We start from the raw sequence: 57,089 nt of genomic DNA, 5'->3' as shown, positions 1-57,089 counted from the left end.
TGCGCCGTCGCATGGCGCAGCGCACGAGCAGCGCCAGGCCGAAGCCGACGGCCAGCGCGTAGCCGAGGGCGATGAGGATGCCGATATGGCCGGGCTGCAGGTCGAAGCCGGGCTTTTCGGGATAGACCGGCTGGCCGGCGAGGAGGAGCGAGAAAGCGCGGCTGTAGGGCGCGATGTCGGCGCGGTTGTCGGCGAGGAACGGGTAGTCGCTGGAGGGCCGCAGGAACATCAGCCAGGCGGTGCCCATCGAACGCAGATAGGCCTCGGGATGCCGGCGTAGCGAGGCCATGGCGTCGTCGAGCGCCTGCTGGGAGACCTGTGCGTAACCGATGTGATTGAAGTTGACGTGGCCGGTGGACTTGCGCCGCTGGTCGAGCACCGTGATGCCGGTGGGCTCGAGGTCGTCGAATATCCACGGATAGGCTTCGGGCGGTTTGAACGGCGCGTCGTGCAGCGCCATTTGCGACAGCGCGCCGGCGGCGACCAGCCGTTCGCGTTCGTCGTGATCGATGGCCAGCGTCGTGAGCTTGGATAGGCTCATGCCCATCCAGTCGGAGGTCGCGAAATGCCCGGTGATCGCGAGGTTCTTGCCATAGAGCGCGAAGACTATCAGCAGCGGAATCGCGGCCGCGGCGAACACCTGGCGGCGGTGGCCCGGCAGCACCAGCGCACAGAAGAGCGCCAGCACCACGAACCACTGCCACTGGAACATCGAACGCAGATAGATCAGCGCCGCCATGGCCGCGAACAGGGCGCAGAGCCGGCCGAAGGCGGGACGTTCGATGCAGGCGTGGAACAGCCACGCGATCCCGCCGAGCAGGACGAGGATCGGCAGCGTGTAATAGGGAATGGCTTCGTAGAGCACGAGCGCCGGGGTCAGCATGAACACCAGCGCCGTCGAGAAGGCGATGGCCACGCGCACGCCCAGCCGCCGCATCAGCGCGTAGAGCAGCAGCACGGTGGCCAGCGCCATGGCGCTGTACAGACAGCGAAAGAGCAGCGCCAGTACCGTGTCGTTGCCGCCCGTCTTGAGCACCAGGCCGAGCATCAGGTTGTACAGCGGCGGCTGCCCCGGCATGTAGAACAGGCTTTCGAGCAGGTCGTGGCGCAGCAGGACCGGGTCGAGAATCTGCCAGGAGGTGTCCAGCGGCCGCAGGTCGAAGCGCACGCCCGCGGCGCGAAAGGCCAGCCGCGAGATCGCGTAGAGCGCGATCAGCCAGAGGACCGGGCGGGCCCCGGCCCGGCGCGCGGGTGCTGCCACGGCTACAACTGCGTGCGGTGGAAGACTGCTCGCGGCAGAGACTGGATGACGGTCATGATGAGCCACCAGAACCCGGGCGTGTAGCAGACCGCGCGGCGCTTGCCGATGGCCTTGTGTATGTCGCCGCCGACCTTTTCGGGGCTGGCGAACAGCGGGCCCTTGTCGAATTCGGCGGTCATGGGCGTGTCGACCATGCCGGGTCGGATCGTCAGCACCTGCACGCCGGAACCGAACAGTCGGTGCCGCAGGCCGTCGAGGAAGGCGTTCAGCCCGGCCTTGGCGCTGCCGTAGACATAGTTGCTGGCCCGGCCACGGTCGCCGGCCACCGAGGAGATCGCGGCGATCAGGCCGTGGCCCTGACGCTCGAAGCGGTTGGCGACGTCGGTGAGCAGGGCGATCTGGCTCACGGCGTTGGTGTGCCAGGCCGCGACCGCGGTCGCCGGTTCGGCGGCGCAGGCGGCCTGATCGGGCAGGGTGCCGTAGGCCACGAGCACCGTGTCCAGTCCGCCGAGGGCGGCCTCGGCGGCGTCGAGCATGGGCGCGTGGGCGGCGAGGTCGTCGGCGTCCATGACGTGGGTGCCGGTGGTGTGGGCGCCGCGCACCTTCAGGTCGTCGGCCACGGCCTCGAGTCGGTCGGCGCGGCGGCCGACCAGGAACAGGGCGTCGCCGTCGGCGGCGAAGCGGCGCGCGGCCTGTTCGGCGATGGCCGAGGTCGCGCCCACTATCAGGATCTTTCTCATTGCGCTTCTTCCATGACGCGGCGCCAGAAACTGGAGGATACGCCGGGGTCGACGTACGCCGAGAAACGGCGCCATTCGGGGAAATACTGGCGGAAGGCCGCGCCGGACATCCGGGCGTCCTTGGCCGGATAGACCGCACCGCCGGCGGCCATGACCACGCCGTCCAGCGCGTCGAGCAGCTCGAAGGTGGGCCGGCCCCGGTTGGGGAAATCCAGCGCCAGGGTCACGCCCGGGCGCGGAAACGACATCAGACCGGGCGAGGGGACGTCGCCGAAGACCTTGAGCACGGACAGGAACGAGCCGGCGCCGGCGGCGGCGATGCGTTCCAGCAGTTCGGTGATGCTGGCGCGGGCGTCGGTGTGCGGGACCACGCACTGATACTGCAGAAACCCCGTCGGCCCGTAGGCGCGGTTCCAGTGCCGGATACCGTCCAGGGGGTAGAAATAGGGCTGATAGTGCTGGGTGTCGCGCCAGGCGCTGCGCCAGCGGCGATGGAAATACAGCGTGTTCAGCGGCCGCAGCGTGGCGCGGTTGATCATCGACACCGGCGTCGTGAATGGGAACGCCGGCGCGCCGCGGCGGCGCGGATCGGGCTTCTGGCCCAGCGCCGGCTTGTGGTTGGCCTGCATGAACCAGCCGCGGCCGACGGCGCGGCCGCGGGCGGTGCAGTCCGTCCAGGCCACGGTGTATTCGTGGTCGGCGTCCGCCGCCGCGGACAGCTTCAGAAAGGTGTCGAGGTCGTCGAAGCGCCGCGTGTCGACGTCCATGTACGGGCCTTCGATCCGGCGCAGGCCGATGCGCGCGCGGGTGACGAGCCCGGTCAGCCCGAGCCCGCCCACGGTGGCCGCGAACCAGTCCGCGTTGAGCTGGCGGCTGCAGTGCAGGCAGTCGCCGTCGGTGCGCCGCAGTTCGAGTTCGTGCACGTGGCGGCCGAAGGTGCCCGCCACGTGGTGATTCTTGCCGTGCACGTCATTGGCGATGGCGCCGCCGACGGTCACGTACTGCGTGCCCGGGGTGACCGGCAAAAACCAGCCCTGCGGCACCGCGAGGGCGAGGATCTCGGCCAGCAGCACGCCGGCCTCGCAGTCGAGCACGCCGGTGGTCGGGTCGAAGGCGATGAAGCGGTCCAGGCCGCGCGTCTCGACGAGCGTGCCGCCGTTGTTCAGGCAGCTGTCGCCGTAGCTGCGGCCGTTACCGTAGGCCAGTACCGGCGTGGCCGCTTCCGGCACGGCGCGATGGCGGTCGGTGGCGCGGGTGACCGCCGCCGGGCGGCTGGCGGGGTAACGGCCCCAGGAGGCGTGGGCGGAATCGGGCATGGCGGGGCGCTACAGTGCCAGAACCATGATCGCCGCGCCCAACAGCAGGCAGACGCGGCTGCCGTTGTCGCGGGCGGCGTACACGATCGGGTCGTCGTGCATTTCTCCGCGCAGGGTCTTCAGCCAGATCCGGCTGATCCAATAGAGCACGACCGGGCACAGCAGCCAGATCCGGGCCGGATGCGTGTAGTGGTCGGTGATGTCGGGGCTGTTGATGTAGAGCGCGAGGATCACGACGGCGGTGTAGCCGGCCGCGGTGCCCAGGCTGCGCAGCGGCGCCAGATCGGTCGCCATGTAGCCGCGGCCGAGCGGGGCGTCGCCGGAATGATCGGCCATGACCTGCAGCTCGGTGCAGCGCTTGGCCATGGCCAGACTCAGAAACAGCGACATCGACAGCGCCAGCAGCCAGAACGACAGATCGATGCCGGTGGCGGCGCCGCCGGCGATGATGCGCAGCGTGTAGAGGCTGGCCAGCGTGATCACGTCGATCAGGGCGAGCTGCTTCAGGCCGAGCGAATAGGCCAGCGTCAGCGCGTAGTAGGCCGCGAGCACCAGCCAGAAGACGGGCGGCAGGAACACGGCGATGACCAGGGTCGCCAGCAGCAGCGCGGGAATCGCGAGCACGCCGTGCAGGATCGGCAGCCGGCCGGAGGCAAAGGGGCGCTCGCGCTTGCGCGGATGCTGGCGGTCGTCGCCGAGATCGACCAGATCGTTGAGCAGATAGACGCTGGAGGCCAGCAGGCTGTAGGCGATGAAGGCCAGCACGGCCATCACCAGCATGCTGGCGTCGGCGTACTGATGGGCGGCGAGCAGCGGCACGAAGATCAGCGCGTTCTTGGCCCACTGATGCACCCGGAGCGCGCGTGTCCAGGTCCGCCAGTCGGCGGGCTCGGCGTGGAAGGTCGCGCCGATCTCGAATTCGTCGCGGGTACGTGCGATCAGCCGGTCGTTGGCGTTGACCAGGATGGCCTGGCGCGCATGCCGCCAGATCACGGTGTCGACGTCATCGTCGGCCGCGTAGTCGAAGGCGCCGCCGTCCAGATGCGCCCGCAGCGCGTCCAGCTTGGCCTGACCGCTGAGATTGGTCTGGTCGTCGCTGGCCAGCACCGTGTCGAACAGGCCCAGATGATCGGCCACGGCCCGGGCGTAGCGCTCGTTGGCCGCGGTGGCGAGAATCAGCGTGCGGCCGGTTTCCTTCTGCCCGCGCAGATAGGCGATCAGCGCCTCGTTGTAGGGCAGCTCGGCGATACCGAGATCGGCGCGCCGGGCGATCTCGGCCTTCAGCCGGGCCTTGCCCCCGCGCAGCCAGCCCGGCAGCTTCAGCAGGCTCTGCGGCGAGCGCTTGGCGAGCACGAAGGCGGACTCCACCAGCAGATCGCTGTTGACCAGGGTGCCGTCGAGATCGACGACCAGCGGCGGCGCGGATTGCGAATCGGACATCAGCGTTTTCCTTCGGACGATATCGGCGCGGACTCCGGATGGCGGCGCCGGTCGATCTCCAGACCGAGCATTGCGATCAGCCCGAGCAGCACGGCGAACCACAGCGTGGCGATGCGCGCGATCAGGGTGATGGCGATGGCCAGGGCGCCGCCCGCGCCGGAGAGCTTGAGCAATAGCGCCATCACCGCTTCGGTGCCGCCCAGCCCGCCGGGCACGAACGACAGCGCGCCGACGAGCATGCTCACCGCGTAGATCCCGATGGCCGTCTCCACGGCCAGTTCCAGCCCGAGACCGTGGGCGATGACGTAGACGGACACGCCCTCCGCGGCCCAGGCCACCAGCCCGAGCGCCAGACCGACATACAGGGGCCGGTCGCCGAGCAGCGCGAAGGCCTGATCCCAGGCCGAGACCAGCCCGTGCATGAGCCGGGCGACACGGGTCTCGGGCGTGGCGTAGCGCCGTTTCATGGCCTCCAGCAGACGCCGCTGACGAATGGCCACGAGCAGGCCGGCGAGCACCGCGAGCGGCGCGATCACCCACAGCACGTAGCCCGAGAAGGCGATCAGCACCAGCATCGACAGCATCGCGATGGTGAGCAGGTCCAGAAAGCGTTCGGCGAAGAAGGCGGCGAGGCTGTGCGGGTAGGGCACGCCCAGACGCGCGAGATAGATCGAGCGCATGCCCTCGCCGGCCTTGCCGGGGGTCGTCGTGAGGGCGAATCCGGCGATGTAGATCAGCACGTGCCGGCCGGGATGAATACGGTTGCCCAGCCAGCGCAGATAGCCGTGCCAGCGCACGAAGCGCAGCGCATAGTTGATCAGCGACAGCGCGAGGATGAGCAGCCACCAGCGCCCGTCGAGCCGGCCCACGGCGGCGATTGTGCGTTCGGTGTCGATGCCGGCGACCACGGTCGCGTAGAGCAGGGCTGCCAGACAGAGCGAGAAAACGATGGTGCGTGGACGGGGCAATGCGACGCCTTCGGTTGGTTGACGAGGCCCCGCGCCGCAGGGCGCGTGACCGCCGGGGCTGACGGCCGATGCGGGCCGTCTCCACGATGTCACTCGACCGCGGCGTGCCACCCCATCCCGTGCCGTACACGCGCGCGTCGATAGCAGAGCATAGCGTAAACCGGGTCGGTCGCTGCAATACACGCATCCGGGCGTACCCCGGGTGCGCGCGACGCGGACCGGGGTCGGACGGCGCACGTCGACCGCTCGGGTAATTATCGTTACCCATATCATGAGGCGCCCGGCGCGCCGCGGTGCGGCGCCTTAACCGATGCATCCGAGGGCAGAGCCATGGCCGATTATCACGCGCCCACCCGCGATCTCATGTTCATGCTGACGGAGGTGCTGGACGCCGCGCACATCCGCGGCCTGCCCGACTGCGACGACTACGAGCCGGACACCATCTCGGCGATCGTCGACGAGGCCGGGCGGTTCGCCTCGTCGGTGCTGGCGCCGCTGAACGCCAGCGGCGACGCCGAGGGCGTGGACTGGTCGGCCGAAGGCGTGACCAGCGCGTCCGGCTTCGCCGATGCCTACGACCGGTTCGTCGAGGCCGGCTGGAACGGCCTGACCGGCGATCCCGAGCACGGCGGCATGGGCATGCCGCGGGTGCTGGGCGCGGCGACGACCGAGCTCTGGAACGCGGCCAACATGTCGTTCGCGCTGTGTCCGCTGCTCACCGCCAGCGCGGTCGATGCGCTCGCTCATCACGGAAGCGAGGATCTGAAAGCGGTTTATCTCGACAGGCTCGTTTCCGGCGAGTGGACCGGCTGCATGGACCTCACCGAGCCGCAGGCCGGCTCCGATCTCGCGCAGGTGCGCACCCGCGCCGAGCCGGACGGCGAGGCCTGGCGTCTGTTCGGCCAGAAGATCTACATCACCTGGGGCGAGCACGACATGGCCGGCAACATCGTGCATCTGGTGCTCGCGCGGCTGCCCGACGCACCCGCCGGCGTGAAGGGCATCTCGCTGTTTCTGGTGCCTAAGTATATTCCCGATGCAGACGGCAACCCCGACGAGCGCAACGACATGCGCTGCGCCTCGGTCGAGCACAAGCTCGGCATCCACGCCTGTCCGACCTGCACCATGACCTACGGCGAGGACGGCCGGGGCGCGCTCGGCTGGCTCGTCGGCGAGGCCAACCGCGGCCTGGCGCATATGTTCACGATGATGAACGCCGCGCGCCACAAGATGGGCGTGCAGGGCCTGGGCGTGGCCGACCGCGCCTATCAGCAGGCCCTGGCGCACGCGCGCGAGCGCGAGCAGGGCGGCGCCGCGATCGTCGAGCATGCCGACGTCAAGCGCATGCTGCTGTCGATGCGCAGCCGCATCGACGCCCTGCGCGCCCTGTGCCTGGATTCGGCCGCGGCCATGGACGTCGCCGAGCGCAGCGACGACGAGGCCGAACGTGCCGCCGCCCAGACCCGGGTCGACGTGCTCACGCCCATCGTCAAGGGCTGGGGCACCGAGGTCGGCGTGGCGCTGGCCGACACCGGCATCCAGATCCACGGCGGCATGGGCTATATCGAGGAGACCGGCGCCGCCCAGCCGCTGCGCGACGTGCGCATCGCGCCCATCTACGAAGGCACCAACGGCATCCAGGCGATCGATCTGGTCGGCCGCAAGCTCCTGCGCGACGAAGGCCGCGGCATGCGCGCGCTGATCGCCGACATGCGGGCGACCGCCGACGGCCGCGCCGACGGCGCCAACCCGCATCCCGCCCTGGCCGAGGGCCTCGATCTGATGGAACAGGCCACAGACACGCTGCTGGCCGCCGGTCGCGACGCGGCGATGGCCAACGCCTTCAACTACCTCATGCTCTGCGGGACCGTGGTCGGCGCCTGGTACGCCGCGCGCATCGCGGATGTGGCCAAGGCCGCCCTGGCTGCGGGCACCGACGAGGCCGACTTCTACGAAGCCCGCCAGGCCTGCGCGCGCTTCTACATGCGTCAGGTCCTGCCCGACGCCCGCGGCTATGCCGCCCGAATCGAGGGCGGTGCGGATGCGATCGACACGGTGGACGCCGCGCGGCATCTTTGACGGTGGAAACCCTCCGGGTGGTTCGAGCGGGTGCCGAAGGCGCTGATCGGTGCGTGGTACGCCAGGTCGCCGTTCGGCCGCTGCCGGTCTGTTGGCCGCGTCGCAGGTGAGGCGGATGGGCCCGCGCTGCGCGGGGTGCACGAAGGTTTCGGCACCGGCCCGTTCGCTGTCTCGTCCGGACCAGAGGCTTCGCCTTGCCTTGGGTGAGCGATGGGTACGCTCGCCTGGGCCGGCGTTCGGGGCCGACTCGACCTTGGAGGCCGTGGTGAGCGCGCCTTGGTGGTAGTACGCACCGGTGGCGGTGAGCACGTGCTGACTGCGCTCTCGGCAGATTGTTCATCCAAGCCACCGGCGATAATACCGCGGGCCGCGGATCGGTACGGTCGCGGTGCCGACGCCGATAAGCTGGCAGCGGCGCCTGCACGCCTCGCTGTGATCGTCGATCGTCCTATGGACAGGGCCGCGGCCGCATCCCCGAAACGCTCGGGCTGTCGGTCGCTGCTCGTGCGATGCCCGTGCCATTTGAAGCGGCGAGATCCGCGTGCGCACGACGTGCACGCCGAACACGGGGCAGGCGACGATCGGTCTCGTCCTCGACGCGATAGCCTCGCGAATCATTCTGGGCTGCACTTGGCTCGCGTCCGATGTCTGTGCTTTGTCAGCGGACGCAGGCGATCCCGGAGCCGATCGACCGATATCCCTCGAGGTGAGGGGTCGAACGCGCATCGCCGAGAATGTTCACAGCGCTGGCGCCTTGGGCTGCTGGCCTGCGAAAACGCGTCGACCCCGGATCAATCCCCTTTGGAAACCCGTGATCTACCATGAAGAATAAAGCCACCCCCGAGACTGTCCAGCGCATGCTCCGCCGTCGCGATTTGCTCAAGGGGTTCGCCGCCGGCGCGGCGGTATCCGTGCTCGGCACGCCGCCGCTGGCCGCACGAACGGCCGCCGAGACGTTTCGCGCCGAGATCGCCGACCTGGAGAAACGCCACGGCGGCCGCCTCGGCTTGGCTGTGCTGGATACGGCCGGCGGGCAGCGGGTCGCGCAGCGCGCCGACGAGCGTTTCCTGATGTGCAGTACGTTCAAATTGCCCCTTGTCGGGCTGATCCTTTCGCGCGTGGATGCCGGCAAGGAATCGCTGGACCGACACATCACCTACGACGCCGGCGATGTCGTGACTTACTCGCCGGAAACGGGGCAACACGTCGGCACCGGAATGACGCTCGGGGCGATCTGTCGTGCCGGGCTCACCCTCAGCGACAACACGGCGGCCAACCTCATGTTGCGCAGCGTCGGTGGGCCGGCGGCCGTGACCGCCTTCGTGCGTGCGCTCGGCGATACGGTCACGCGGTCCGATCGCTACGAGACCGCGCTCAATGCGTACACCCCCGGCAGCGATCGCGACACCACCTCGCCGTCGGCGATGGGCCACCTCATGCAGCGCCTGTTGCTCGACGACGTATTGGCCGTGCCCTCCAGAGAACAGCTGACGCGCTGGCTGATCGCCAACGAGACCGGCGACCATCGTCTGCGCGCCGGCATGCCGGGCCACTGGCGTATCGGTGACAAGACGGGGTCCGGCGGTAACAATACGGCCAACGACATCGCCATCGTCTGGCCGCAGCCCGACGCGCCGGTGATCGTGTCCGCCTATTACGCCGGTTCCGATGCCGGCCGTTCCCAGCGAGACCGTGTGCTGGCTGACGTCGGGCGGGCCACAGTGCGGTGGCTCGGCACAGGATAGACGCCGAGTGTCCAGGGGCGGCGTGCCCGGCGCGACCCGAGCGGGTCGAAAGCCGTCACGGCCTCCGGCCAGGGCCTGTCAGCACTTCAGGCGAACGCCGCCTTGGCGACCGCACGTCGTGTGCGGCAAGACACCAGTCGCCGATCGTGGCGTGCCACGATCCAGACTGGCGACGCCGCAACGCCTATAGTCGATTGTTTCATGGACGGCCCAATCCGAAGGGCCAAGCGCCCCATGCAACGACCAGGGTGCGACCTCCGGCGTCGTCGGACCCTAACGCGGAACGACTGCGCGGCGCGCACGACGCCTCGCCCCGGCGCCCGTAGCCGTTTTAAGCAAGCGCTAGATGCGGGCTCGCATGCAGTCTTGACGGACCCGACCCACCGCGCACGAAAAGGCCCGGCCGCCGTGGAGCGAGCCGGGCCCGGTGCCCGTGGGCGATCGCGCGTCTAGGCGGTGTCGAGCATCTGCTTGCGCAGGTCCAGCTTGCTGAACTTGCCGGTCGAGGTGCGCGGGATGGCGTCGATGAACACGTAGTCGTCGGGCACCATCCACTTGGCCATGCGCTCGAGCAGAAAGGCGCGCAGTGTGTCGGCGTCGAGCGTCTCGCCCTTGCGCAGTACGACCGCAGCCAGCGGCCGTTCACCCCACTTGTCGTCGGGCTGGGCGACCACCGCGGCCTCGGCGACCGCGTCGTGCGCCATGATCGCGTTCTCCAGTTGCACCGAGGAGATCCATTCGCCGCCGGACTTGATGACATCCTTGGTGCGGTCCGTGATGTCGATGTAGCCGTCGGCGTCGACGGTGGCGATGTCGCCGGTGCGCAGCCAGCCGTCGGTGGTGAACTTCTCGTCGCTGTTGTCGAGCCGGAAGTAGCTGCCGGTGATCCACGGACCGCGGATCTGGATTTCGCCCATATCCTCGCCGTTCCAGGGTTGCGGATTGCCGTCGTCGCCCACGATGCGCACCTCGACGAAGGGCACCGCCACGCCCGCGGTCGCCCGCTTGGCGTAGCGTTCGTCCTCGCTGCGTGCGGTGACCGCCGGCTTGAGCCGCGCCGCGGAACCCAGCGGCGAGGTCTCGGTCATGCCCCAGGCCTGGATCACGGTCAGGCCGTGGCCATCGAAGCGGCGGATCATCGACTCGGGGGCCGCCGAGCCGCCCACGATCATGCTCAAATCATCGCGCAGGGCCCAGCGGTCGGGTTCGGCGTCGAGGGCCTCCAGGATGCCCATCCAGATTGTCGGCACGCCGGCGGTGGTATTGACCCGCTCGGCGGCGTAGACGTCGAGCAGGCTCTCCGGATCCATGTGCGGGCCGGGGTAGACCTGCTTGGCGCCGGTCAACGTGGCCACGTAAGGAATGCCCCAGGCGTTGACGTGGAACATCGGCACGACCGGTAGCACCGTGTCGTTGAAGGACAGATTCAGCGTATCCGGCATGGCCGCGGTCATGGCGTGCAGCACGGTCGAGCGGTGCGAATAGACCACGCCCTTCGGTTTGCCGGTGGTGCCTGAGGTGTAGCACATGCCGCAGGCGTCGTTCTCGTCCTTGTCGGGATAGACGAACTCGCCCTCGGCCGAGGCCAGGAAGTCCTCGTAGCTCTCCATGCCCTCGGGAATCGGCTTGCCGGCGAGCGGCACGACGATGATGCGCTCGAAGTTCACCCGGTCGGCGAACTTCTCGTAGAGCGGCAGCAGCACGTCGTCGATGATCAGAATGCGATCCTCGGCGTGATTCACGATCCACGACACGTCGTCGGGCGGCAGGCGCAGGTTGAGCGTGTGCAGCACGGCGCCGGTGATCGGAATGCCGAAATAGGCCTCGAGATGGGCGTGCGTGTTCCAGGAGAACGTCGCGACGCGGTCGCCGGGCTTGATGCCGGCCTGGGTCAGGGCCTGTGCCAGCTGCTTGGCGCGCCGGACCATGTCGCCGTACGTCTGCCGGTGCAGGGTCTTGTCCGGCATGTTCGTGACGATTTCCACGTCGGGAAACTGTGCGCCCGCGCGCTCGAGGATGTCGTCGAGCAGCAGGGGGCGGTCCATCATGGTCGATCGCATGGCATCTCCTTCCGGCGTGGCCGTGTAATGTTGTTTTCGCGCTTCGCGGGCAGCATCGCATTGCCTGTTGCGGGGCGTCCATTGGCGCATACATTGATCGTCGCCGGGAGCTATGGTAAGAGAAATTACATCGTGTCCGGGCAGGGCGGCGGCGCGCGGGCGTTCAGCTCTCGTACGGTCGTCGGCGTATCCTCGGCCGCGGCGCGGACCATGCGCCCACATGCCGATTCGGAGGCATTGCACATGAAGATGAAGATCGGTTCTATACTGCTGTCCATGGCCGTTGTCATCGGTCATGCGGGCGGCGCCCTGGCCGGCGAGCTGTCGGTGGACGATGTGCAGGCGCGCATCGACACCGCCACGCCGGAGGAGCCCGCGGATTTCTCCGGCCGCGATCTCAGCCGGCTGGACCTGTCCGGACTCGATCTGTCCGGCGCCAATCTCGCCGGTGCGGATCTGACCAACGCACGCCTGGAGGACACGCGGTTGTCCGGCGCGAATCTGAGCGGCGCCAACCTCAACGGCACCTGGCTGATCGGGGCGGATTTCTCCAACGCCGATCTTAGCGGCGCGCAGCTGTTCGGGCCGGTGGTGGCCCAGGGGCTGGAGGCCTCGCGGGAGCAGTCGCCGCTGTTCGCCGGAGCCGACTTCAGCGGCGCCCGGGTGATCGCGCGTCTGTCGATGGGCGACGCGCACGGCGCGGATTTCTCGAATGCCCGGCTGGACGCGGACATGAAGAACCAGTCGATGGGGTTGATGCGCTTCGAGGCCGAGAACGCGGATCTGTCGAACGCGAACTTCGCCGGCGCGCATCTCAGCCATGCGCTGCTGCGTTTCGCCAATCTCCGACAGGCGGACTTCACGAACGCCGATATCCGCGACGCGGAGTTCGACGGGGCCGATCTGAGCGGGGCGCGGTTCGCCGGCGCCCGGGCCGAGGGCGCGCGTTTCGCCGGCGCGACGCTGACCGGCGCCACCGGCATTGACACCGCCGACGGCATGGTCGTGGCGCAGTGAATCGCGCCGCGGCTGCGCGCGCCGCGCGCGGCGACTTGCTATAGTCGCGCGCTGATCGGCCGTACCACTGCCGCGGGGCCATGCGTTACTGGGAAGACTTCGAGCCGGGTCGCGTCGAGACCTTCGGCGCCTATACCGTCACCGAGGACGAGATCGTCGCCTTCGGCCGCGCCTATGATCCGCTGCCATTCCACGTCGACCCCGAAGCCGCGGCCGACGGTCCGTACGGCGGCCTGACCGCGCCCGGCCTGCTGACCTGCGCGATCTTCATGCGCATTCTCGTTGACAACGTCCTGTCGCAGTCGGCCTCGATGGGGTCGCCGGGCGTGGACTCGGTACGCTGGCCGCGGCCGGTGTTCGCCGGCGACACGCTCTCGGTGCGGCAGGAGACGGTGGAGGCGCGCGTACTCAACAGTCGACCCGAGCTGGGGCTGGTCAAGAATCGTTTCACCGTGCTCAACCAGGACGGCGAGGCCGTGGCCGAACTGGCCTCGAACGCGCTGTTTCGCCGCCGCACGGCCCCGGCATGATCCACTACGAAGACATGCAGCCGGGTGACGTCGCCGACCTGGGCCCGACCGAGGCGATCACCGCTGAGGCGATCGTCGCCTTTGCCGAACGCTACGATCCGCAGCCGTTCCATCTCAGCGACGCGGGTGCCGCGGATACCTATTTCGAGACGCTGGCGGCATCGGGCTGGCACACGGCCGCGCTGACGATGAAGCTGCTGATGACCGGCCGCGACGAACCGCTGGCCAGCCTCGGCTCGCCGGGTTTCGACGATCTGCGCTGGCACCGCCCCGTGCACGTCGGCGACCGGCTGTCGGTGCGCTGCACGGTCACCGACAAGCGGGTGTCGAAGTCGCGCCCGGAGATGGGCCTCGTGCATTTCGCGGTCGAGACGCGTAACCAGGACGAGGTCACCGTGATGAGCTATCGCACCGTGTCCATGCTTGCGCGGCGCGAGGCCGGCTGAGGCGAGCGGTCGTCGCTAGCGCGCCGCCGCGCGCTGTTCGCTCTCGGCCGCGGGCAGGGCGCAGGCGCGGTGGTCGTCGGCGATCCGGCGCAGGGCCACGCACACGCCGTGGACCACCAGGGCGGGCTGTTCGAGCTGGATGTAGTGGCCGCTCTCGCCGGCCACGATATGCACCGCCTGCGGGTGGCGGGCCACGAATTCGCGCTGCAGACGCCGCCAGAGCGCTTCCGAGCGTCCGCGCCGGCTGTCCGGGTCGGCGATCGGCGCGCCGCGGCTGAGCACCACCAGCGGCAGATCGGGCAGCGTGGCGGCGGCGACCTCGCGCTCGCTGGCGCGAAAGCCGCGCCATTCGCTGTACACCGTGCGCATGGCGGCGGGGTTGGTGATCTGGGCCCGTGCCCGCTCCGCCGCGGCGGGCGGCAGATTCGAGGGAATCTGCGGCGTGAGCGTGAACACGGTGTTGTCGCGCGGGGCGATGAGCACGCCGAGCTCGCGCTCGTAGCGCTCGATTTCGTCGACCTGACTGCTGTCGACGAGCACCAGCGCGGCGACGTCGTCCGGGTTGCGCGCGGCGAACAGCTGCATGTTCCAGCCGCCGAAGGAATGCCCGACCGGCAGCCAGGGCGGCTCGATGTCGGCGCGCGCGAGCAGCGTTTCCAGTTCGTCGACGATGGTCGCGCTGGTGCGCGGCGGCGGGCCGAGCTCGCTGTCGCCGTAGCCGGCCCGGTCGTAGCGGCACACCCGCGTCATCGTCGCCAGCTCCGGCATCACGCGGGTCCACACCAGCGAACTGTCGCCCAGGCCGGCGTCGAGGATCACGGTCGGCTCGCCGTGACCGGCGCAGGCGATGTGCATGGTGCGGCCGTCGATGCGCAGCCATCGGCTGTCGCCGGCGGCAGGCTCCGCCGGAGCGTGGGTCATGGCAGCGATCAGCGCACAGGCCAGCGCCGCCTCGAGCAGGCGGCGGATGCGTCCGGATCCCCACAGTCGGTCCATGCGGAGGCCCCCGTGCGATCGGCCTGTAGCACACCCATGGAGTGTACGCCAGCCGCCGGCGGTGGATGCAGCCGCGCCGAAGCGAGGCGGCGCGGTGCTACTGGCGGTGTCCCTCGCCGAGGTAGTCGCTCGAACTCATCTCGTGCAGGCGGCTGGCGGTGCGCTCGAATTCGAAGGTCAGCCGGGTGCCGGCGTAGAGATCGTCGGGGCGCGCCTGGGCGGTGCAGAACAGTTTGACGCGGCGGTCGTAGAATTCGTCCACGGCGTTGATGAAGCGCCGGGCGGCGTTGTTGTCGTCGTCGTCGAACACCGGCACGCCGGAGAGCATGACGGTGTGGAACTCGCGCGCCAGCTCGATGTAGTCGTTGGCCGAACGGTTGCCGCGGCACAGATCCTCGAAGTCGAACCAGGCGACGCCGTCGGTGCGCCGGCGGACCGGGATCTTGCGTCCGAGCACCTCGACGTTGCCGCCGGTGGCGGTCGCGCCCGTGGCCAGCCGCTCGAAGTGGCGGTCGAGCACCGCATCGGCCGCCTCGCCGGGCGGCGTCTGGTAGGTCGCCGAGGCCTCGATGTGATCGAGCCGGTAGTCGGTGCCGTCGGCCAGGTGCAGGACCTCGCAATGCTGCTTGATGCCCTCGATGGCGGGCATGAAGCGCTCGCGCTGCAGACCGCCGGCGTAGAGATCGTCCGGGGCGATGTTGGAGGTCGTCACCAGCGTCACGCCGCGCTTGAACAGGGCCTCGGTCAGGCGCGCCAGGATCATGGCGTCGGCCACGTCGGAGACGAAGAACTCGTCGAAGCAGAGCACGCGGTCGGCCGACCATTCCTTGGCGATCAGCTTGAGCGGATCCGACTGGTTGGCGTAGCGCTTGCGCGCTTCGTGAACCTTGGCCATGAAGCGGTGGAAATGCAGCCGGCTCTTCTCCTCGAAGGGCAGCGACTCGTAGAAGCAGTCCATCAGCCAGGTCTTGCCGCGGCCGACACCGCCCCAGAGATAGAGGCCGGTAACCGGCTGCCGGCGGCTGCGGCCGAACAGGCTGCGCTGGGTCGGATGGGCGACCAGTTCGTCGTGAATGCGCTGGAGCGCGTCGACGGCCTGCGCCTGCGCGGGATCGCGGACGAGCTCGCCGCGCGCGACCTCGGCCTCGTAGCGCGCGCGCGGGCCGTCGGGGCTGGCTGCACCGTCTGCTGACATGGAGAATCTCGCGTGGAAATACCCCTCAGTATACGCTCGCGCCATGGCCGCCATCGACGCACTGCCGGAGCCCATCGCGGGCGAGATCGAACGCTTTCTCGACGGCCTGTGGGCCGAGCGCGGCCTGTCCGACGCGACGCTGGCGGCCTATCGCAACGACCTCGCGCGGCTGGCGGGCTGGCTCGTGGCGCAGGGCTATGACAGCCTGCTCGCGGCCGGCCGGGGCGATCTGCAGGCCTATCTCGCCGCCCGCAACACGCCGGGCTCGAGTCCGCGCAGCGCCGCGCGGCTGCTGTCGAGCCTGCGCCAGTTCTATCGCTACCAGCGCCGCGCCGGCGCCATCGATACCGACCCCACCGCGCTGATCCCCAGTCCCGCGCAGGGGCGGCGGCTGCCGACCACGCTCACCGAGGCCGATGTCGAGGCGCTGCTGGCCGCGCCGGCGACCGATACCGATCTCGGCCTGCGCGACCGCGCCATGCTGGAGCTGATGTATGCCGCCGGCCTGCGCGTGTCCGAGCTGGTCGGGGCGAGCCGCGCGCAGGTCAATCTGCGCCAGGGCGTGGTCCGGGTGACGGGCAAGGGCGGGCGCGAGCGGCTGGTGCCGATCGGCGAAGCCGCGGTCGACTGGATCGAGCGTTACCTGCGCCAGGCGCGGCCGCAGCTGTTGGACACGGCCCGCTCGGACGCCCTGTTCGTGACCGGCCGCGGGGGCGGCATGACGCGCCAGAACGTCTGGCACCGCATCCGCCGCCACGCCGCGAGCGCCGGCATCCGCGCCGACGTCTCGCCGCACGGTCTGCGGCACGCCTTCGCCACCCACCTGCTCAACCATGGCGCGGATCTGCGCGCGGTGCAGATGCTGCTGGGGCACGCCGATCTGTCGACCACGCAGATCTACACCCACGTCGCCCGGGCGCGGCTCGCCGCGCTGCACGCGTCGCATCATCCGCGAGGCTGAGGCATGGCCCGTAACATCGAGATCAAGGCGGCGGTGGCCGATGTCCGTGCCCTGCATCGGCGCGCCGCGGAATGCGCCGGATCCGCTGGCACCGTCATCGACCAGGACGACACCTTCTTCGCCTGTGCCCACGGTCGCCTGAAGCTGCGCGCCTTCGGCGACGGCACTGGCGAACTCATCGCCTACGAGCGCCCGGACGCCGCGGGACCGACGCTGTCGCACTACCGCCGCACGCCCACGACCGCGCCGGCCGCGCTGCGGGCCACGCTCGCCGAGGCTCTCGGTACGGCCGGCCGGGTGGTCAAGCGGCGCACGCTCTATTGGGTCGGGCGCACGCGCGTGCATGTCGATGCCGTGGCGGGGATCGGCGACTTCATGGAACTGGAGGTGGTTCTGGCCGAGGGCGATACCGCCGCCGACGGCGAGCGCGAAGCCGAAGCGCTCATGGCCGCGTCAGGGTCTATTGGCGTTTCGTACGAGCGCAGCGTTGGAGACCGCAAATCGTGTTCGGCAAGGCGCGAGCCGCCGGCTCTGGGCGTGCCACGACCCAGGCTCGCAACGCAGCCGGGCGCCCCTAGTCGATTTTTTATGGGCGACCCAACCCGAAGGGACAAGCGCCCGGAAATAAACAACACGACGGCAATCCAGCGTTGTAGCGCGCTGGTGCAGAATGACTGCACGTCGCGCACTACGCCTCGTCTTGCCGCCAAACAGCGCTTGGCGCGGACTCGTAAGAAACGTCAACAGCCCCTCGGGCCTGGCCGACGAGCCGCGCATCGACTGCGCCTACGTCGGCCTGCCCGCGCGGCGGGGCTGAGGGGGGGCTCAGCGTTCGAGCAGCTCCTTCTTGTTGGGCTTGTCGGCCCATTCGTCGGCGTCCGCGGGCGCGTCCTTGATCTCGGTGATCACCGGCCACTTCGCCGCGAGTTCGGCGTTGAGCTCGAGGAACTCGGCCTGGTCCTCGGGCAGGTCGTCCTCGGAGACGATGGCCTCGACCGGGCACTCGGGCTCGCAGAGGGTGCAGTCGATGCACTCCTCCGGGTCGATCGCCAGGAAGTTCGGGCCTTCATGGAAGCAATCGACCGGGCAGACCTCGACGCAGTCGGTGTATTTGCACTTGATGCAGTTTTCGGTGACGACGAAGGTCATCGCTGACGGCCTCGTAAGCAAGCTTTCGTTAGCCGCCTAGTCTAACACCCGCCGTCGTGCCCGGTCGGTTCGCGGTCGAGCGCCATGGCCCGCCAGTCCGCAGCGCCCAGGGACTCCACGTGCAGACTGAAGTGCCCGCGGGCGCGGTCCGCGAAGTAGCGTTCCAGCGTGCGGTGGATGGTGGGAAAGGCCAGCTGCGGCCAGTCGATCTCGTCTTCGCGCTGGAGGGTCACGTAGGCGCTCTCCGGGCCCGCGGCGAAGTGCTCGCCGACCAGTCGCGCGCGATAGAAGATGTGCACCTGACCGATGTGGGTGACGTCGAGCATGGCGAACAGCTCGACGTCGGCGACCTCGGCGCAGGCTTCCTCGCGGGTCTCGCGCGCCGCGCCATCGGGCGTGGTTTCGCCGAGTTCCAGAAAGCCGGCCGGCAGGGTCCAGAAGCCGAGCCGCGGCTCGATCGCGCGCCGGCACATGAGGATCGCGCCCTCGTGCTCGACGATGCAGCCGACCACGTTGCGCGGATTCTCGTAGAAGATGTCGCCGGTCGCGGTGCAGACGGCGCGCTCGCGGTCGTCGCCGGTCGGGATGCGGTACTCGACGGGGGCACCGCAGTCGGGGCAGAAGCGCATGGCCTTGGGCATCCGCACAGGTTAGCAGACCACGAACGGCGCGCCGGGCTTGCTATGCTTTCGGCACGACGCTTGCAAGCCTTGAAAATCCATGAATCCGGTCATCAACGAGAAGCATCCGGCCATGAGCGATACCGACCAGGCCGAGCACGATCAGGCCCTGCGGGCGCAGGTCCGGGCTGCCGGGGCGCTGCTCGGCGACGTCCTGCGCGCCCAGGCCACCGACGGCGTGTTCGACACCGTGGAGACCCTGCGCCGGGGCTACATCGACCTGCGCGAGGCCGAGGATCCCGAGCGGCGCGCCGAGCTGCAGCGGCTGGTGGAGTCGCTGCCGCCGGAGACCATGACCGAGGTCACCCGCGCCTTCGCGATCTACTTCAATCTGGCCAACCTGCTCGAGGAGCTGCACGCCCACCGCACGCGGCGGGCGCTGGCCGAGCGGGACAGTCCACAGTGGGTCGGGTCGTTCAACCGCAGCATCGGCGCGCTGGCCGAGGCCGGGCTGGATCGCGAGGCGGTGCTCGAGCGGCTGGCGCCGCTGTCGTTCGTGCCGGTGTTCACCGCGCACCCGACCGAGGCCAAGCCGCGGGCGGTGCTGGACGCGCTGCGGCGTCTGTTCGAGTGGTTCCACGAGCTGTCCTTCGGTCAGCCGGACGACGCCCGCCGGGCCGCGATCGAAGAGCACATCCGCCAGAACATCCAGGTGCTCTGGAAGACCGAGGAGGTGCGCGGCTCGCGGCCGACGGTGGCCGACGAGATCCGCAACGGGCTGTACTACTTCCGCGCCTCGCTGTTCGAGGCGGTGCCGCGGATCTATCGCAATCTGGAGCGGGCCCTGGCCAACCACTACGGCGACGGCCCCGAGCCGCCGCCGGTGCTGACGTTCGGCTCCTGGATCGGCGGCGACCGCGACGGCAATCCGTACGTGACCGCGCGCGAGACCCGCTACGCCCTGCGCATGCAGGCGCGCGAGGTGCTCTCCGAGTATCTACGCCGGATCGACACGCTGGCCAGCCGGCTGTCGTTCTCGGCGCGCTGGTGCACGCCCAGCGATGAATTCTGGGAACGGCTGGAGGCCGAGGAGCGCCTGATCGCCGCACACACCGGCGCCCGCGCCGAGCGCTTCGCCGCCGAGCCCTATCGCCGCAAGCTCTATCTCATGCGTCAGCGCATCGCCGCGATGGTGGATCAGCTCCAGACCGAGCTGCGCCTGCGCGCCGAACGCAGCGAACGCAGCGCGCTGGCCTATCCCGACGCGGCGGCGCTGCTCGACGAGATCCGGGTCATGCGCGAGTCGCTGATCGGCCACGGCGACCGCTCGATCGCGGACGACGGCATCAAGGATCTTCAGCGTCTGGTCGAGACGTTCGGCTTCCATCTCGCCCGGCTGGATCTGCGCGAGGAATCCACCCGCCACACCGAGTGCGTGGACGAGCTCCTGCGCGGGCTCGGCGTCGCCGACGACTACGCCGAGCGCGACGACGACGCGCGGGTGGCGCTGCTCACCGCCGAACTCGAGCGCGAGCGGGCGCCGCGCATCGACCGGGTGGACGTTTCCGGCCCGGTCTCGGACACGCTGGCCAGCCTCGCGGTGGTGCGCGAGTTCTCGCGCACGCTCGGCACGGACGTGTTCGGCAGCTATGTCATCTCCATGACCCACAGCGTGTCCGACGTGCTCGCCCTGCTGTGGCTGATGCGCGTGACCGGCGTCTACGAGCCCGGTCAGGAGACCCCGCCGCCCCTGGCGATCGCACCGCTGTTCGAGACCGTGGCCGATCTGGAACACATCGAGCCGGTGCTCGACGCGCTGCTCGCGCATCCGGCCTACCGCGATTTCCTCGCCGCGGGGACGCGCATGCGCCAGGAGGTCATGCTCGGCTACTCGGACTCCTGCAAGGACGGCGGCATCATGACCTCGCGCTGGCAGCTCTACCGTGCCCAGCAGCTGGCGGTCGCGGTCTGCGAGCGTCACGACGCCGATTGCGTGCTGTTCCACGGCCGCGGCGGCACCGTCGGCCGCGGCGGCGGGCCGACCCATCAGGCGATCGTCTCGCAGCCGCCGAACACGGTGCGCTCGCACATCAAGTTCACCGAGCAGGGCGAGATGATCTTCGCCAAATACAGCAACAAGGAGACCGCGGTCCACGAATTGACGCTCGGCATCACCGGCACGCTCGAGGCCAGCGGGCCGCAGACCGCCGACGCCGATCATTCGGAGGTGGCAGGACAGCTCGCCGATGCCGGCGAGCGCCGTTACCGGACACTCACCGAACGGACCGACGGCTTCTTCGACTACTTCCAGTCGGCCACGCCCACCGCCGAGATCAGCGCGTTGAACATCGGCTCGCGGCCGGGCTCGCGGCCGGCCTCCGGCACGCCCAGCAAGGATTCGATCCGGGCGATCTCCTGGGTGTTCGCCTGGGCGCAGTCGCGCCATACGCTGCCGGGCTGGCTCGGCATGGGCGCAGCACTCTCGGAGTCGGGCGTGGACGTCGAGACGCTGCGCTGGCTCTATCGCGAATGGCCGTATTTCGCGACCATCGTCGACAGCGTGCAGATGTCGCTGGCCAAGGCCGACATGCGCATCGCCGCGACCTATGCCGCGCTGGCGGGCCCGCATCAGTCGGTGTTCGACGCCATCCGGGCCGAATACGAGCGCGCGGTCGACGGCGTGCTCGCGATCACGGGCGAAGCCGACCTGCTGGACGACGACACCGTGCTCAAGCGCTCGCTCGACCGGCGGCGGCCGTATCTGGACCCGCTCAACCACATCCAGATCGTGGCGCTCAAGCGCTATCGCGAGGCCGGCGACCGCGTCTGGCTGGACCCGGTTCTGCGCTCGATCAACGCCATCGCGGCGGGCATGCGCAATACGGGCTGAGGCTTGGTGGAAGAAGCGATGCGACGAATCGGCTGAAACGGCGGAGTCGGTGCGCGTTGGCCGCGTCCCCGGGTGGGCTCAGCGGCAAGGCGCCGGCCGGCGCTGAGTCGGCCCGGCGCGCGCTGTTATCCTTGGCCGCATCAATCGAACAGCAAGGACGTATTCATGGCCGCCAACGACATGCCGGAAATCCAGATCGACGCCGACAATATGTACCGGGAGGAATCCTTCTCGGACCTGAAGGTCGGCAGCATCCGCAAGCTGATCCCGGTCACCCGCGAGGGCGAGGACGACAGCTCGCGCGATGTCCGTTACGAAGGCTCGGCCAGCCTGATGACGCCGGCCGGCAACCTGCCGCTGTCGTTCGAACTCGAGGCGGACAACCTCTCGGATGCGATCGACAAGTTCCCCGACGCCGTGAACGCCGCCGCCGAGCGCGCGATCGAGGAACTCAAGGAGATGCAGCGCCAGCAGAGCCAGCAGATCCAGGTGCCGGGCCAGGGCGGCTACGGTCAGGGTGGCGGCCAGGGCGGTGGCCAGATTCAGCTCTAACCGGTCGACGGGCCCGGCAACCGCGCCGGGCCGCCGATTCCCGGTTCGCTTGGGTCGAGGCGTCGCGCGGTGCTGCGTCGACAATGCCGGGCACTGTCCGGGACGCGGTCCGTCCGGCGCTCGGCCAGTCGCGTGACACGGCGGGTGTCGGGCGACGGCGCCATGCGCCCAGCCATCGCAGGCACGAATCGCGTGACGACCGTTCGCCCCGGGGGCGTGGTCATCGCTCAGCTTGTCGATATGTCTGCGAACGCCGCCTTGGGCATCGCACATCGTGTTCTTCAACGCGCGAGTCGCCCATCGTGGCGCGCCTTAATCGGGACTTGTGGCGCTAGAGGCCGCAGGGTGAATGGGTCGCAGGCGGCCCGATCTGTCGGGCCGAGTCCCATCGAGTCGATAACGTGCGTCGATCCGGCGTGGCCGCGCACTTGCGCCGCGTCTTGCCGTCAATCAGCGCCTGGTGTGGCTCGCATGACGCGTCGGCGTGCCCTGGTTGCTAGTTATCAACTCGGCATGAAAATACGTTCATGCCGAGTTGATAAAGCGAGCATGCGCTAGCGTGCTCGCCGCGGCCATCGGCCGCGAAGTGCTTGAAAATAGCTGATGATTCAGCTGTTTTGGCGCCGGGTTAATAGTCGGGCTCAGTAGTGCGGCGGCGGCTCGTCGTCGCCCTCGGGCCGCGCGCCGGCGTCTGCGAGGGCGGTCACGCGCGCTTCCAGCTCCCGGCAGCGTTCCTGCAGCGCCTCGATCTCGCGCGATTGGGCGTAGATCACGTCTCCGAGCCGCTCGATGGCCTGTTCCTGATAGGCCAGCCGGATCTCCAGCGACTCCTGTGTGTCGTCACTCATGTTCGGCCGCCCTCGATGAGGCCGAGTTGATCGGCGAGCGTGGCGCGCAGGGCGCTGATCTCGGTGCCCGCGTAATCCCGGTGCGTCGTCAGATGGCCCCAGACCGGTTTCGGCCAGCAGGGGTCGTGGTGATGGCGTGCGATGACGTGAATATGCATCTGGCGCACTTCGTTGCCGAGTGTGGCCACATTGAGCTTGTCGGCCCGGAAATGCGCCATGACCGCAGCCGACAGCGCCCGGATCTGGCCGCTGATGCGCGCGTGTTCGGCATCGTCCAGCGCGTGCCAGTCGACCGCTGCGGTCTCGGGGACCAGGATCAGCCAGCCCACGGCGGCGTTGCGGTTGAGCAGTACCGCCGCGTGGTCGATCCGGCCGAGGACGTGGCAGTCGCGCAGCAGGGTGTCGTCGATGGTCATCAGCGCCTCGCAGTGGTGCGGCGCGTAGTGTAATGCACCGTCGGCGGCACGCGCCGCCGACGGGTCTTGCGCCCGCTCCAGCGTGCGGGCGGCTTTGGGCGTGGTTGTGTCCGTTGCAAGCGCGGTGGCCGCCGCCTCGCGCGCGGAGCCGTACGTGGGTGCCGGTGTGGCTGGAACGACCCGAATGCCGCGTCGAGCCCGTGGATCGACCGGACCCCGGCGCCAGCCGGGCCGAGCGCAAAAAAAAACCGGCCGCAGCGTCCGCTGCGGCCGGTTTGGTTCCACGCGTCGCGATCGACTACTTATCGAGCTTGTCGCGCATCTTGTCCTTGGCCTGGCCCACCTTGTCCTGGGCCTTGCCCTTGTTCTTCTGGGCCTTGCCTTCGGCCTCCTTGTCCTCGTCGCCGGTCAGCTTGCCGACGCCCTCCTTGATGGAGCCCTTGACCTTGTCGGCGGTGCCCGCCTTGCGATCTTCATCAACCATGTCGAATCTCCGTTGAGTGCGCGTCAGGCCGTCGTCGCTCCTGCATGGAGCGTACGGCCCGCGCGTAACATCCTGTATACACCGAAATTGCTCTGCCCTGCCATCGCAAGCCGACGGTAGCGCGTTAATTGCTGGCGCGCAATTCGGTTGAATACGTCGGGTGTCCGGCGACACGGGCGGCTCGGACAGAGCGCGCGCCGGCGGCGCTGCGGCCGCCCAACGGGGCTCGACGCCCGTTCCAATGCGCTTGGCCGCGCTGTCGCGGCCCGCGCGATGCTTGTGGCCACCGCGGCCGGTCGCCTTGAACGTCTCGGCGCGGCCAGCGTCGGGCCGGGCGGCGGCCGCGCATCGTGACGGAGTCCGATGCGACGTGGCTCGACGTGTTTTCTCGCGGTCGTCCGCACGATCGATTGCCGGATACGCCCATGGCCGAAACGCGACAGAAAAAGGCCGGAATCCGAAAGACCGCGCCCTCCGCTCGGGATAAACACTAGGAGCGGTGGTCGACGCCGCGTCGATCAGCGCCAGCGGATGGAGCGGGCGTCGGTAGAGGAGCCGGCGGGCGCCTGGCGCGAGTGAGCCTTGGTACAAAACGATTAATAAGAGGTATCGGCATGAGGAGCATCAGGGGAGCGGGGACGGCGCGATGGCGACGCGTGGTGTGCGCCATCGGCTGCGCGCTGGCGCTGGGCGGCTGCAGCGACGACAACGACGTCGATGTGGCCGATGGGGACGGCGCCGATGGCGCTTCACGCACGGCGATCGTGGAGACCGCGAATGGCCCGGTGCAGGGCCTCATCGCCGACGGGGTAAGTCAGTTTCTGGGTATTCCGTTCGCCGCCTCGCCGGTGGGCGATCTGCGCTGGCGGCCACCGGAAAGTCCCGAGTCATGGACCGAAACCCTGGAGACGACTGCCTACGGCGACTTCTGCGCCCAGACCAACACGCTGGGTGTGTTCGCCTCGCCGAGCGCGAGCGAGGATTGCCTGTACCTCAACGTCTTCGCCCCACGGGACATGGATCCGGAGGCGGAGTTGCCGGTCATGGTCTGGATCTACGGTGGAGCGCTGTTCGCCGGCGAGAGCGACGATTACGACGGCAGCAAGCTGGTGGCGCAGGGCGACGTCGTGGTCGTGACCTTCAACTATCGCCTGAACGTCTTCGGGTTCCTGTCGCATCCGGCCCTCGATGACCGTGGTCAGGCGGTCAGCAACTACGGCTTGATGGATCAGCAGTTCGCCTTCCGATGGGTCAAGGACAACATCGCGGCCTTCGGCGGCGATCCGGATAACGTCACCATCTTCGGCGAGTCCGCGGGTGGCCGCAGCGTGCTGGCACATCTCGTCTCGCCGGCGGCGAGCGGCCTGTTCGAGCGCGCGATCATCCAGAGTGGCGCCGGTCTGCCGACCACGGATCTGGCGAGCGCGGAGGCCGAGGGCGTGGCCTTCGCCGAACAAGTGGGCTGCCAGAGCGATGCACCCGAGCAGACGACGCAGTGTCTGCGCGCGCTGTCAGTCGAGGAGATCCAGTCGATGGCGCTCGGCTATCAGAGCCGCCAGATCCTGCCGCTCGATGGCACGATCCTGACGCAGACGCTCGATCAGGCGCTGACCTCCGGCGACTTCAACCAGGTCCCGATCGTCTCCGGCACCAACAAGGACGAGAACACGCTGTTCATCGGTCTGGCCGAGCTCAACAGTGGCAGCGCGCTGACCGCGGATGAATACACGTCCCAGATCGAAAGCCGCTACGGCGACGATGCGGAGCAGGTGCTCGCGGCCTATCCGCTGACCGAGTACGACACGCCCGGAGCGGCATCGTCGGCGGTGACCACCGACAGCGACTATGTCTGTCCGGCGCTCGAGGAGGCGCGCCGGTTCTCGCAGTACGTGCCGCTGTACGCCTACGAGTTCATCGATCGCACGGCGCCGGCGTATGCGCCGCCCGTATCCTTCGATTACGGGGCATATCACACCAGCGAAATCCAGTATCTGTTCCCGCTCTACGCCGGCGGTCAGGGCACGCCGCAGGCACTCGACGATGCCCAGCAGGCGTTGTCCGACGACATGGTCGGCTACTGGACGCGTTTCGCCGACGTCGCGGATCCCAACAGCGACGGCACTCCGGATTGGCCGGCCTATGCCGGCGACGCGCCGCAGTACCAGTCGCTGGAGCTGCCGGAGCCGGTGACCCGCGACATTGCCGATCTCGCGGCTGCGCACTACTGCGATCTCTGGGACGCGCTGGCGGCGAACTAGCGCGACATCGCACTGCCGCGTGATCCGGAGCGTGCAATCGGCTGCGCCGGCTGCCCGGGTACGGGCGGCGCGGCTTGCGCGGTGCGCGGCAGTACGTCTTACCACAACACAAAAAGGGGAGATCCCATGAAGAGGAAGACAGGAATGATCCGCACGGCGTCGCCGTGGCTGACGGCGCTGCTGCTCGCAGGCGCGCTCGTGGGCTGCAGCGACGACGACGATAGCGATGCCGATATCGCCGACGGCGGCGACGGCGCCGATCGCACGGCGGTCATCGAGACGACGGCCGGCCCGGTCCGGGGCCGGGTCGAGAGTGACGTCGACGCGTTTCTGGGCATTCCCTATGCTGCCCCGCCGGTCGGCGAGCTGCGCTGGCGGCCGCCGGAGAGCCCCGACGCGTGGACGGATACGCTCGATGCCGTGGCCTTCGGCAACACCTGCGCCCAGACGCTGACGCTCGGCGTTTTCGCCGCGCCCAGCCAGGACGAGGACTGTCTGTTCCTGAACGTGTTCGCGCCGGCGGATCGGGCCGACGGCGCCGCGCTTCCGGTCATCGTGTGGATGCACGGCGGCGCGATCCTCGCTGGCGGGGGTAACGACTACGACGGAACCAAGCTGGCCCGCGACGGCGACGTGATCGTGGTCACGATCAACAATCGCATGAACGTGTTCGGTTTCCTCGCCCTGCCGGGTCTGGATTCCGACGATGAGCCATTCGGCAATTATGGCTTCATGGATCAGCAGTTCGCCTTCGAGTGGGTGCGCGACAACATCCCTGCCTTCGGCGGCGACCCCGACAACGTGACCCTGTCCGGCGAGTCGGCCGGCGGCAAGAGCGTCTGGGTCCATCTGTCGTCGCCGACCGCGGCCGGTCTGTTCGATCGCGCGATCATCCAGAGCGGGGCGGGGCCGGCGACCGTCGATCGCGCCACCGCGGAGGCCGATGCGCTCGCGCTGGCTGAGGCGACCGACTGCGACAGCGACGACGCCGCGCAGACTGTGGCCTGTCTGAGAAGCCTGTCGGTGGCGGAGATTCAGGCCGCGGGCTCGTTCGGAGGCAATCCCGTGATCGACGGCACGCTCATCACGCAGCCGCTGCTGGCCGCCTTTCAGTCCGGCGACTTCAATCAGGTTCCCGTCATCGGCGGTGCCACCCGCGACGAGAACCGGTTCTTCGTCGCGGTCAACGAGACTAGCAGCGGGCAGGCGGTGACGGCGGAGCAGTACCGGGGCCAGATCGAGAGCGGCTACGGCGACCGTGCCTCGGACGTGCTCGATGCCTATCCTCTGGACGCCTACGACTCGCCGAGCCTGGCGCTGTCGGCGGTGCAGACCGACTCCGGCATCGTCTGCCCGGGGCTGCAGCTCGACCGGGCCCTGGCGCAGCATGTGCCGGTCTATATCTACGAATTCGCCGATCGCACCGCACCGGTCTACGCGCCGCCGGTTTCCTTTGATTACGGCGCCTACCATACGGGCGAGATTCAGTATCTGTTCCCACTGTTTCGCGGTGCCACCGGGACGGCGAAGCCGCTCAACGAGGCCCAGGCGGCGCTGTCCGACGACATGGTCAGCTATTGGACGGCGTTTGCCGCGACCGCGGATCCGAATTCGTCGGCCACGCCGGATTGGCCGGCCTACAGCGAGGATTCGCCCCGCTATCAGTCGCTGGAGCTGCCGGAGCCGGTCACGCGTGACGTCTCCGAACTGTCGGACGATCACCACTGTGATCTCTGGGCCGCCGTGAACGGCTGAGACGGGACAGCGAGGCGGCACCACGGCCCGGTGGCGATAGGCGCCATCGGGCTCGCTGCCACGCCCGCAATCATCGGTCTGGTTTCGAGCCGTTTTGCAGTCGGTACTGGCGCGGTGTCACGCCGGTCGCCCGGCGAAACAGGTCCGTGAAATAACTCTGGCTACCGAAGCCTGCAGCCAGGGCCACGTCGCAGATGGCCGCCGAGCCGTCGCTGAGCAGGGCGCGGGCGCGGTCCAGTCGCAGTTCGCGAACGTACTGATGCGGCGACGCGCCGAATGTCGCCCGGAACAGGCGAGTGAAATGACGTGGGCTGAGCCCGGCGACAGCGGCCAGTTCCAGTATGCTGATTCCGCATGCCAGGTTGGCCTGAATGAACTCGCGGACACGCGCGCGCTGGCGTCCGGACAGCGTGCTGGACACGCTGTCCGCGGCGTGCCGAATGCCGTAGCGACCCATCACATAACTGGCCAGGGCCAGCGAGAGATGCTCGGAATGGAGTCGTCCGGCCGGACGCCGGTGCCGGAGATCGTGTGCCAGAGCCAGGATCAGGCGTGCCAGGCCCGGGTCTCGCACGTTGTGCAGCGGCTCCACATCGGCCGTGGTCGGCGAATCCCGACCCTGCGTCAGCGGGTGGACCAGAGGACCGCCTACCTCGACCAGCAGCATGCGGAAACCGCCGATCGGGCGGATTGTCGCGAGTTCGAAACCTGCGGGATAGATGAAGATGCTGCCGCGACCGATGTTGAACCGACGGCTGGCCAGTCCGGCCCGGTACGAGGTCGTGAAGCCATCGTTGACGATCAACGACACATGCATCCGGGGCCACTCGGCGTGTGTCACCACGGGCGGTGGGGCGTAGCTGCGCTCGTCCTCGAGTCGAAAGGCGTCACATGCCGGAAGCTCGGCGTCACCGGTGTCCAGTGCATTGTCACCCCAGGGCCAGGCGACCAGGCCTCGACCACTCAGGATGCGTAAACGATCCATGACCGCGTTCTCCTCCGCAGCGCCGAATCGATCCTACGCCGGCGGTAGACGATGGCCAGCGTACATCGCGCGAGATCATATTGCGCGCGCTATAAAGCGAACCGCTGTGACGAGCGCGAACTCACCGCGATCGGAGGGAAAATCGCGCCGACGGGGTGTGATGAGAGCGTTCATGAGCCCGTGGCGACAGGTGCCGCCGAGGCTTCGGCCTGGAGTTGGCGACTCATGGTGCCCGGGGTGGGACTCGAACCCACACTCTGTCGCCAGAATCGGATTTTGAGTCCGACGCGTCTACCAGTTCCGCCACCCGGGCCGGTGTGCGTCGCGCAGTATACGCGGCCTGCCCGGGACGACCAATGATCGCTTTCAGTAGGTGTCGAGGATCGCTTCCATGTCGGTCTGGTAGGCGGTGACCGTCTGACGATAGGTCAGCGCGGGATTGTCGGCGGTACCGTTGATGATGAAGGCGAAAGCGCCGAAGCCGCCGTCGGCGAGACGGAAGTAACCGGCCAGCGAGCGTACGGTGACCGGCTCGCTGAGGGTGCCGGTCTTGGCCGTCAGCCGGGTGAGCCAGTCGAAATTGCCCTGCTTGAGTGTGCGCGAGGGCGCGGACAGCGGCACCGGCAGGCTGCCGTAGAACGCCGGGAACAGTGCGTTCTGACGATACATATAGGCCAGCAGCGCCACGACGTCGCGAGCGGAGAGTTCGTTCGAGACCGCCAGGCCGCTGCCGCTGTCGAAGATCGGCCCGCGCCCACCGGCGTGATCCGGGTAGATCCGGCTCGTGGCGCGATCGGCCAGAGCCTCCAGCGACTGGGCCGCCAGCGGCAGCGTCAGCGGCCGGTTGTACTGGCTGTCCGCTGCCAGATCGAGAGTGAGCGTGTCGGCCATGTAGTTGTTGGAATAGGCCATCATCGGAATCAGTTGCTCGGCGAGCGTATCGCTGTCGATGCGGGCCAGCGGCTCGGCGTCGCGGCCGGCCTGTTCCTGCACACGCACGTCGCCGGCGACCTCGATCCCGGCGTCGGCGAGCATTGCCGCCAGCACGCGCGCGGTTTCGCCCGCCGGGCCGGTGACGGCGCGGTGTACTTCATACGGCCCCCCGCCGGCCGGCAGCTCGCCGCGCAGGTGCAGCGTGGAGCGTCCGTCGTCGTAGGTTCGCCATGCCTTCATGTGAGCCCGCGTATCCGGGCCGCCGGTGGTCACGCGATTGTCGATGTCGTAGCCGGACAGGCGGTCCGGATGGAGGACGACGCGCGTGGGCGCGTCGGCGCGGGACCCGGCGTAGACGCTGGCATGGACGGTGGCGAAGTTCACGCCGGCCGAGGACAGGGGGGCGCTGTAGGCGTGCCAGGCGCCGCTGCGGGCGTCGCAGCGGTCCTTGGTCAGGCACGGCACGCGGCCGAACAGGCTGTCGTCGATCACCAGGTCGCCGGCGACGCGGCGCACGCCCCGCCCCTGCAGACGGCCGATCAACGACCAGAGGCCGGCATTGTCCAGCGCCGGGTCGCCGCCGCCGACGAAGACGAGATCACCTTCGAGTACGCCCTCGGTCAGACTGGCCTCGCTGACGAAGCGGGTGCTGAAGCGGTGGTCGGGGCCGAACTGTTCCAGCGCCGCCGCGGCCGCATAGAGCTTGCTTACCGAAGCCGGCGTCAGGCGCCGATCCGGGTTGAGCCGGGCGATCGGCTGCATGTCGTCCAGGCGCACGACCAGCGCGCTGACGTCGGCCTGTTGAGACAGCGAGCGTAGCGAGGACAGTCTCTCCGCGGCCAGTCCCGCACTCACCGGCGCGAGCAGGCAGGCAACGGCGAGCAGTGCGACGACGCCTCGCCGGGCGACGCTTCGGGCAGTGGACATGGGGGCGCGCGGGCAGTGGGGCATCGGCCGCAGTGTATGTATCGGCCGTCGCGGACTCAATTGCTCTGCGTCGACGCCGGCGCCGGCCATGTCTAAACTGCGCGCCCATGCATCTCGAACCTCTGTGCCAATCCGGCGACGCGCGCCGGGCGCGCCTGCATCTGCCGCACGGCGTGGTGGATACGCCCGCATTCATGCCCGTGGGCACTTACGGTACGGTCAAGGGCATGACGCCGTCCGAGGTCGCCGAGCTCGGCGCCCAGATCGTGCTTGGCAACACCTATCACCTCATGCTGCGTCCGGGCACCGAAGTTATCGGCGAGCACGGCGGGCTGCACGATTTCATGGGCTGGCAGGGGCCGATACTCACCGACTCCGGCGGCTTCCAGGTCTGGAGCCTGGCCGGTATGCGCAAGCTCACCGAGGACGGCGTGGCCTTCCAGTCGCCGCTGGACGGGGCGCGCTGGTTTCTGTCGCCGGAGGACGCGGTGTCGGTCCAGCATGCGCTGAACTCCGATATCGTCATGTGTCTGGACGAATGCACCGACTATCCGGTCTCGCAGGCGGATGCCGCGGCCTCCATGCAGCGCTCCATGCGCTGGGCCGCGCGTTGTCGCGAGGCCCACGGTGACAGCGGCAATCTGTTGTTCGGCATCAATCAGGGCAGCGTCTACGCCGATCTGCGAGCCGAGTCCATGGCGGCGCTGGTTGATATCGGCTTCGACGGCTACGCGATCGGCGGCGTCTCGGTGGGCGAGGGCTGGGACGACAAGGCCGATGTCCTGGCCGGCGTGCTGCCGCTGGCGCCCCGCGACCGGCCGCGCTATCTGATGGGTGTCGGCACGCCCGCCGATCTGGTCGCCTCGGTCTACTTCGGCGTCGACATGTTCGACTGTGTGATGCCCACGCGCAACGCCCGCAACGGCTATCTTTTCACCAGCCGCGGCGTGGTCAAGATCAAGAACGCGGTGCACCGGCACGACACCGGGCCGCTGGATCCGGCCTGCGGCTGTCCGACGTGCCGGGGTTACAGCCGGGCGTATCTGCATCATCTGTACCGCTGTGGCGAGATCCTCGCCGCGCGGCTGCACACCTGGCACAACCTGTACTACTACCAGTCGCTCATGGCGCGCATCCGGACGGCGATCGAGGCCGACGACTATCCGCGCTTCATGGCCGATTTCTTCACCGGGCCCGAAGGCGCCGGCACGGCCCAGGCCGCCGGCTTCGGTCATAGCTAGGACCTATCAACGCACCACGTGAGTCCGCGCCAAGCGCTTCCCGAAAATGGGCTATGGGCGGCGGGACGAGGCGTCGTGCGGGCCGCGCAGTCACTCGGCGTCAGCGTGTGGCAACACGGGATTGCCGGACCGCGGAGTTTGGCCCTTCGGGGCGGGCCGCCCAGCAACAATCGACCAGGGGCGCGCGCCGCGGCGTTGCCAGTCTGGATCGTGACGCGCCATGATCGGCGACTCGCGCCTTGCCGCACACGATGTGCGGCCTCCAGCGCGGCGTTTGCATGAGGTGTTAACAGACCCTGGCGTAACGCAAGCGTGCGCCGGACACGGTGGAGGCTATGGCATACTACGCCGCCTGCCGGGCACGGCGCGCCGAGGCAGCGCCACGACAGCCAACGCAAAACCAAGGGGCACTCTATGGATTTTCTGATCTCTCCCGCCTATGCCCAGAGCGGTGCAGCGGGCGGGGGCATCATGCCGACGCTCATCATGGTCGGCCTGTTCTTCGTGTTCATGTACTTCATGATCATCCGGCCGCAGATGAAGCGCCAGAAGGAGCACAAGAAGCTGCTCGAAAGCCTGGAGAAGGGCAGCGAGGTGGTGACGTCCGGCGGTATCGCGGGACGCATTCGCCAGGTCGGCGAAAACTTTCTGGTGGTCGAGGTGTCCGAGGGCGTCGAGATCCGCATCCAGAAGAACGCCGTGACCAGCGTCGTGCCCAAGGGCACGCTGGAGTCGCTCTAGAGCACCGCCATTCCGGCCCGCGGCGCGCGCCGGACGGGCCCTCGATCGTCACCGGGCCGCTATGAATCGCTATCCGCTGTGGAAATACCTGTTGTTGCTGGCGGTGCTGGCCGCAGGCGTGCTCTACGCGCTGCCCAACGTCTTCGGCCAGCAACCCGCCGTTCAGGTCTCGCTGGAAAGCGGCGATGCACCGGATGCCCAGCTCGCGCAGCGCGTCGAGCGCATTCTCGACAACGCCGGCATGGCGCCCCAGAGCGTCAACCTCGAGGAAGGGCGTCTGCTCGCGCTCTACCAAGGTACGGGAACGCAGCTCAAGGCTGCCGGCGAGCTCAAGCGCGAGCTCGGTGACGACTACGTCGTGGCGCTGAACCTGGCGCCGAGCACCCCGGAATGGCTGCGGGCGATCGGTGCCGAGCCGATGGCGCTGGGTCTGGATCTGCGCGGTGGCGTGCACTTCCTCATGGAAGTGGACATGGAGACGGTGTTCAACAACACCTACGATCGCTATGCACGTGACGTGCCCCGCTTTCTGCGGGACGAGTCCATCCGCTACACCCGCGCCTCGCGCGACGGCGACGCCGTGCGCATCGAATTTCCCAGCGCCGAGGCGATGAACGAGGCCGAAGATGCGCTGGCGAGCCAGTTCGACGTGCTCGAGTTTAGCGAGGCGCCGGAGGCCGAGAATACGCTGGTGGGCACGCTCACCGAAACCGAAGCGCAGCGCATCAACGACTTCGCGCTGGAGCAGAATCTGACCACGCTGCGAAACCGCGTGAACGAGCTGGGCGTGGCGGAGCCGATCGTGCAGCGGCAGGGCGAGTCGCGCATCGTGGTCGAGCTGCCGGGCGTCCAGGATACGGCCGAGGCCAAGCGTCTGCTCGGCAAGACCGCGACGCTGGAATATCGCCTCGTGGCCCGCGGCCGGGACGCCCAGGCCGCCGAGCGCACCGGCAACGTCCCTGAGGGCACCGAGCTCTATCACACGCGCGACGGCCAGCCGATCCTGCTGCAGGAAGAGGTGATCGCCTCCGGCGACCAGCTCGTCGACGCCTCCTCGGGCATCGACCAGCAGTCCGGCAGCCCCGCGGTGTTCGTGACGCTGGACGGCCAGGCCGCCAGCAACATGTTCGACGTAACCTCGTCGCACGTCGGCGACCCGATGGCGGTCTTGTTCACCGAGAACAAGATCAACACCCGCTACGAGGACGGCGAGGAAATCCGCGAGCGGGAGAAGATCGAGGAGGTCATCAGCGTCGCGACCATCAACGGCGTGTTCGGCAAGCGCTTCCAGACCACGGGCCTGGGCCGCAACGAGGCGCACGACCTGGCGCTGCTACTGCGGGCCGGCGCGCTCGCGGCGCCCGTCAACATCGTCGAGGAGCGCACGATCGGTCCGAGCCTGGGCGCCGACAACATCGCCCAGGGCCGTAATGCGGTGATCGTGGGCTTTCTGCTCGTGATCGTGTTCATGGCGGTCTACTACCGCGGCTTCGGCCTGTTCGCCAATGCCGCGCTGATCATGAATCTGATTCTCGTGGTCGCACTGCTGTCGCTGCTCCAGGCCACGCTTACGTTGCCCGGCATTGCCGGCATCGTGCTGACCATCGGCATGGCAGTGGACGCCAACGTGCTGATCTTCGAGCGAATACGCGAGGAGCTGGATGGCGGCAACACGCCGCAGTCGGCGATCAAGTCCGGTTACGACAAGGCCTTTTCCTCGATCGCGGACGCCAACATCACCACGCTGATCGCGGCGGTGGTGCTGTTCGGCTTCGGCACCGGGCCGGTCAAGGGCTTCGCGGTGACGCTGTCGCTCGGCATCCTGACGTCGATGTTCACGGCCATCGTGGGCACGCGTGCGATCGCCAATCTCGTGTACGGCCGCAAGCGCCGGCTCCAAAGCCTTTCGATATAGGTCGCCCTCGATGCGTCTGATCAAGCCCGATACCTCGATCGACTTCGTCGCCTACGCCAAGTACGCGCTCGTGTTTTCGGCGTTGCTGATTGTCGTATCCATCGTGTCGTTCTCGATGGAGAAGCTCACTTTCGGCATCGATTTCACCGGCGGCGTGATCGTCGAGGTCGGCTATCCCGAAGCGGTGGAACTGCAGAACGTGCGTGACGCCCTGGCCGAGGGCGAATTTCCCGACGCCACGGTCCAGCATTTCGGGGCCTCGGACTCTGTGATGATCAGGCTGGCGCCCGAGGAGGGGGCAGACAGCTCCGATGTCAGCACGCGCGTGATGAACGCCCTTGACGTGGAAGATTCTGCCGCCGAACTGCGTCGCGTCGAATTCGTCGGCCCGCAGGTGGGCGACGAACTCGTCAACAAGGGCGGTCTGGCCCTGCTCTACACGGTGATCGCGATCCTGATCTACGTCATCGTGCGTTTCCACTGGAAGCTCGCCGCGGGGGCGGTGGCCGCGCTCGTGCACGACATCACCATCACGCTCGGCGTGTTCTCGCTGTTCCATCTCGACTTCGACCTGACCGTTTTGGCCGCGCTGCTGGCGGTGCTGGGCTATTCGCTCAACGACACCATCGTCGTCTTCGACCGCATCCGCGAGAACTTCCGACGCATGCGCAAGGCCACCCCTGTGGAGGTCGTCAACGCCTCGGTCAACCAGACGCTGGCGCGCACGCTGATGACCTCCGGCACCACAATCCTCACGCTGCTGGCGCTATTCTTCCTCGGCGGCGAAGTAATCCACGGCTTCGCCACCGCACTGCTGATCGGCATCGTCATCGGTACGTTCTCGTCGATCTTCGTGGCCAGCGTGCTGGCGCTCAAGCTGGAGGTGACCAGCCAGGATCTGTTCCCGCCCAGGGAAGAGGACGCCGAAAAGGCCTCCCGAGTCACCCGCTAGCGTCGCGGCGAGGCCGTAGCGCGGTCGACGGAACGATCCGCGACCGCGCCGGATCGGCCGCCGCGGCCACGCGACCCGGCTCGAAACGCCGGTGGCCGTCGTGCGGATCGCAGGGCGATTTCCGCGACCGGGCGGGCTTGCGACGCAGGCTGGGGCGACCGGCACAGCCGCTGCGCGGCGGCTCTATCGACGGCGTCAGCCGTGATCCGCGCGACTGTAATGGGTGCGATTCTCGGGGCGGCGTGACGCGACACTCGCCGGTCGGGTATTCCGACGTATTCGGATCGCCGGCTGGATTACCGGCCAGGCGAGGGTGACGCGAGCGCGGTTCGCGCCGGCCGGTTCAGACGCGGGGCGGCAGCGTCGAATCGATGGCAGTGGCCGGCCCCGCGATGCCAGCGGTCGGCTCAGCGCGACGGGGTCTTGGCGATACGGCCGGCGAGTACCGGATAGATCTTGGGGTTGGCCGCCACCACGCTGCCGGTCTCGAGGGGATCGCCGTCGTGCGGATCGCCGGCGATGCCGCCGGCGGCGCGCACCATGAGGATGCCGGCCGCCATGTCCCAGGGCGCCAGGCCCATTTCCCAGAAGCCGTCGAGACGGCCGGCGGCGACATAGGCCAGATCGAGCGCGGCCGAGCCGGCGCGGCGCACATCCGAGCTGGCCGAGACCAGGCGGTTGAACAGCGGCAAATGCGTGGCGACATCCATCTGCTTGCGATAGGCAAAGCCCGTGGCCAGCAAGGCCTGGCGCATGTGCAGGGTGCGCGAGACGCGGATGCGGCGGCCGTCCAGGGAGGCGCCGGCACCGCGATCGGCCGTGAACAGCTCGTCCTTGACCGGGTCGTAGATCACCGCGTGCTCGATCACGCCGTTGACTTGGGCCGCGATGGAGACACAGAAATGCGGAAAGCCGCGCATGAAATTGGCGGTGCCGTCGATCGGGTCGATGATCCACACCGTGTCGGCTTCGCCCTGTTCGCCGGACTCCTCGGCGAGGAAGGCGTGCTGCGGGTAGACGCGGCGGATCGTGTCGATGATCGTGGCCTCCGCGTACTGGTCGGCCTCGGTCACGTAGTCGTTGTGGCCCTTGCGGGAGATCTCGCCGGTCTCGCCGCGCCGGTAGTAGGACAGGATGACGTCGCCCGCGCGGCGGGCCGCGGTCACGGCGATGTTGGTCAACGGTTGCATGGAACGGATCCTGCTGCGCCGGATGGGCTGGAAAAGCGCGCTAGCGTACCATTTGCGCCCGGTGAAGGGCGCTTCGGGAGCTGCGATGAACGACGATGAGCCGGCCACGGCGGGCATGCCGCAGGCCGACGTGATGGCGCGCCTGCGGGTGGTGCTCGTGGGGCCCCAGCATCCGGGCAACATCGGCGCCGCGGCGCGGGCGATGAAGGTGATGGGGTTGTCCGACCTGGTGCTGGTCGACCCGGAGCGTTATCCGGACGCGGAGGCTACCGCGCGCGCCTCGGGCGCGGACGACGTGCTGGCCGGCGCGCGCGTCGTCGACACGCTGGAGGCCGCCATCGGCGACTGCGTGCTGGCGATCGGCACCAGTGCGCGCGCGCGCCGCACCAGTTGGCCGCTGGCCGACCCGCGCACCGCCGCCGAACGGGCGGTGGCCGCCGCGGCGCGCCAGCCGGTGGCGCTGGTCTTCGGCCGCGAGCGCAGCGGACTCACCAACGCCGAGCTCGATCGCTGCCAGCTGCATCTGCAGGTGCCGACCAATCCCGACTACGCCTCGCTCAATCTCGCCGCCGCGGTGCAGCTCGTGGCCTACGAGCTGCGCGTGGCCGCCGGGGCGCGCGTGGCCGCCGGGGAGGCGCCGCGCGAGCCGGTGACCGCGGCCGATATGGAAGGGCTCTACGGCCACTGGCAGGCGGTCCTCGAGGCCAGCGGATTCATCAACCACGAGCACCCACACATGCTCATGCGCCGGCTGCGGCGGCTGTTCAACCGGGCCGCGCCGGACCGCATCGAGCTCAACATCCTGCGCGGCGCGCTGCGGTCGCTGGACCCGCGGCGGCGCGGCGATGACTGACGCCGCTGCTTGATTGCGGCGCCGGCGCCCCGAGATATGCCGGATAACAACCACCGCGACGGCGCCCCGCGGCCCCGATGCTCTGCTACATTGGCGCAAACGGTCGGCCGCGGCGACAGCGAGAGGACAAGCCCATGATTGGCCGCATGCGCGAAGACGTGCAGACCATATTCGAGCGCGATCCGGCGGCGCGCAGCATCTGGGAAGTGGTGTTCGCCTATCCCGGACTGCACGCGGTCTGGTGGCACTACCTCGCCCACTGGTGCTGGACCCATCGCCTGAAATGGCTGGGCCGTTTCGTCTCCCACATCTCGCGCTGGGTCACCGGCATCGAGATCCATCCGGGCGCGACGATCGGCCGGCGGTTCTTCATCGATCACGGTTTCGGCGTGACCATCGGCGAGACCACCGTGATCGGCGACGATTGCACCGTCTACCAGGGCGTGACCCTGGGCGGGACCAGCTGGAACCCCGGCAAGCGGCACCCCACGCTGGAGAACGACGTCATCGTCGGTGCCGGCGCCAAGGTCCTCGGCCCGTTCACGGTTGGGCGGGGCGCGCGCATCGGCTCGAACGCAGTGGTCGTCAAGGAAGTGCCGCCCGGCTGCACGGCGGTCGGCGTACCGGCGAAGCTGGTCAAGTGCAAGGACGCCACGCCCGAGGACCGGCGCAAGGAGACCGCCGACCGGATCGGCTTCGAGATGTATGGTGTCACCCAGGACATGCCCGACCCGGTCGCGCGCGGCATCGATGCGATGCTGGATCACATCGACGCGCTCGAACGTCGCCAGGACCAGCTCGAATCGCTGACCGAGCGCCTGTCGGCGCGGCTCGACGAGCGCGCGACCGACACCGAGACCGACAAGGCCTGACCGGCCGTCCACGGTCGGCGGGCCGGGATTGCACAGCCCGATGACGATCTATTTCGATCACAACGCGACCACGCCGCTGCACCCGGAGGTCTTCGAGGCCATGCGGCCGTGGCTGACCGAGCGACACGCCAACGCCTCGTCGCTGCACCGCGGCGGACGCGAGGCCCGTGCCGCGGTCGACCACGCCCGCGCCCAGGTGGCCGCGCTGGCCGGGGCGCAGCCCGATCAGGTGGTGTTCACCGGCGGCGGAACCGAAGCCGACAACCTCGCGGTGCAGGGCATCGCCGGCCTGCGCGGCGACGCGGCCCTGGTGATCTCGCCGATCGAGCATCCCGCGGTCACCGAGGCCGCCGAGGCGCGCGCGGCCCGCGGCGCGCGCCTGGAGCGGGTGGCGGTCGATGGTGAGGGCCGGGTCGACCTCGTCGACCTGGAGCGGCGGCTTGCCGCCGGCGACGTGGCGCTCGTCTCGATCATGGCCGCCAACAACGAGACCGGTGTGATCCAGGACGTCGCCGCGATCGCCCGGCTCGCCCGTGCCGCCGGGGCGTGGTTCCATACCGATGCGGTGCAGGCGATCGGCAAGCACGGCTTCGATTTCGCGGCCAGCGGCGCGCACGCGGCGAGCCTGTCCTCGCACAAGATCCAGGGCCCCAAGGGGGTCGGCGCGCTGCTGGTCGACAAGCAGCTCGACATCGACGCCGTCACGCGCGGCGGCGGCCACGAGCAGGGCCTGCGTTCGGGCAGCTACAACGTCGCCGGCATCGTCGGCTTCGGCGCCGCCGCCGAGCGGCTGGCCGCCGCCCGTGACGCCGAGATCGCCCACATGCGTGCGCTGCGCGACGAGCTGGAGCTCGGGCTGGACGCGCTGTCGGGCATCACGCGGTTCTCCAGCGGCGCCGAGCGGTTGGCCAACACCTGCCAGTTCGCGGTGGCCGGCTACGACGGCGAGGGGCTGCTCATGCTCCTGGACCGCGAGGATATCGCGGTTTCCTCCGGCTCGGCCTGCGCCGCCGGCAGCGGTGAACCGAGCCCGGTGCTGCTGGCCATGGGCGTGGACCCCGCGGTGGCCCAGGGCGCGATCCGCGTGAGCCTGGGCCCGGACAACAGCCGCGAGGAGATCCAGCATTTTCTGCTCGTGCTCGGCCGGCTGGCCGGCGGGATCGGCGGCGCCGCCATGCCGGGCAGCATAAGCGCCTCGGTTCTCGGTTGAGCGCGCCCGCGACGATCCACCTGGACAATGCCGCCACGGCGCGGCTGGCGCCCGGCGTGGGCGCGGCGATGTGGCGGGTGCTGGACGGGGCCGACGCCAACCCGTCCTCCGCGCACGCGCCGGGCCGGGCGGCGGCCGCGGCGATCGACGACGCCGCCGAGGCGCTCGCGAGGCTGATCGGGGCGCCGCCCGAGGCGCTGGTCTGGACCTCGGGCGCGACCGAGTCGATCAATCTCGCGCTCAAGGGCGCCGTCGGTTTCGCCGGCGGCGGCCATGTCGTGAGCGTGGTCACCGAGCATCGCGCCACGCTCGATACGCTCGACGTGCTCGAGCGCGACGGCACGCGCGTCACCCGGCTGGGCGTGGACGGCGTGGGGCGCATCGATCTCGCGGCCCTCGAGGCGGCGATCGCGGACGAGGCCACGCTCGTCTCGGTCATGCACGTGAACAACGAGACCGGGGTGATCCAGGACATCGCGGCGATCGGGGCACTGTGTGCGGCCCGCGGGGTGCCGTTGCACGTCGATGCGGCCCAGAGTCTGGGTCGGGAGCCGATCGACGTGGCGGCCCTGAACATCGCGCTGCTGTCGATGTCCGCCCACAAGATCGGCGGTCCGAAGGGCATCGGCGCGCTCTATGTGCGCCGGCGGCCGCGTCTTGGACTGGCCGCGCAGATCCATGGCGGCGGCCAGCAGGGCGGGCTGCGCTCCGGCACGCTGGCCGGTCATCAGATCGCCGGCTTCGGCGCGGCCGCCGACCATGCGCGGGCCGTGCGCGAGGCCGAGCAGCCGCGCCTGGCCGCGCTGCGCGACCGGCTGGCGCAGCGGCTCGCGGCCATCGACGGGGTCACGCGCAACGGCAGCGGCGCGCATGTGGCCGCGCCGTTTCTCAACGTCAGCGTGGCCGGTGTTCACGGCGACGCCCTGTTGACCGGGCTCACCGAGGGCGTGCCCGCGCTGGCTGTGGCCTCGGGGGCCGCCTGCAGCGCCGCCAAGGGCCAGTCGTCGTACGTTCTCCGGGCCATGGGGCGCAGCCCGCGCGAGGCCGGTGCGAGCGTGCGCTTCTCGCTCGGCGCGGCCACGGACGTGGCGGCCGTCGACGCGGCGGCCGCCCGGTTTGCTGAGGAGGTGGCCCGCCTGCGCGCGCTGGCATCGGCGGCATGAGATCGACGGCCACGCCCGCCGAGGCGCCGTGGCTGGGGCGTTTTCTGCGCCCGCGACACGCGGCGTGCGAATGTGACATCATTCAATGGAAAGGTTCGGGCGAGGCGGACACGCCGGCCGCCGATGCGCATTGCCGGCTGTTCGTGGACGCCGCCGAGGGCGTGATTGCGTCGGCGGCGTTCGCGGCCTTCGGTCCGCCGGTCGTCATCGCCTGCGCCGACTGGGTCTGCGAATGGCTGAGTGGGCGAACGATTGACGCAGCGCGTAGTCTGACGGTAAGGGAATTCGAACAGGCGCTGGTGCTGGCGCCGCAAGAGCGATACGCCGGCCTGCTGGTGCTCGACGCACTGACCGGTGCGCTCCGGGATGTCTGAGCCGCTGCTGGCGATGCCGGTAGCCTCCCGTCGCGCCGGCGTGGGCCGGCTGGATCAGGCGCTTCCTAATCTGGGATCATGGACGTTATGAGTGAAGCAACAGTCGAAACCGAGGATCTGACGCTGACGCCGGCCGCGGCCGAGCGCATCAAGCATCAGCTCGCCCAGCGCGGCAGCGGTGTGGGGCTTCGCCTGGGCGTGCGCAAGTCGGGTTGTTCCGGCTATATGTACACCATGGACTACGCCGACGAGGTGGGCGCGAGCGACGATGTCTTCGAGGGCTTCGGTGCCAAGGTGGTGGTCGACCGCAAGCATATGGACGTGCTGCGGGGCACGGTCGTGGACTTCCGGGCCGAGGGTCTCAACCGCATGTTCCGCTTCGATAATCCGCGTGCGGTCAACGCCTGCGGCTGCGGCGAGTCATTCACGGTGTAGTGCCGGCCCCGGCGGTCGGCGCGACGCGCCCTGACACGGCCGCCGCCGCCGGGCTACAATATGTGGTTATCCGCCGCGTGAGCGTTCTCGCGCGGCGTTCTAGTTTCACGAGTTACCGAATCATCCTGGAGAGATCATGGCCGTCGAGCGCACTCTGTCGATCATCAAGCCGGACGCCGTCGCGAAAAACGTGATCGGCGAGATCTATCGCCGTTTCGAGAACGCCGGTCTGCGCATCATCGGCGCGCGCATGGTGCATCTGTCGCGCGAGCAGGCGGAATCCTTCTATGCGGTGCACGCCGAGCGCCCGTTCTTCGACGCCCTGGTGTCGTTCATGATCTCCGGCCCGGTGATGGTCCAGTGCCTGGAGGGCGAGGACGCCATCGCGAAGAATCGCGACCTGATGGGCGCGACGAACCCGAAGGAAGCCGAGGCCGGCACCATTCGCGGCGATTTCGCCGAGTCCATCGACGCCAACGCCGTCCACGGCTCCGATGCGCCCGATACCGCGGCCACCGAGATCGATTTCTTCTTCGGCCAGGACGGCCTCTGCCCGCGCTGAAGGGGCGAGCCGGCACCCGATCATGACTGAGGCCAGCGTTCACGAGCCGACTGAACCCACGCGCGCCGCCGCGAGCGGCGCGCGCGTGAACCTGTTCGGTCTGGACCGCGAGGCGATGGCGGCATTCTTCCGGTCGCACGGCGAATCGGCGTTCCGGGCCAAGCAGGTCATGCAGTGGATCTACGCCCGCGGAGTCACCGACTTCGCGGCCATGACGGATCTGTCCAAGAAGCTGCGCGATCGGCTGCCGACCATCGCCGAGATTCGCCCGCCAACCAAGATCCGCGAGCAGGCCTCGGCGGACGGCACCCGCAAGTGGCTGCTGGCGGTCACCGAGGATCTGGATCCGGACAACGCCATCGAGGCGGTCTATATCCCCGAGCCGGATCGCGCCACGCTGTGCATCTCCTCCCAGATCGGCTGCGCGCTGGACTGCAGCTTCTGCGCGACCGGAAAGCAGGGGCTCAACCGCAACCTGACCACGGCCGAGATCATCGGCCAGGTCTGGATGTCCGAGCACGATCTGCGCGCCGAGGGCCGGGTGCACGGCGACCGCGCCCTGTCCAACATCGTGTTCATGGGCATGGGTGAGCCGCTGGCCAACTACCGCGCGGTGGTGCCGGCGATCCGTATTCTGCTCGACGACTACGGCTTCGGGCTGTCCAAGCGGCGGGTGACGGTCTCGACCTCGGGCATGGTTCCGTTCATGGATCGTCTGCGCGAGGAGGTGGACGTCGCCCTGGCGGTGTCGCTGCACGCGCCGACCGACGCGCTGCGCGACGAGCTGGTGCCGATCAACCGCAAATATCCGCTCGCCGAGCTGATGGGCGCCTGCGATCGCTATGTCGCGGGCAAGGAGCGGCGCGCCCACGTGGTCTACGAGTACGTCCTGCTTGCCGGCGTCAACGACACGCCCGCGCATGCGAAATCGCTGGCGGCCCTGCTTCGCGACCGGCCGGCCAAGGTCAACCTGATTCCCTTCAATCCGTTCGAGGGTTCCGGCTACGAGCGCCCGGCGGAAGACCGCATCCGCGCGTTCCAGGACACCTTGCACGGCAAGGGCGTGCGCACGACCGTGCGCCGAACCCGCGGTGACGATATCGACGCCGCCTGCGGCCAGCTCGTCGGCCGGGTGGCCAGCCGGCAGAAGCGTCACTTCCGCGACGTGCCGATCCGGGTGGAGTCCAAGCGGGCGAATCCGGCATGACGCGTGCGCGGCAGGGCGCCGCTGCCTGCATGCTGGTGGTCTGCGCGGCGGCGCTGGGCGGTTGTGCCACCTCGGGCGATGGGGTCGACACCCGCCAGGCAGCCGAGGCCAACGCCAGCCTGGGCGCGGATTATCTGCGCCGCAACGAGAACGACCAGGCCGTGGCGCGCTTCCGGCGGGCACTGGACTACGACAGCGACAACGCCTCGGCGGTCTGGGGCATGGCGATCGTCAAGGATCGTCTTGACGAGCCCGAGGCGGCGCGGTCCTACTACGAGCGCGCCGTCGATCTGCGCCCGAACGCGCCGGTCTATAACAGTTACGCGGCGTTCCTGTGCCGTCAGGGCGACGTCGAGCGGGCGCTGGAATACTTCGATCGCGCCGCCGACGATCCGCGCTACGCCGGGGCGCCGGATGCACGGGCCAACGCCGGCCTGTGTCTGGAGCGCGCCGGCCGCGGCGAGGCCGCCGAACGGTACTATCGCGACGCGCTCGAGGGCGACGCCGAGCAGGTTACCGCGCTCGTGCACATGGCACGGCTGATGTACGACCGCGGTGAATATCTCAGCGCCCGCGGGTTCATCGAGCGCGCCGATGCGGCCGCCGATCTCGAGGCCGAACAGCTGCGGCTGGCCGCGCGGATCGAACTCGCGCTGGGCGATCGGGGCGCCGCGGCCGACTATGTCGGCCGTTACAACGCGAGTCGTCCGGCGGCTAACCTGTCGCTTCGGCAACTGGAGCAATCGCGCCGATGAACGAGTTCGACGATCATTACGACGAGGACGCGCCTTCGGCGTCGCTCACGCAGAACAAGGCGGACGGCCTGTCGCCGGGCGAGATCCTGCGCGAGGCGCGTCTGAGCCACGACTACACGGTGGCCGACCTCTGCGCCCAGACCAAGTTCTCGCCGAAGACCGTCAACGCACTCGAGGACAACGACTTCGCGGCCCTGTCCCAGCCGGTGTTCGCGCGCGGCTACTACCGCCAGTGCGCCAAGGTGCTGGACATCAACCAGGACCGGCTCATGGCGGCCTACAGCGCCTGGGCGGGGGACGCCGCGGCGCGGCCGGCCTCCCCGAGCGCCGTCGACGTGGTCCCGCAGGACGTCACGCCGCAGCGCTGGCGCGCGCTGGGCCTGGTCGCCGCGCTGCTGGCGTTGCTGGTGGTGATCGGCGCGGTGTTCGTGTTCCTGCCCGATGCCTCGCTGCCGGACGACAACGACGGCTCGGACAACACCATCGTTCTCGACGATCAGTCGTCGGACGCCGCCGGCGAGGATGCGACCGGCAATGACGCCGACGTCGAGACGTCCGGCGACGACGGCGTGGCCACGGGCGGTGACGCCAGCGCGCCGGATACCGTCTCTGAGGCGGCCGGAGAGCAGACGACGGCCGCCGGCCAGCCGGCCGGTGGCCGCAACGTCAACGACACCCTGGGCCTGAGTGACGACAACGCGGACAGCGACGACACGAACGGCAACGCCGCCGACGAGACCTCGAACGAGCCCCAGATCGCGCCGAACCACCTGGTGATGGAGTTCGAGGAACGTTCGTGGGTGGACGTGCGCGACGCCGACGGCAACCGCCTGCTGACCGGAATCTACGAGGCCGGCGACACGCAGGAACTCGAGGCGCCGGCGCCGTATCGCATCACCCTCGGTTTCGCGCCGGGTGTCAGCATGACCATCGGCGGCGAGCCGGTGGACGTGGCCGGGGCGACCACGGGTAACAGTACCGCCCGCCTGACCGTGGAGGCACGCGAGAGCGAATGAGCATGACCGAGACCGCGAGCGCCCGGCGATGAGTCAGCGCATCCAGTCGATCCGAGGCATGAACGACGTGCTGCCGGCCGAGAACCCGGCCTGGGCGACGCTCGAGCGGGCGGCCGCGCGCGTGTTCGCGGCCTACGGCTATGAACAGATCCGGCTGCCGATCATGGAGCGCACCGGGCTGTTCAAGCGCGCCGTCGGCGAAGTCACCGATATCGTCGAGAAGGAGATGTACACCTTCGAGGACCGCGGCGGCGAATCGCTGTCGCTGCGGCCGGAGGGCACGGCGGGCGCGGTGCGGGCGGGCATCCAGCACGGCCTGCTGCATAACGCCACCCAGCGCCTCTGGTACCAGGGCCCGATGTTCCGCTACGAGCGGCCCCAGAAGGGCCGCCAGCGCCAGTTTCACCAGTTCGGCGTCGAGGCCTTCGGCCAGACCGGGCCGGATGTGGACGTGGAACAGATCGCCATGGCCGCGCGTCTGTTCAGTGCCCTCGGGATCAGCGGTCTGCGTCTGGAGATCAACACGCTCGGCACACCGGCGGAGCGCGCGGCCTACCGCGACGCCCTGCACGGCTATTTCTCGGCGCACCTGGACGCGCTCGACGACGACAGCCAGCGTCGGCTGGACCGCAATCCGCTGCGCATTCTCGATAGCAAGAATCCGGCGATGGCGGCGCTGATCGCCGAGGCGCCCACGCTGCGCGACTATCTGGGGGCGGAGTCCTCGGCCCATTTCGAAGGGCTGTGCGCCGGTCTGGAGGCGCTCGGCATCGAGTACAGCATCAACCCGCGGTTGGTGCGGGGGCTGGATTACTACACCCGCACCGTGTTCGAGTGGCTGACCGACGACCTCGGCGCCCAGAACGCGGTCTGCTCCGGCGGCCGCTTCGACGGCCTGGTCGATCAGCTCGGCGGCAGCGCCACGCCGGCCACCGGCTTCGCACTCGGCATCGAGCGCGTGGTCGCGCTGATGGCCGCCCAGCAGGTGCCGCTGGTCGACTGCGCGCCGCAGGCGTATCTGGTTCACGAGGACGGCCCGGCGGGCGCCCGCGTGGCCCGTCTGGCTGAGGGCCTGCGCGATGCGCTGCCGGATCTGCGCCTGCGGGTGCATGCCGGCGGCGGCAGCTTCAAGTCCCAGTTCAAGAAGGCCGATCGCAGCGGCGCACGGCTGGCGCTGGTCTTCGGCGAGGATGAAGCGGCCGAGGATGCCCTGCAGATCAAGCCGCTCGTCGACAGCCGACCGCAGGAGCGGGTGGCGATCGCCGAGGCCCCGGCCCGGATCGCGGCCCTGCTGGCCGCCGGTTGAACCCGCGTGACGTGCGGATGTCCACGAGTCTCGTCACCGTCCAATAACAACGCAGAGTGATTGCTGCATGGCCGATTTCGACAACGAAGAACTGAGCCGGGTCCGACAGTGGTGGGCCGCCAACGGCAACGCCCTGATGATCGGCGTCCTGGTCGGGCTGATCGTGATCGCCGCGTGGGGCGGCTGGAACTGGTACCAGAACCGTCAGGCCGCGGCCGCCGCCGACATCAGCGCGCAGATCGAGGGCGCGCTCGCCAACGGCCAGATCGACGACGGCGTGGTTGAGGCGGTCGAGCGGCTCGAGAACGACTACTCCGGCACGCCCTATGCGACGGGCGCCGCGCTGGGTCTGGCCGGCGCCTACGTTGCCGACTCCGAGTACGACAAGGCGATGCAGCACCTCGACTGGGCGGTCGACAACGCCTCCGAAGAGGGCATGCGCCACATCGCCCGGGTCCGCAAGGCCCGCCTGCTGTGGACGCAGGACGACGCCGAAGCCGCCCTGACGCTGCTTGAGACGGATCATCCCGCGGCCTTCGATGCCCTCTATGCCGAGGTGGCGGGTGACATCCACGCCGCCCGCGGCGATCGCGAGGCCGCCCATCAGGCCTACCAGCGTGCGCTGGACGCGCTGCCGGAGGACACGCCGCGGCAGCCGCTTCAGAACAAGCTGGCCGACAACGCGCCGACCGACGACGCCGGCGCCGGATCCGAACAGGAGAGCGCTTCCGCATCATGAGCAATCGACGCACCATCCCCGGCGCCGTCGGCCTGCTGGCCGCGGCGAGTGTGTTGCTTTCGGCCTGCGGCGGCGGCGCCACCGTGGCCAAGCCGACCCCGCTCGACGAGCTGGAGGCGCCGGCGTACCGCATGCAGACCCTCTGGCAGACCGATGCCGGTGCGGGCGCGGGCGAGTTCGTCAGCGGCTTCGTCCCGGCGGTCGCCGACGGCCGCGTGTACGTGGCCAATCGCGACGGCTACGTGCGCGCGCTGGACCTGGAGAACGGCGACACCATTTTCCGTTCGCGCACCGGCAACCGCTTGATCGCGGGACCTACGGTCGGCGGCGACACGCTGCTCATGGGCACCCGTGACGGCCAGGTGGTGGCGCTGTCGGCGAGCACCGGCGAACGGAAATGGAGCACGGAACTGGCCAGCGAGATCATCGCGCCGCCGGCGGCCTCGGAGGGCCTGGCGGTGGTCCGCACGCTCGACGGCCGCGTGGTCGCACTCAACCTCAGCGACGGCCGTCGGCGCTGGTCGGTCGAGTACAGCGTGCCCACGCTCACCATGCGCGGCACGTCGTCGCCGGTCATCGTCGACGGCACGGTGTACGCCGGCCTCGACAACGGCAAGATCGTCGCGCTCGATCTCGACAACGGCGAGCAGCGCTGGGAGCGGTCGATCGCGCTGCCGAGCGGCCGCTCGGAGCTGGAGCGCATCGTCGACATCGACGCCGATCCGCTGATCGTCGGCAGCGAGCTCTATGCCGTGAGCGCCGGCGGCCGCATGGCATCGCTGTCGCTGACGGGCGGCCGCGTGCGCTGGTCGGCGGACGTCGCCGCGGAGACCGGTCTCGCCTACGACGACGACAACATCTTCACCACCGACATGGACGGCATCGTCCGCGCCTTCAACCGACTGACCGGCAGCCAGAGCTGGCAGCAGGACGCGCTCGAATACCGCCGTCTCTCGGCGCCGTCGACCTACGAAGGCGATGTGCTGGTGGGCGATCTCGAGGGCTACGTGCACTGGCTGTCCGCCGACGACGGCGAGGTGATCGCGCGCGGCCGGCCCTTCGAGGAAGCCGTTCGTGCCCGGCCGGTGGTCGCCGGGGACCGCGTGCTCGTACTCGGCGCCGACGGCGAGATCGCGGCCGTGCGCTTCGGCCCCGGCTCGTAGCGGCTCCCGGACAGGACGCCCGATGACCGACGCGCTGCCGGTTGTGGCCCTCGTGGGCCGGCCGAACGTGGGCAAGTCCACGCTGTTCAACCGGCTGACGCGTTCGCGCGATGCGCTGGTCGCGGATCAGCCGGGGGTCACCCGCGACCGCCATTACGGCTTCGCGGTGTACGAGACCCAGCGCTACATCGTCGTCGATACCGGCGGTATCGGTCAGGACGACGAAGACATCGACACCCAGGCCTTCGCCCAGACCGAGGCCGCGCTCGAGGAAGCCGACGTCGTCCTGCTGATCACCGACCATCGCCAGGGGCTGCTCGCCGGCGACGCCGCGATCGCCGACCGACTGCGGCGCATCGAGCGGCCGGTGCACGTGGTCGTCAACAAGAGCGAGGGCGAGCAGAGCGTGAGCGCGATCGCCGAGTTCCATGCGCTGGGTCTCGGCGAACCCTGGGCTGTCTCCGCCGCCCACGGCGATCGCGTGGGGCTGTTGCTGGAGCACGTCTTCGCCCAGCTGCCGGCGCCGCGCGCGCTGGTCTCGGCCCACGACCGCGATGCCATCCGCCTGGCGCTGCTGGGGCGGCCGAACGCGGGCAAGTCCACGCTCGTCAATCGCCTGCTGGGCGAGACGCGCATGCTCACGCGGGACGCGCCGGGGACCACCCGCGACGCCGTGGCCAGCGAGTTCAGCTTCGACGAGCGGCCGTACGTGATCGTCGACACCGCGGGTGTGCGGCGACGGGCGCGTATCAGCGATACGGTCGAGAAAATCAGCGTTGTCAAGGCCATGCAGGCTGCCGAGGCGGCCCAAGTGGTCATCGTCATGCTGGATGCCCGCGCCGGCCTGTCGACCCAGGACATCCGCCTGCTGAGCCTGGCCGTGGAGCGCGGCCGCGCCGCCGTGATCGCGGTGAACAAGTGGGACGGGCTGTCCGAGAAACAGCGGCAGCGCCTGCACGCCGAGCTGGTCGAGCGCATCGGCGCCTTCGACTATCTGCCCCTGCTGTTCGTCTCCGCGCTGCACGGCTCCGGCCTGCGGGAGCTGCTGGACGCGGTCCAGGCCTCGCATCGGGCCGCGTTCGCGGAGCTGAGCACCAATGCGCTGTCGCGCACGCTGGAGGATGCCGTCGAGCAGCATGCGCCGCCGGCCATCCACGGGCGTCGCATCAAGCTGCGCTTCGCCCACCAGGGCGGACGCAACCCGCCGACGATCGTCATCCACGGCAACCAGACGCAGCGCCTGTCGGACGAGTACAAGCGGTATCTGATGCGTCGTTTCCGCGAGAAGTTCGACCTGTTCGGCACGCCCATCCATCTGGTGTTCAAGAACAGCGACAATCCCTACGCGGGCAAGGCGCGCACCCAGCGCCGATAGGCCGGCCGAACGCGCAGGGAGAACCGCCGAGGCCGTTCGGCATAGCGTTCCGGCGAGAGGGCGTGATCCTCATCGTGCGGTGTGTTCCGGCGGTCGTCGGTATCGTCCGGGTCCAGGAGTCGGAACCAACGGCTGGTCACACGGGCCGGTCGCCATCGAAAGCGCGTGCAAGCCACGGTCCGCATGGCGCGGGGCCCTGCGCACTAACGCCTGTTTCGGCTATCGGATCCCGCCGAGGTTTGACGGGCTAAGCGATCGAGCGCTCGCTTGGTCGCCGGCAAGCCCCGGCAAGCCCCGGCAAGCCCCGGCAAGCCCCGGCAAGCCCCGGCAAGCCCCGGCAAGCCCCGGCAAGCCCGGCAAGCCCGGCAAGCCCGGCCATCGAATCCCACACCGTGGTCGAAACGCGTTGGCACGGCGGTGGTTGGCCTGTCCCACAGGGGCGGAACATCCGCCAAGCCGGCCGATTGGCGATCGTCGCGCGTGACCCGATTCTGGAGCCGTCGCCGCTCGGTTCGGCATGCCCGCCGGACAAGCGGGGCCGTGGCCGCCGCTCGTGACGCGTAGGCAGCCATCGCGAACGCCGCGCGGCCAGTCGTCTCGGCTCTTATCGCGATTGTCGCCGAGTCGGGCCAGCCTCCGTTGGCGACGGACGGGGGAGAAACGGCACGCGACGGCATCCCCATTCCGCCGCGTGCCGCTGCTACAGCGCCGTGGCTACTGCTTGAGCAGGAAGTCCGCGACCCAGCCCTTGCGGCCGTCGTCGAACTCCACGTAGCTCCAGTCGTTCTCCTGTTTCAGGATCCCGACCGAGTCGCCCTTCCTGACCTGGAACAGCACGTCGGAGTCCGTCGTCGCGCGGCTGCGAACATTCACCGTGCTGCCGTCGATCTCCGCACGGGGTGTGCTCTCGGACTCGTCCGCCTGCGCCTCGTCCTCCGTCGTCGAGTCGGTGTCGTCGCTATCGGCGTCCGGGCTTTCCGCCGCGTCCGCGCCGTCCGCCGCGGCGGGTTCAGCGGGTTCGGCCGAAGCGTCGCCTTCGGTCGTGTCGGTCTTGGGGCATTGGTTGAACAGGCGCTCGAACCAGTTGCACTCGCCTGCCGGCGCCGAGTCGTCGTCCGCCTTCGATGCGTCGGCCGGGGCGGCCTCCGGCTCGTACGGTTCGCGACGGCCGTCGGGGTACTCGAGTACCGGCTTCATCTCCTGCGGCACGACTTCGACCGGGCCGGTCGTGATACGGGCATCGTCGGCGTCCGGCAGGTTCGTCGGCTGCTCGCCGTCGATATAGAACTGCCAGACCTCGACCTGCAGCGTGTCCTCGTGCGGTTTCCAGCCCACCACCAGGCCGCTGTTGTTCCAGACGTAGCGCAGGCGCCGGATCTGCATCCAGACCATGGCGTCGTCCACGGTCTGGAAGCGCTTCTGGCCCTCCTCGAGGTCCACCTCGGTGATGCCGTCGGCGGCCTCCCAGACCGGCGGCCTGCCTTCGAAGTGGATGCCCAGGCTGCCGCCCATGCGCTCCTGGCGTGGTTCGAGCACCACGCCGCGGCGCAGGCCGCGCCAGCTGTAAACGCGGCGCAGGCCGGGGCCGGCCTCGATCTTGATACGGCCCCACGGCGCGTCCGCCACCACCTGCGTGCCTTCCGAGAGCACGACTTCGTTGTCCTCGGGCACCGGCGGTCCGCCCTCGGGTACCGGCGGTGGCTCGGGCGTGACGACCTTGGGCCCGGTGACACAGCCCGCGGCGAGCAGGAGAAGGGCGAGGGCGGCACACACGCGCACGGGGCGACGGGCCGCGGAAAGCGAAGGTCTGATCATAGGTCTCGATACCCCTGTCTGTTGGTTGGATTCCGCATCGTCGTACGCCTTGCGCCACGCAATCGCGGAATCGGTCCGCTCACTCGGGCGACCGGTCCGGCGGTGTGGGATGGACCGTGTGAACGTCACAGTCCAGCCGCCCGCGGGCGAGATCGACGGCAATGCGCGAGCCCTCGGTGACGTCGTCGGCATTCCGCACGACCTCGCCCCGCGCATCGCGGGCAATAGCATAGCCGCGTTCGAGGGTCTGTAGCGGACTGACGCCGTTGAGACCGCGTGCGGCCGTGCGCAGACGCTGATCGGCGTTGCGGATGTGGCCCCGGGTGGCGAGCGTCAACCGTCGCTCCAGGGCCTCGCAGCGCCGGCGCTCGCGCGTGATGCGCGATGCCGGCGAGGCGCGCTGGAGCCGCTGCGAGAGGGCGGTTGCATGATCGCGCCGCCGGCCGAGGCGCAGGCGCATGGCGCGCTGGAGCCGCAGTTCGGCGTCGTCCAGGCGCTGCATGGGCGCCTCGAGGCGGCGACGCGGGTGCTGGCGTGCCAGCCGCGCGGTCAGCCCGTCGAGCCGTTCGCGGGCCGTGCTCAGCCGGCTCCGCATGCGGCGCTGCAGCCGGGCCGCGGCCTGCGGCACGACGGCGGCGCGCGCGGCCAGGTCGGGACAGACCAGCTCCGCGGCCGCCGACGGCGTGGCCGCACGCACGTCGGCGGCGAAATCGGCGATGGTCACGTCCACCTCGTGGCCGACGCCGGAGACCACGGGCAGCCGCGAGGCCACGATCGCCCGCGCGACGTTTTCATCGTTGAAGGCCTGGAGATCCTCCAGCGAGCCGCCGCCGCGCACCAGCAGCAGCACGTCGCAGTCGGCGCGCGCGCTGGCCCGTGTCAGTGCGGCCACGATCGCGGCCGGGGCGGCCTCGCCCTGGACCGGGACCGGGTAGACGCGCACCGCGCCCAGCGGATAGCGCCGCGCGACCACCGAGAGCACGTCGCGAATCGCCGCGCCGGTGGCGGAGGTGATCACGCCGATGCGCGCCGGTGCGGCGGGCAGGGCGCGCTTGCGCTCGGCGGCGAACAGCCCCTCGGCGTCGAGCCGGGCCTTGAGCTGCTCGAATGCGCGCTGCAGGGCGCCGTCGCCGGCGTCCTCCACGTGTTCCACGATCAGCTGATAGTCGCCGCGGGCGGCGTAGAGGCTCACCCGTGCGCGCAGGCGCACCTGGGCGCCGTTGTCGAGCGCGGTGCGCACCAGCCGCGCCTTGCCGCGGAACAGCGCGCAGCGCACCTGGGCGTCGCCGTCCTTGAGGCTGAAGTAGATATGGCCCGAACGCGGTCGCGCGACGTTGGAAATCTCGCCCTCGACCCAGAGCAGCCCGAAGCTGTGCTCCAGCAGCTCGCGCACGGCGGCGTTGAGCTCGGTCACGGAAAACACCGTGGGGCCGTTGGTGGCGGCGTTCGTCATGGTCAAGCTCGGGGCGCTTCCTTTATAATCCGCGGTCTTTGCGGCGGTGATAATCGCATACGCGAGGCAGCCGCCCACTGCCGGCGAGCCTATGACCCTGAGAATCAGCGAGCAAGCCCTGACGTTCGACGACGTCCTGCTCCAGCCCGCGTACTCCGACGTGCTGCCCCGCCACGTCGACCTGTCGACCCGCCTGACCCGCGGGATCACGCTCAATCTGCCGCTGATATCCGCGGCCATGGACACGGTCACCGAGGCCGGCCTGGCGATCGCGCTGGCGCAGGAGGGCGGCATCGGCATCGTGCACAAGTCGATGCCGATCGAGCGCCAGGCGCAGCATGTGCGCACGGTCAAGAAATACGAATCCGGCGTCATCTCCGATCCGATCACGGTGGGGCCGGAGGCGACCATCCGCGAGGTGCTGGAGCTGACCCGCGCGCGGCGCATCTCCGGCGTGCCGGTGGTCGACAACGGCGCGCCCGTGGGCATCGTCACCAGCCGCGACCTGCGCTTCGAGACCCGCTTCGACGCCCCGGTGACCAGCGTGATGACGCCCCGGGAACAGCTCGTCACCGTGCGCGAGGGCGCCGGCCGCGACGAGATCCTGTCGCTGTTCCATCACCACCGCATCGAGAAGGTGCTGGTGGTCAACGACGGCTTCATCCTGCGCGGCATGATCACCGTCAAGGACATCCAGAAGTCCTCGGATTTCCCGAACGCCTGCAAGGACGCCCAGGGCAGCCTGCGCGTGGGAGCGGCGGTCGGCCCCGGGCCGGAGAGCGTGGAGCGCGTGCAGGCGCTGGTGGATGCCGGTGTGGATGTGGTGGTGGTCGACACCGCGCACGGTCATTCCTCGGGCGTGCTCGCGGCGGTGGCCGACCTCAAGAAGCGCTTCCCCGATCTGCAGATCATCGGCGGCAACGTCGGCACGGCCGAGGGCGCCACGGCACTGGTCGAGGCCGGCGTGGATGCGGTCAAGGTCGGCATCGGCCCCGGTTCGATCTGCACCACGCGCATCGTCGCCGGCATCGGCGTGCCGCAGATCTCGGCCGTCGCCAACGTGGCCGGCGCGCTGGCCGGCACCGACGTGCCGCTGATCGCCGACGGCGGCATCCGTTATTCGGGCGATCTGTCCAAGGCGATCGCCGCCGGGGCCTATGCGGTAATGGTGGGCGGCATGTTCGCCGGTACCGAGGAGGCGCCGGGCGAGATCGAGCTCTATCAGGGGCGCTCCTACAAGGCCTATCGCGGCATGGGTTCGCTGGGCGCGATGAGCGGCGATTCCGGCTCGGCCGACCGCTACTTCCAGGATCCCTCCGAGGAGATCCAGAAGCTCGTGCCGGAGGGTATCGAGGGCCGCGTGCCCTACAAGGGCCCGCTCGGCGGCATCGTGCATCAGCTCATCGGCGGCCTGCGCGCCTCCATGGGCTACACCGGCTGCCACGACATCACCGAGATGCGCACCCGGCCGACGTTCGTGCAGATCACCTCGGCGGGCGTGAAGGAATCGCACGTGCACGACGTGCACATCGTCAAGGAAGCGCCGAATTATCGGGTCGACTGAACGGTGACGGCGGACGATAGCTTGCTGTCGCCCGTCTGGCGCTTTTCGGTTTCTCAGTATCGGGTGATAGCGGGCGTTTAACGAGCGAATACCGGGAAGCGCACGGTCTGAGGTTGCGAGTTCTGAATCAACTGCAACGGTTTGATCGAATTTCGGTTTCTTGCTTCCGTGCGAACCAAGAAGTCCGATGAACGCTTGGTGCCAGGATGTTCGTGGCTCGAAGCATCGAGTCTTGAATCCACGGTTCAGGCGAATTGTGGCCTGGGGTTTCGCACTGATGTGCGAGTCACTTTCATTTGCTTGTCCAAATGCAAGTAACCAAAGCAAAGGACACCCTGTCTTGCGCCGATGCTTCGCATCGGTGCCCTCCCATCGCGGACCGCAAGCGGGACGGCCGGAAACTCGCTAACGCTCAAACATCCGGCCGTCTTTTCCCGCTTGCGGTCCACGCTGCTCGGCGCTGCGCCCAAGGGGCCCAATACAGACAAGCCTTGCCGCCGCTCGCTCAAGGTCGCGGCTTCTCCAGGTTGAATGAACCTTGGGTGTAATCCGACTGGAACGTAGCCAGCTCGGCTGATTTCGGTGGGGCAATCGTATCGACTTGATGCTATGGAATCGCCCGCCTGTATTTGGGCCCCGTTGTACAGCGACGCAGACGCGCAGTGCCGAAGGGTGTCCGGCGCATTACCGGTGCGTACAGCCTGTTTGAGGATTGCCAAAGCGATCCGAGTTCTGCGCGCATCCCGTCGTCGCTGCGTGTCGTCGGAGTATCGCCCCGAGAGGCGGAGCAGGGCGTTCTCGCAGCGAAGCTGCGTGATGCGACCCTCGGCGGGGCGAGACCGTACGAATCGTCGCCTCGGGGCTCGGGCCGAATGCCGGCGGTCGCATGCCAGCTACGCTGGGAAGGCCCCGCTCCTCGCTTCGTACGGCACGGCGTAGCCGGCGCTGTGCCGGGTGTCCTTTTCTTTGCTCACTTTCATTCTGGACAAGCAAATGAAAGTGACTCGCACAGCAGTGCGAAACAAAAGGTCCGCTGAACTCGTGACTCCCGTAAGGCCCGTAGGCCTGCTGTTTTCACCGGCCGGCGCTGCGACCAAGGGGCCATAGAGACAGTCGCGCCGCACTCGTTCGGAACCGCTGCGTGATCGTCGTAGGTCAGATTGGCGAATGGCGAGCCGGCCAGCGCAAAGCCTCTCGCTCCGATCTAGAACACGAACAGATGCGCGATCGCCACGATAATCGGCAGCGTGATCACCGTACGGATCAGAAAGATCGCGCCCAGCTCGAGGAAGTTGAGCGGAATGTTCGATTTCAGCGTCACCGCGCCCACTTCCGACATGTAGATGAGCTGGGTGACCGACAGCGCGGCGATCACGAAACGCGTGAACTCGCTTTCGATGCCGGTGGCCAGGATCGCCGGCAGAAACATGTCCGCGAAGCCGGCCAGCAGCGCCGGGGCGGCGGCCGCGGCCTCCGGCACCTGCATCCATTCCAGCACCGGCACCAGCGGATAGGTGAGCCAGTTGAAGATCGGCGTGTATTCGGCGATGGCGATCCCGGTGGTGCCGATGGCCATGATCAGTGGCAGCAGCCCGAACAGGATCTCCAGATAGGTCGTCAGACCGTCGTAGAGCAGCTTGCGCGGGGCGGGCGCGGTATCGGCGCGACGCAGGGCCCGCTGCAGTCCGCGCGCCAGCAGCGAGCGGCCGTCGTGATCGTCCGCCGGCAGGCGCCGGCCGCCGGCGGGCCAGTAATCGTCGCGCTTGCGCGACAGCGGCGGCAGGCGCGGCACGAGGATGGCCGCGACCAGCCCCGACGCGGTCACCGTGAGATAGAACGGCACGAACAGGTGGCCGATCTCCGTGAAACTGGCCACGAGCATCGCGAAAGTGATGGACACGATGGAGAAGTTGGTCGCGATGACCGCCGACTCGCGTGCCGAGTAATAGCCCTTCTCGAACTGCTTGGAGGTGATGATCACGCCGACGGTGCCATCGCCCAGCCACGAGGCCGTCGCATCCACGGCCGCCCGGCCGGGCAGGCCGAAGATGCGGTGGAACACGCGCTGAAACAGCGTGCCCACGAATTCCATGGCGCCGAAGTCGGTTAGCAGCGGCAGCAGGAACGAGGCGAAGAAGAAGAACGACACCAGTGCCGCGATCACGTCGAACAATACGACCTGGCCCGTGTCCGGGCCTACGATCCACTCGGGGCCCAACCCGAGCAGCGTCAGCGCGCCGAAGACCGCGCCCACCACGCGCAGCCCGATCTGCGCCGGTGAGACCGCGAACAGGGCGGCGAACAGCCCCTCGCGCCGCGACTCCTCCATGCCGGTCAGGTATGCCGCGACCGACAGCAGCGCGGACAGCGCCATCAGCACGCCCGCGATCGGCCCAAGCCAGCCGTCCATGAAGGCGGCCAGCGCGTTCGACAGGATCGCCAGGCCGATGGTGATGTTGCCCTCGGCGGTCACCATCGGCGTCAGAAAGGCGAGCGCGCCGAGCAGCGAGGGGACGAGAAACCTCAGCAGAGCGCGGCGGCCGGGCGGTCGTCGCGGCGGCTCGTCGGCGGGCTCGGCTGCGGCGTTCTGGCTGTCGTGTTCGGTCATGGCGTCCGG

General features: G+C 69.0%; 48 protein-coding genes, 1 tRNA gene and 1 pseudogene (1 of these 50 running past the window's edge). 30 read left to right on the top strand and 20 right to left on the bottom strand.

Going from position 1 to position 57,089, the window contains the following annotated elements; all coding sequences use genetic code 11:
• The 5 genes in view from SAHL_RS03875 to SAHL_RS03855 are tightly spaced (at most 9 nt apart) and all read right to left on the bottom strand, a layout consistent with a single transcriptional unit that may run on beyond the window.
• A protein-coding gene (locus SAHL_RS03875) for a glycosyltransferase family protein (protein WP_123590084.1) crosses the window boundary here: on the bottom strand, positions 1-1,261 show its 5' portion. The gene continues 200 nt to the left of window position 1, outside the view; 1,261 of the gene's 1,461 nt are visible here — the first part of the coding sequence; its start codon is at positions 1,259-1,261; the stop codon falls past the left edge of the window.
• Between the two features lie 2 nt (positions 1,262-1,263).
• Positions 1,264-2,001, bottom strand: a complete 738-nt coding sequence (locus tag SAHL_RS03870; RefSeq protein ID WP_123590083.1) for an SDR family oxidoreductase — start codon at positions 1,999-2,001, stop codon at positions 1,264-1,266.
• Complete coding sequence (locus SAHL_RS03865; protein WP_123590082.1) at positions 1,998-3,317, bottom strand: FAD-binding oxidoreductase; 1,320 nt, start codon at positions 3,315-3,317, stop codon at positions 1,998-2,000. Before SAHL_RS03865 ends, SAHL_RS03870 begins: the two co-directional genes overlap by 4 nt.
• A 9-nt stretch (positions 3,318-3,326) precedes the next feature.
• Positions 3,327-4,757 carry a UbiA family prenyltransferase gene (locus tag SAHL_RS03860; RefSeq protein ID WP_123590081.1) on the bottom strand — a complete coding sequence of 477 codons (1,431 nt, stop codon included), beginning with the start codon at positions 4,755-4,757 and terminating at the stop codon, positions 3,327-3,329.
• On the bottom strand, positions 4,757-5,725 hold the full coding sequence (locus tag SAHL_RS03855; RefSeq protein WP_184947293.1) for a lysylphosphatidylglycerol synthase transmembrane domain-containing protein: 969 nt from the start codon (positions 5,723-5,725) through the stop codon (positions 4,757-4,759). The genes SAHL_RS03860 and SAHL_RS03855 overlap by 1 nt, the downstream gene beginning before the upstream one ends.
• A gap of 330 nt (positions 5,726-6,055) precedes the next feature.
• Here SAHL_RS03855 and SAHL_RS03850 point away from each other — a divergent pair, with 330 nt between their 5' ends.
• On the top strand, positions 6,056-7,804 hold the full coding sequence (locus tag SAHL_RS03850; RefSeq protein WP_123590079.1) for an acyl-CoA dehydrogenase: 1,749 nt from the start codon (positions 6,056-6,058) through the stop codon (positions 7,802-7,804).
• An 821-nt stretch (positions 7,805-8,625) separates the two neighbouring features.
• On the top strand, positions 8,626-9,549 hold the full coding sequence (gene bla, locus SAHL_RS03845; RefSeq protein WP_245968381.1) for a class A beta-lactamase: 924 nt from the start codon (positions 8,626-8,628) through the stop codon (positions 9,547-9,549).
• A 449-nt stretch (positions 9,550-9,998) separates the two neighbouring features.
• Here the strand turns inward: bla and SAHL_RS03840 are convergent, their stop codons facing one another.
• Complete coding sequence (locus tag SAHL_RS03840; RefSeq protein WP_123590078.1) at positions 9,999-11,609, bottom strand: long-chain fatty acid--CoA ligase; 1,611 nt, start codon at positions 11,607-11,609, stop codon at positions 9,999-10,001.
• A gap of 243 nt (positions 11,610-11,852) precedes the next feature.
• On the opposite strand from SAHL_RS03840, the gene SAHL_RS03835 reads away from it, so the two are divergent.
• The 3 genes from SAHL_RS03835 (at position 11,853) to SAHL_RS03825 (ending at position 13,602) form a co-directional block, all read left to right on the top strand.
• Positions 11,853-12,626 carry a pentapeptide repeat-containing protein gene (locus tag SAHL_RS03835; protein ID WP_184947291.1) on the top strand — a complete coding sequence of 258 codons (774 nt, stop codon included), beginning with the start codon at positions 11,853-11,855 and terminating at the stop codon, positions 12,624-12,626.
• An 80-nt stretch (positions 12,627-12,706) separates the two neighbouring features.
• Positions 12,707-13,156 (top strand): MaoC family dehydratase, encoded by a 450-nt coding sequence (locus SAHL_RS03830; protein WP_123590076.1) that lies wholly within the window; start codon positions 12,707-12,709, stop codon positions 13,154-13,156.
• Positions 13,153-13,602, top strand: coding sequence for a MaoC family dehydratase (locus tag SAHL_RS03825; RefSeq protein ID WP_123590075.1), 450 nt, complete (start codon positions 13,153-13,155; stop codon positions 13,600-13,602). The genes SAHL_RS03830 and SAHL_RS03825 overlap by 4 nt, the downstream gene beginning before the upstream one ends.
• Before the next feature lie 15 nt (positions 13,603-13,617).
• Here the strand turns inward: SAHL_RS03825 and SAHL_RS03820 are convergent, their stop codons facing one another.
• A complete protein-coding gene (locus tag SAHL_RS03820; RefSeq protein ID WP_123590074.1) occupies positions 13,618-14,598 on the bottom strand; it encodes an alpha/beta fold hydrolase in 981 nt (326 codons plus the stop codon).
• Between the two features lie 97 nt (positions 14,599-14,695).
• Positions 14,696-15,793, bottom strand: coding sequence for a cell division protein ZapE (gene zapE, locus SAHL_RS03815; RefSeq protein ID WP_123590073.1), 1,098 nt, complete (start codon positions 15,791-15,793; stop codon positions 14,696-14,698).
• Between the two features lie 43 nt (positions 15,794-15,836).
• On the opposite strand from zapE, the gene xerD reads away from it, so the two are divergent.
• Both xerD and SAHL_RS18140 read left to right on the top strand, forming a co-directional pair.
• A complete protein-coding gene (gene xerD, locus SAHL_RS03810; RefSeq protein WP_123590072.1) occupies positions 15,837-16,754 on the top strand; it encodes a site-specific tyrosine recombinase XerD in 918 nt (305 codons plus the stop codon).
• Positions 16,755-16,757: 3 nt separating this feature from the next.
• Positions 16,758-17,213 (top strand): annotated as a pseudogene (locus tag SAHL_RS18140) (class IV adenylate cyclase); the annotation flags it as partial.
• A gap of 366 nt (positions 17,214-17,579) precedes the next feature.
• Here SAHL_RS18140 and fdxA read toward each other — a convergent pair.
• Together fdxA and SAHL_RS03795 are read right to left on the bottom strand one after the other, a co-directional pair.
• Positions 17,580-17,903 carry a ferredoxin FdxA gene (fdxA, locus tag SAHL_RS03800; RefSeq protein WP_123590071.1) on the bottom strand — a complete coding sequence of 108 codons (324 nt, stop codon included), beginning with the start codon at positions 17,901-17,903 and terminating at the stop codon, positions 17,580-17,582.
• A gap of 41 nt (positions 17,904-17,944) precedes the next feature.
• Positions 17,945-18,532 carry a zinc ribbon domain-containing protein gene (locus tag SAHL_RS03795; RefSeq protein ID WP_123590093.1) on the bottom strand — a complete coding sequence of 196 codons (588 nt, stop codon included), beginning with the start codon at positions 18,530-18,532 and terminating at the stop codon, positions 17,945-17,947.
• Positions 18,533-18,656: 124 nt separating this feature from the next.
• On the opposite strand from SAHL_RS03795, the gene ppc reads away from it, so the two are divergent.
• On the top strand, positions 18,657-21,413 hold the full coding sequence (ppc, locus tag SAHL_RS03790; protein WP_184947288.1) for a phosphoenolpyruvate carboxylase: 2,757 nt from the start codon (positions 18,657-18,659) through the stop codon (positions 21,411-21,413).
• A gap of 165 nt (positions 21,414-21,578) precedes the next feature.
• Positions 21,579-21,965: a hypothetical protein gene (locus SAHL_RS03785; RefSeq protein ID WP_123590069.1), complete on the top strand. Its 387-nt coding sequence runs from the start codon at positions 21,579-21,581 to the stop codon at positions 21,963-21,965.
• Positions 21,966-22,606: 641 nt separating this feature from the next.
• Here SAHL_RS03785 and SAHL_RS03780 read toward each other — a convergent pair.
• The 3 genes from SAHL_RS03780 to SAHL_RS03770 form a co-directional block, all read right to left on the bottom strand.
• Positions 22,607-22,813 carry a SlyX family protein gene (locus SAHL_RS03780; protein WP_123590068.1) on the bottom strand — a complete coding sequence of 69 codons (207 nt, stop codon included), beginning with the start codon at positions 22,811-22,813 and terminating at the stop codon, positions 22,607-22,609.
• Positions 22,810-23,229 carry an HIT domain-containing protein gene (locus SAHL_RS03775; RefSeq protein ID WP_123590067.1) on the bottom strand — a complete coding sequence of 140 codons (420 nt, stop codon included), beginning with the start codon at positions 23,227-23,229 and terminating at the stop codon, positions 22,810-22,812. Before SAHL_RS03775 ends, SAHL_RS03780 begins: the two co-directional genes overlap by 4 nt.
• 298 nt (positions 23,230-23,527) lie before the next feature.
• On the bottom strand, positions 23,528-23,713 hold the full coding sequence (locus SAHL_RS03770) for a CsbD family protein (RefSeq protein ID WP_123590066.1): 186 nt from the start codon (positions 23,711-23,713) through the stop codon (positions 23,528-23,530).
• Positions 23,714-24,369: 656 nt separating this feature from the next.
• Between SAHL_RS03770 and SAHL_RS03765 the strand changes: the two genes are divergently transcribed.
• Positions 24,370-25,971, top strand: a complete 1,602-nt coding sequence (locus tag SAHL_RS03765; protein WP_184947285.1) for a carboxylesterase/lipase family protein — start codon at positions 24,370-24,372, stop codon at positions 25,969-25,971.
• Between the two features lie 126 nt (positions 25,972-26,097).
• A complete protein-coding gene (locus SAHL_RS03760; RefSeq protein ID WP_123590064.1) occupies positions 26,098-27,726 on the top strand; it encodes a carboxylesterase/lipase family protein in 1,629 nt (542 codons plus the stop codon).
• Positions 27,727-27,796: 70 nt separating this feature from the next.
• On the opposite strand, the gene SAHL_RS03755 is transcribed toward SAHL_RS03760, so the two are convergent.
• From SAHL_RS03755 to dacB, 3 genes are all read right to left on the bottom strand, one after another.
• Positions 27,797-28,711: a helix-turn-helix domain-containing protein gene (locus SAHL_RS03755; protein WP_123590063.1), complete on the bottom strand. Its 915-nt coding sequence runs from the start codon at positions 28,709-28,711 to the stop codon at positions 27,797-27,799.
• 226 nt (positions 28,712-28,937) lie between these two features.
• Positions 28,938-29,024, bottom strand: a tRNA-Leu gene (locus tag SAHL_RS03750).
• 53 nt (positions 29,025-29,077) lie between these two features.
• The gene (gene dacB / locus SAHL_RS03745; RefSeq protein ID WP_184947282.1) at positions 29,078-30,571 is read right to left on the bottom strand and encodes a D-alanyl-D-alanine carboxypeptidase/D-alanyl-D-alanine endopeptidase; all 1,494 of its coding nucleotides are present in this window, start codon (positions 30,569-30,571) and stop codon (positions 29,078-29,080) included.
• 107 nt (positions 30,572-30,678) lie between these two features.
• Here dacB and tgt point away from each other — a divergent pair, with 107 nt between their 5' ends.
• From tgt to secF, 4 genes are all read left to right on the top strand, one after another.
• Complete coding sequence (tgt, locus tag SAHL_RS03740; protein WP_123590062.1) at positions 30,679-31,812, top strand: tRNA guanosine(34) transglycosylase Tgt; 1,134 nt, start codon at positions 30,679-30,681, stop codon at positions 31,810-31,812.
• Positions 31,813-32,226: 414 nt separating this feature from the next.
• Positions 32,227-32,553 carry a preprotein translocase subunit YajC gene (gene yajC, locus SAHL_RS03735; protein ID WP_123590061.1) on the top strand — a complete coding sequence of 109 codons (327 nt, stop codon included), beginning with the start codon at positions 32,227-32,229 and terminating at the stop codon, positions 32,551-32,553.
• A 61-nt stretch (positions 32,554-32,614) separates the two neighbouring features.
• Positions 32,615-34,468 carry a protein translocase subunit SecD gene (gene secD / locus SAHL_RS03730; RefSeq protein WP_123590060.1) on the top strand — a complete coding sequence of 618 codons (1,854 nt, stop codon included), beginning with the start codon at positions 32,615-32,617 and terminating at the stop codon, positions 34,466-34,468.
• Between the two features lie 10 nt (positions 34,469-34,478).
• On the top strand, positions 34,479-35,420 hold the full coding sequence (gene secF / locus SAHL_RS03725; RefSeq protein WP_123590059.1) for a protein translocase subunit SecF: 942 nt from the start codon (positions 34,479-34,481) through the stop codon (positions 35,418-35,420).
• 407 nt (positions 35,421-35,827) lie between these two features.
• Here secF and SAHL_RS03720 read toward each other — a convergent pair whose 3' ends face one another.
• Positions 35,828-36,610 (bottom strand): inositol monophosphatase family protein, encoded by a 783-nt coding sequence (locus SAHL_RS03720; protein ID WP_123590058.1) that lies wholly within the window; start codon positions 36,608-36,610, stop codon positions 35,828-35,830.
• A gap of 130 nt (positions 36,611-36,740) precedes the next feature.
• Between SAHL_RS03720 and SAHL_RS03715 the strand changes: the two genes are divergently transcribed.
• From SAHL_RS03715 to der, 14 genes are all read left to right on the top strand, one after another.
• Positions 36,741-37,463 (top strand): TrmJ/YjtD family RNA methyltransferase, encoded by a 723-nt coding sequence (locus tag SAHL_RS03715; RefSeq protein WP_184947303.1) that lies wholly within the window; start codon positions 36,741-36,743, stop codon positions 37,461-37,463.
• 134 nt (positions 37,464-37,597) lie between these two features.
• Complete coding sequence (cysE, locus tag SAHL_RS03710) at positions 37,598-38,335, top strand: serine O-acetyltransferase (protein ID WP_123590056.1); 738 nt, start codon at positions 37,598-37,600, stop codon at positions 38,333-38,335.
• Positions 38,336-38,375: 40 nt separating this feature from the next.
• Positions 38,376-39,545 (top strand): cysteine desulfurase family protein, encoded by a 1,170-nt coding sequence (locus SAHL_RS03705; protein WP_123590055.1) that lies wholly within the window; start codon positions 38,376-38,378, stop codon positions 39,543-39,545.
• Positions 39,542-40,708 carry a cysteine desulfurase family protein gene (locus tag SAHL_RS03700; RefSeq protein ID WP_123590054.1) on the top strand — a complete coding sequence of 389 codons (1,167 nt, stop codon included), beginning with the start codon at positions 39,542-39,544 and terminating at the stop codon, positions 40,706-40,708. Before SAHL_RS03705 ends, SAHL_RS03700 begins: the two co-directional genes overlap by 4 nt.
• The gene (locus tag SAHL_RS03695) at positions 40,705-41,082 is read left to right on the top strand and encodes an iron-sulfur cluster assembly scaffold protein (protein WP_123590053.1); all 378 of its coding nucleotides are present in this window, start codon (positions 40,705-40,707) and stop codon (positions 41,080-41,082) included. Before SAHL_RS03700 ends, SAHL_RS03695 begins: the two co-directional genes overlap by 4 nt.
• 87 nt (positions 41,083-41,169) lie before the next feature.
• Complete coding sequence (locus SAHL_RS03690; RefSeq protein WP_123590052.1) at positions 41,170-41,517, top strand: HesB/IscA family protein; 348 nt, start codon at positions 41,170-41,172, stop codon at positions 41,515-41,517.
• A gap of 136 nt (positions 41,518-41,653) precedes the next feature.
• A complete protein-coding gene (gene ndk, locus SAHL_RS03685) occupies positions 41,654-42,079 on the top strand; it encodes a nucleoside-diphosphate kinase (protein ID WP_123590051.1) in 426 nt (141 codons plus the stop codon).
• A 22-nt stretch (positions 42,080-42,101) separates the two neighbouring features.
• Entirely contained in the window at positions 42,102-43,286 is a 1,185-nt protein-coding gene (rlmN, locus tag SAHL_RS03680; protein ID WP_123590050.1) for a dual-specificity RNA methyltransferase RlmN, read from the top strand.
• The gene (pilW, locus tag SAHL_RS03675) at positions 43,283-44,041 is read left to right on the top strand and encodes a type IV pilus biogenesis/stability protein PilW (RefSeq protein WP_123590049.1); all 759 of its coding nucleotides are present in this window, start codon (positions 43,283-43,285) and stop codon (positions 44,039-44,041) included. The genes rlmN and pilW overlap by 4 nt, the downstream gene beginning before the upstream one ends.
• The gene (locus tag SAHL_RS03670; RefSeq protein WP_123590048.1) at positions 44,038-45,057 is read left to right on the top strand and encodes a RodZ domain-containing protein; all 1,020 of its coding nucleotides are present in this window, start codon (positions 44,038-44,040) and stop codon (positions 45,055-45,057) included. The genes pilW and SAHL_RS03670 overlap by 4 nt, the downstream gene beginning before the upstream one ends.
• A 28-nt stretch (positions 45,058-45,085) precedes the next feature.
• Complete coding sequence (hisS, locus tag SAHL_RS03665; protein ID WP_123590047.1) at positions 45,086-46,363, top strand: histidine--tRNA ligase; 1,278 nt, start codon at positions 45,086-45,088, stop codon at positions 46,361-46,363.
• 67 nt (positions 46,364-46,430) lie between these two features.
• Entirely contained in the window at positions 46,431-47,102 is a 672-nt protein-coding gene (locus SAHL_RS03660) for a YfgM family protein (RefSeq protein ID WP_123590046.1), read from the top strand.
• A complete protein-coding gene (gene bamB, locus SAHL_RS03655) occupies positions 47,099-48,265 on the top strand; it encodes an outer membrane protein assembly factor BamB (protein ID WP_123590045.1) in 1,167 nt (388 codons plus the stop codon). Before SAHL_RS03660 ends, bamB begins: the two co-directional genes overlap by 4 nt.
• Before the next feature lie 22 nt (positions 48,266-48,287).
• Entirely contained in the window at positions 48,288-49,640 is a 1,353-nt protein-coding gene (der, locus tag SAHL_RS03650; protein WP_245965490.1) for a ribosome biogenesis GTPase Der, read from the top strand.
• Positions 49,641-50,354: 714 nt separating this feature from the next.
• On the opposite strand, the gene SAHL_RS03645 is transcribed toward der, so the two are convergent.
• On the bottom strand, positions 50,355-51,455 hold the full coding sequence (locus SAHL_RS03645) for an SH3 domain-containing protein (RefSeq protein WP_184947278.1): 1,101 nt from the start codon (positions 51,453-51,455) through the stop codon (positions 50,355-50,357).
• A gap of 79 nt (positions 51,456-51,534) precedes the next feature.
• Complete coding sequence (gene xseA, locus SAHL_RS03640; RefSeq protein ID WP_123590043.1) at positions 51,535-52,908, bottom strand: exodeoxyribonuclease VII large subunit; 1,374 nt, start codon at positions 52,906-52,908, stop codon at positions 51,535-51,537.
• Positions 52,909-53,005: 97 nt separating this feature from the next.
• On the opposite strand from xseA, the gene guaB reads away from it, so the two are divergent.
• Complete coding sequence (guaB, locus tag SAHL_RS03635) at positions 53,006-54,472, top strand: IMP dehydrogenase (RefSeq protein WP_123590090.1); 1,467 nt, start codon at positions 53,006-53,008, stop codon at positions 54,470-54,472.
• 1,204 nt (positions 54,473-55,676) lie between these two features.
• Here guaB and SAHL_RS03630 read toward each other — a convergent pair.
• Entirely contained in the window at positions 55,677-57,080 is a 1,404-nt protein-coding gene (locus tag SAHL_RS03630; RefSeq protein WP_123590089.1) for a YjiH family protein, read from the bottom strand.
• Between the last annotated feature and the right edge of the window lie 9 nt (positions 57,081-57,089).

It is taken from the genome of Salinisphaera orenii subsp. halophila YIM 95161, from assembly GCF_003732545.1.
GTDB lineage: Bacteria > Pseudomonadota > Gammaproteobacteria > Nevskiales > Salinisphaeraceae > Salinisphaera > Salinisphaera orenii_A.
The sequence above is the reverse complement of the archived record's forward strand: the minus strand, read 5'-3'. Positions and strand labels throughout refer to the sequence as shown.

Excerpts from the sequence above, each read along its gene's own strand:
- SAHL_RS03870 (WP_123590083.1), bottom strand. The coding sequence starts at position 2,001 with ATGAGAAAGATCCTGATAGTGGGCGCGACCTCGGCCATCGCCGAACAG.
- SAHL_RS03865 (WP_123590082.1), bottom strand. The coding sequence starts at position 3,317 with ATGCCCGATTCCGCCCACGCCTCCTGGGGCCGTTACCCCGCCAGCCGC.
- SAHL_RS03860 (WP_123590081.1), bottom strand. The coding sequence starts at position 4,757 with ATGTCCGATTCGCAATCCGCGCCGCCGCTGGTCGTCGATCTCGACGGC.
- SAHL_RS03850 (WP_123590079.1), top strand. The coding sequence starts at position 6,056 with ATGGCCGATTATCACGCGCCCACCCGCGATCTCATGTTCATGCTGACG.
- bla (WP_245968381.1), top strand. The coding sequence starts at position 8,626 with ATGAAGAATAAAGCCACCCCCGAGACTGTCCAGCGCATGCTCCGCCGT.
- SAHL_RS03840 (WP_123590078.1), bottom strand. The coding sequence starts at position 11,609 with ATGCGATCGACCATGATGGACCGCCCCCTGCTGCTCGACGACATCCTC.
- SAHL_RS03835 (WP_184947291.1), top strand. The coding sequence starts at position 11,853 with ATGAAGATGAAGATCGGTTCTATACTGCTGTCCATGGCCGTTGTCATC.
- SAHL_RS03830 (WP_123590076.1), top strand. The coding sequence starts at position 12,707 with ATGCGTTACTGGGAAGACTTCGAGCCGGGTCGCGTCGAGACCTTCGGC.
- SAHL_RS03825 (WP_123590075.1), top strand. The coding sequence starts at position 13,153 with ATGATCCACTACGAAGACATGCAGCCGGGTGACGTCGCCGACCTGGGC.
- SAHL_RS03820 (WP_123590074.1), bottom strand. The coding sequence starts at position 14,598 with ATGGACCGACTGTGGGGATCCGGACGCATCCGCCGCCTGCTCGAGGCG.
- zapE (WP_123590073.1), bottom strand. The coding sequence starts at position 15,793 with ATGTCAGCAGACGGTGCAGCCAGCCCCGACGGCCCGCGCGCGCGCTAC.
- xerD (WP_123590072.1), top strand. The coding sequence starts at position 15,837 with ATGGCCGCCATCGACGCACTGCCGGAGCCCATCGCGGGCGAGATCGAA.
- fdxA (WP_123590071.1), bottom strand. The coding sequence starts at position 17,903 with ATGACCTTCGTCGTCACCGAAAACTGCATCAAGTGCAAATACACCGAC.
- SAHL_RS03795 (WP_123590093.1), bottom strand. The coding sequence starts at position 18,532 with ATGCGCTTCTGCCCCGACTGCGGTGCCCCCGTCGAGTACCGCATCCCG.
- ppc (WP_184947288.1), top strand. The coding sequence starts at position 18,657 with ATGAGCGATACCGACCAGGCCGAGCACGATCAGGCCCTGCGGGCGCAG.
- SAHL_RS03785 (WP_123590069.1), top strand. The coding sequence starts at position 21,579 with ATGGCCGCCAACGACATGCCGGAAATCCAGATCGACGCCGACAATATG.
- SAHL_RS03780 (WP_123590068.1), bottom strand. The coding sequence starts at position 22,813 with ATGAGTGACGACACACAGGAGTCGCTGGAGATCCGGCTGGCCTATCAG.
- SAHL_RS03775 (WP_123590067.1), bottom strand. The coding sequence starts at position 23,229 with ATGACCATCGACGACACCCTGCTGCGCGACTGCCACGTCCTCGGCCGG.
- SAHL_RS03770 (WP_123590066.1), bottom strand. The coding sequence starts at position 23,713 with ATGGTTGATGAAGATCGCAAGGCGGGCACCGCCGACAAGGTCAAGGGC.
- SAHL_RS03760 (WP_123590064.1), top strand. The coding sequence starts at position 26,098 with ATGAAGAGGAAGACAGGAATGATCCGCACGGCGTCGCCGTGGCTGACG.
- SAHL_RS03755 (WP_123590063.1), bottom strand. The coding sequence starts at position 28,711 with ATGGATCGTTTACGCATCCTGAGTGGTCGAGGCCTGGTCGCCTGGCCC.
- dacB (WP_184947282.1), bottom strand. The coding sequence starts at position 30,571 with ATGTCCACTGCCCGAAGCGTCGCCCGGCGAGGCGTCGTCGCACTGCTC.
- tgt (WP_123590062.1), top strand. The coding sequence starts at position 30,679 with ATGCATCTCGAACCTCTGTGCCAATCCGGCGACGCGCGCCGGGCGCGC.
- yajC (WP_123590061.1), top strand. The coding sequence starts at position 32,227 with ATGGATTTTCTGATCTCTCCCGCCTATGCCCAGAGCGGTGCAGCGGGC.
- secD (WP_123590060.1), top strand. The coding sequence starts at position 32,615 with ATGAATCGCTATCCGCTGTGGAAATACCTGTTGTTGCTGGCGGTGCTG.
- secF (WP_123590059.1), top strand. The coding sequence starts at position 34,479 with ATGCGTCTGATCAAGCCCGATACCTCGATCGACTTCGTCGCCTACGCC.
- SAHL_RS03720 (WP_123590058.1), bottom strand. The coding sequence starts at position 36,610 with ATGCAACCGTTGACCAACATCGCCGTGACCGCGGCCCGCCGCGCGGGC.
- cysE (WP_123590056.1), top strand. The coding sequence starts at position 37,598 with ATGATTGGCCGCATGCGCGAAGACGTGCAGACCATATTCGAGCGCGAT.
- SAHL_RS03705 (WP_123590055.1), top strand. The coding sequence starts at position 38,376 with ATGACGATCTATTTCGATCACAACGCGACCACGCCGCTGCACCCGGAG.
- SAHL_RS03695 (WP_123590053.1), top strand. The coding sequence starts at position 40,705 with ATGAGATCGACGGCCACGCCCGCCGAGGCGCCGTGGCTGGGGCGTTTT.
- SAHL_RS03690 (WP_123590052.1), top strand. The coding sequence starts at position 41,170 with ATGAGTGAAGCAACAGTCGAAACCGAGGATCTGACGCTGACGCCGGCC.
- ndk (WP_123590051.1), top strand. The coding sequence starts at position 41,654 with ATGGCCGTCGAGCGCACTCTGTCGATCATCAAGCCGGACGCCGTCGCG.
- rlmN (WP_123590050.1), top strand. The coding sequence starts at position 42,102 with ATGACTGAGGCCAGCGTTCACGAGCCGACTGAACCCACGCGCGCCGCC.
- pilW (WP_123590049.1), top strand. The coding sequence starts at position 43,283 with ATGACGCGTGCGCGGCAGGGCGCCGCTGCCTGCATGCTGGTGGTCTGC.
- SAHL_RS03670 (WP_123590048.1), top strand. The coding sequence starts at position 44,038 with ATGAACGAGTTCGACGATCATTACGACGAGGACGCGCCTTCGGCGTCG.
- hisS (WP_123590047.1), top strand. The coding sequence starts at position 45,086 with ATGAGTCAGCGCATCCAGTCGATCCGAGGCATGAACGACGTGCTGCCG.
- SAHL_RS03660 (WP_123590046.1), top strand. The coding sequence starts at position 46,431 with ATGGCCGATTTCGACAACGAAGAACTGAGCCGGGTCCGACAGTGGTGG.
- bamB (WP_123590045.1), top strand. The coding sequence starts at position 47,099 with ATGAGCAATCGACGCACCATCCCCGGCGCCGTCGGCCTGCTGGCCGCG.
- der (WP_245965490.1), top strand. The coding sequence starts at position 48,288 with ATGACCGACGCGCTGCCGGTTGTGGCCCTCGTGGGCCGGCCGAACGTG.
- SAHL_RS03645 (WP_184947278.1), bottom strand. The coding sequence starts at position 51,455 with ATGATCAGACCTTCGCTTTCCGCGGCCCGTCGCCCCGTGCGCGTGTGT.
- xseA (WP_123590043.1), bottom strand. The coding sequence starts at position 52,908 with ATGACGAACGCCGCCACCAACGGCCCCACGGTGTTTTCCGTGACCGAG.
- SAHL_RS03630 (WP_123590089.1), bottom strand. The coding sequence starts at position 57,080 with ATGACCGAACACGACAGCCAGAACGCCGCAGCCGAGCCCGCCGACGAG.